This window comes from Paenibacillus sp. PvR098, from assembly GCF_017833255.1.
Classification (GTDB): domain Bacteria; phylum Bacillota; class Bacilli; order Paenibacillales; family NBRC-103111; genus Paenibacillus_G.
On the sequence record NZ_JAFIBU010000001.1, the window covers coordinates 3,710,172 to 3,767,842 of the forward strand.

General features: G+C 44.0%; 55 protein-coding genes and 5 tRNA genes (2 of these 60 cut by a window edge). 52 read left to right on the plus strand and 8 right to left on the minus strand.

The annotated features are described in order from the left end of the window. The 19 genes from JOE45_RS18400 to JOE45_RS18490 form a co-directional block, all read left to right on the plus strand. Positions 1 to 325, plus strand: partial view of a glycosyltransferase gene (locus JOE45_RS18400; protein WP_348632556.1) — the end only. The gene continues 953 nt to the left of window position 1, outside the view; only the last 325 of its 1,278 coding nucleotides appear in the window; the start codon falls outside the window, past its left edge; its stop codon occupies positions 323 to 325. Positions 326 to 382: 57 nt separating this feature from the next. Next, positions 383 to 1,459 (plus strand): mannose-1-phosphate guanylyltransferase, encoded by a 1,077-nt coding sequence (locus JOE45_RS18405; RefSeq protein WP_210022951.1) that lies wholly within the window; start codon positions 383 to 385, stop codon positions 1,457 to 1,459. Between the two features lie 37 nt (positions 1,460 to 1,496). Continuing rightward, a complete protein-coding gene (gene gmd, locus JOE45_RS18410; protein ID WP_210022950.1) occupies positions 1,497 to 2,468 on the plus strand; it encodes a GDP-mannose 4,6-dehydratase in 972 nt (323 codons plus the stop codon). 12 nt (positions 2,469 to 2,480) lie between these two features. Beyond that, positions 2,481 to 3,416 (plus strand): GDP-mannose 4,6-dehydratase, encoded by a 936-nt coding sequence (locus JOE45_RS18415; RefSeq protein WP_210022949.1) that lies wholly within the window; start codon positions 2,481 to 2,483, stop codon positions 3,414 to 3,416. 39 nt (positions 3,417 to 3,455) lie between these two features. Then, positions 3,456 to 4,232 carry an ABC transporter permease gene (locus tag JOE45_RS18420; RefSeq protein ID WP_210022948.1) on the plus strand — a complete coding sequence of 259 codons (777 nt, stop codon included), beginning with the start codon at positions 3,456 to 3,458 and terminating at the stop codon, positions 4,230 to 4,232. Between the two features lie 2 nt (positions 4,233 to 4,234). Beyond that, positions 4,235 to 5,509 carry an ABC transporter ATP-binding protein gene (locus tag JOE45_RS18425; protein ID WP_210022947.1) on the plus strand — a complete coding sequence of 425 codons (1,275 nt, stop codon included), beginning with the start codon at positions 4,235 to 4,237 and terminating at the stop codon, positions 5,507 to 5,509. A 52-nt stretch (positions 5,510 to 5,561) separates the two neighbouring features. Then, complete coding sequence (locus JOE45_RS18430; RefSeq protein WP_210022946.1) at positions 5,562 to 6,875, plus strand: FkbM family methyltransferase; 1,314 nt, start codon at positions 5,562 to 5,564, stop codon at positions 6,873 to 6,875. Between the two features lie 276 nt (positions 6,876 to 7,151). After that, on the plus strand, positions 7,152 to 7,658 hold the full coding sequence (locus JOE45_RS18435) for a hypothetical protein (RefSeq protein WP_210024693.1): 507 nt from the start codon (positions 7,152 to 7,154) through the stop codon (positions 7,656 to 7,658). Continuing rightward, on the plus strand, positions 7,648 to 9,831 hold the full coding sequence (locus tag JOE45_RS18440) for a glycosyltransferase family 4 protein (protein WP_210022944.1): 2,184 nt from the start codon (positions 7,648 to 7,650) through the stop codon (positions 9,829 to 9,831). Before JOE45_RS18435 ends, JOE45_RS18440 begins: the two co-directional genes overlap by 11 nt. A gap of 19 nt (positions 9,832 to 9,850) precedes the next feature. Next, positions 9,851 to 11,032: a glycosyltransferase family 4 protein gene (locus JOE45_RS18445; protein ID WP_210022943.1), complete on the plus strand. Its 1,182-nt coding sequence runs from the start codon at positions 9,851 to 9,853 to the stop codon at positions 11,030 to 11,032. A 96-nt stretch (positions 11,033 to 11,128) separates the two neighbouring features. Next, positions 11,129 to 13,120 (plus strand): hypothetical protein, encoded by a 1,992-nt coding sequence (locus JOE45_RS18450; RefSeq protein ID WP_210022942.1) that lies wholly within the window; start codon positions 11,129 to 11,131, stop codon positions 13,118 to 13,120. Between the two features lie 323 nt (positions 13,121 to 13,443). Further along, a complete protein-coding gene (locus tag JOE45_RS18455) occupies positions 13,444 to 14,046 on the plus strand; it encodes a class I SAM-dependent methyltransferase (RefSeq protein WP_210022941.1) in 603 nt (200 codons plus the stop codon). Positions 14,047 to 14,078: 32 nt separating this feature from the next. Continuing rightward, entirely contained in the window at positions 14,079 to 15,005 is a 927-nt protein-coding gene (locus tag JOE45_RS18460; RefSeq protein WP_348632557.1) for a lysylphosphatidylglycerol synthase transmembrane domain-containing protein, read from the plus strand. Next, on the plus strand, positions 15,002 to 16,003 hold the full coding sequence (locus tag JOE45_RS18465) for a glycosyltransferase (protein WP_210022939.1): 1,002 nt from the start codon (positions 15,002 to 15,004) through the stop codon (positions 16,001 to 16,003). The genes JOE45_RS18460 and JOE45_RS18465 overlap by 4 nt, the downstream gene beginning before the upstream one ends. A gap of 70 nt (positions 16,004 to 16,073) precedes the next feature. Then, positions 16,074 to 16,817, plus strand: coding sequence for a sugar phosphate nucleotidyltransferase (locus JOE45_RS18470; protein WP_210022938.1), 744 nt, complete (start codon positions 16,074 to 16,076; stop codon positions 16,815 to 16,817). Positions 16,818 to 16,829: 12 nt separating this feature from the next. Then, on the plus strand, positions 16,830 to 17,378 hold the full coding sequence (gene rfbC, locus JOE45_RS18475) for a dTDP-4-dehydrorhamnose 3,5-epimerase (protein ID WP_210022937.1): 549 nt from the start codon (positions 16,830 to 16,832) through the stop codon (positions 17,376 to 17,378). A 13-nt stretch (positions 17,379 to 17,391) separates the two neighbouring features. Continuing rightward, positions 17,392 to 18,375, plus strand: a complete 984-nt coding sequence (gene rfbB / locus JOE45_RS18480; protein ID WP_210022936.1) for a dTDP-glucose 4,6-dehydratase — start codon at positions 17,392 to 17,394, stop codon at positions 18,373 to 18,375. Positions 18,376 to 18,417: 42 nt separating this feature from the next. Continuing rightward, positions 18,418 to 19,260, plus strand: a complete 843-nt coding sequence (rfbD, locus tag JOE45_RS18485; protein WP_210022935.1) for a dTDP-4-dehydrorhamnose reductase — start codon at positions 18,418 to 18,420, stop codon at positions 19,258 to 19,260. Positions 19,261 to 19,264: 4 nt separating this feature from the next. Then, a complete protein-coding gene (locus JOE45_RS18490; RefSeq protein WP_210022934.1) occupies positions 19,265 to 20,218 on the plus strand; it encodes a glycosyltransferase family 2 protein in 954 nt (317 codons plus the stop codon). Positions 20,219 to 20,301: 83 nt separating this feature from the next. Here JOE45_RS18490 and JOE45_RS18495 read toward each other — a convergent pair whose 3' ends face one another. Both JOE45_RS18495 and galU read right to left on the minus strand, forming a co-directional pair. After that, positions 20,302 to 21,627: a UDP-glucose dehydrogenase family protein gene (locus tag JOE45_RS18495; RefSeq protein WP_210022933.1), complete on the minus strand. Its 1,326-nt coding sequence runs from the start codon at positions 21,625 to 21,627 to the stop codon at positions 20,302 to 20,304. Between the two features lie 15 nt (positions 21,628 to 21,642). Next, entirely contained in the window at positions 21,643 to 22,533 is an 891-nt protein-coding gene (gene galU / locus JOE45_RS18500) for a UTP--glucose-1-phosphate uridylyltransferase GalU (RefSeq protein WP_210022932.1), read from the minus strand. Between the two features lie 255 nt (positions 22,534 to 22,788). Here galU and JOE45_RS18505 point away from each other — a divergent pair, with 255 nt between their 5' ends. Next, positions 22,789 to 23,655, plus strand: a complete 867-nt coding sequence (locus JOE45_RS18505) for a glycosyltransferase family 2 protein (protein WP_210022931.1) — start codon at positions 22,789 to 22,791, stop codon at positions 23,653 to 23,655. A gap of 7 nt (positions 23,656 to 23,662) precedes the next feature. After that, positions 23,663 to 25,069 (plus strand): undecaprenyl-phosphate glucose phosphotransferase, encoded by a 1,407-nt coding sequence (locus JOE45_RS18510; RefSeq protein WP_210022930.1) that lies wholly within the window; start codon positions 23,663 to 23,665, stop codon positions 25,067 to 25,069. Positions 25,070 to 25,224: 155 nt separating this feature from the next. Here JOE45_RS18510 and JOE45_RS18515 read toward each other — a convergent pair whose 3' ends face one another. Next, a complete protein-coding gene (locus JOE45_RS18515; protein WP_210022929.1) occupies positions 25,225 to 26,178 on the minus strand; it encodes a carbohydrate kinase family protein in 954 nt (317 codons plus the stop codon). 187 nt (positions 26,179 to 26,365) lie between these two features. On the opposite strand from JOE45_RS18515, the gene JOE45_RS18520 reads away from it, so the two are divergent. From JOE45_RS18520 to JOE45_RS18540, 5 genes are all read left to right on the plus strand, one after another. Then, positions 26,366 to 27,487: a LolA family protein gene (locus tag JOE45_RS18520; protein ID WP_210022928.1), complete on the plus strand. Its 1,122-nt coding sequence runs from the start codon at positions 26,366 to 26,368 to the stop codon at positions 27,485 to 27,487. Between the two features lie 209 nt (positions 27,488 to 27,696). Then, positions 27,697 to 28,884 (plus strand): alanine racemase, encoded by a 1,188-nt coding sequence (gene alr / locus JOE45_RS18525; RefSeq protein WP_210022927.1) that lies wholly within the window; start codon positions 27,697 to 27,699, stop codon positions 28,882 to 28,884. A gap of 204 nt (positions 28,885 to 29,088) precedes the next feature. Further along, positions 29,089 to 29,370, plus strand: a complete 282-nt coding sequence (locus tag JOE45_RS18530) for a CopG family ribbon-helix-helix protein (RefSeq protein ID WP_348632607.1) — start codon at positions 29,089 to 29,091, stop codon at positions 29,368 to 29,370. A 3-nt stretch (positions 29,371 to 29,373) separates the two neighbouring features. After that, positions 29,374 to 29,724: a type II toxin-antitoxin system PemK/MazF family toxin gene (locus tag JOE45_RS18535; protein ID WP_010494553.1), complete on the plus strand. Its 351-nt coding sequence runs from the start codon at positions 29,374 to 29,376 to the stop codon at positions 29,722 to 29,724. A gap of 72 nt (positions 29,725 to 29,796) precedes the next feature. Further along, positions 29,797 to 32,022: a Tex family protein gene (locus JOE45_RS18540; protein ID WP_461479622.1), complete on the plus strand. Its 2,226-nt coding sequence runs from the start codon at positions 29,797 to 29,799 to the stop codon at positions 32,020 to 32,022. 107 nt (positions 32,023 to 32,129) lie between these two features. On the opposite strand, the gene cmpA is transcribed toward JOE45_RS18540, so the two are convergent. Together cmpA and JOE45_RS18550 are read right to left on the minus strand one after the other, a co-directional pair. After that, positions 32,130 to 32,270 (minus strand): cortex morphogenetic protein CmpA, encoded by a 141-nt coding sequence (gene cmpA / locus JOE45_RS18545; RefSeq protein ID WP_210022926.1) that lies wholly within the window; start codon positions 32,268 to 32,270, stop codon positions 32,130 to 32,132. 81 nt (positions 32,271 to 32,351) lie between these two features. Continuing rightward, positions 32,352 to 32,714, minus strand: coding sequence for a hydrolase/acyltransferase (locus JOE45_RS18550; protein ID WP_210022925.1), 363 nt, complete (start codon positions 32,712 to 32,714; stop codon positions 32,352 to 32,354). Positions 32,715 to 32,890: 176 nt separating this feature from the next. Between JOE45_RS18550 and JOE45_RS18555 the strand changes: the two genes are divergently transcribed. The 9 genes from JOE45_RS18555 to JOE45_RS18595 all read left to right on the plus strand — a co-directional run bounded on the left by JOE45_RS18555 (position 32,891) and on the right by JOE45_RS18595 (position 36,702). Next, complete coding sequence (locus tag JOE45_RS18555) at positions 32,891 to 33,367, plus strand: SprT family protein (RefSeq protein ID WP_210023578.1); 477 nt, start codon at positions 32,891 to 32,893, stop codon at positions 33,365 to 33,367. Positions 33,368 to 33,385: 18 nt separating this feature from the next. Next, positions 33,386 to 33,461 (plus strand) — tRNA-Asn (locus tag JOE45_RS18560). Between the two features lie 11 nt (positions 33,462 to 33,472). Next, positions 33,473 to 33,560 (plus strand) — tRNA-Ser (locus tag JOE45_RS18565). 389 nt (positions 33,561 to 33,949) lie between these two features. Continuing rightward, on the plus strand, positions 33,950 to 34,111 hold the full coding sequence (locus JOE45_RS18570; protein WP_210022924.1) for a hypothetical protein: 162 nt from the start codon (positions 33,950 to 33,952) through the stop codon (positions 34,109 to 34,111). 177 nt (positions 34,112 to 34,288) lie between these two features. Continuing rightward, positions 34,289 to 34,405: a sporulation histidine kinase inhibitor Sda gene (sda, locus tag JOE45_RS24265; RefSeq protein ID WP_210022923.1), complete on the plus strand. Its 117-nt coding sequence runs from the start codon at positions 34,289 to 34,291 to the stop codon at positions 34,403 to 34,405. A 793-nt stretch (positions 34,406 to 35,198) separates the two neighbouring features. Continuing rightward, a tRNA-Glu gene (locus tag JOE45_RS18580) sits at positions 35,199 to 35,270 on the plus strand. Between the two features lie 16 nt (positions 35,271 to 35,286). Beyond that, positions 35,287 to 35,369 (plus strand) — tRNA-Leu (locus tag JOE45_RS18585). 564 nt (positions 35,370 to 35,933) lie between these two features. Continuing rightward, positions 35,934 to 36,016: transfer RNA gene (locus JOE45_RS18590), tRNA-Leu, on the plus strand. Between the two features lie 110 nt (positions 36,017 to 36,126). Further along, positions 36,127 to 36,702, plus strand: coding sequence for a YitT family protein (locus tag JOE45_RS18595; RefSeq protein ID WP_210022922.1), 576 nt, complete (start codon positions 36,127 to 36,129; stop codon positions 36,700 to 36,702). Positions 36,703 to 36,767: 65 nt separating this feature from the next. Here JOE45_RS18595 and JOE45_RS18600 read toward each other — a convergent pair whose 3' ends face one another. Next, positions 36,768 to 37,040 carry a hypothetical protein gene (locus JOE45_RS18600; protein ID WP_210022921.1) on the minus strand — a complete coding sequence of 91 codons (273 nt, stop codon included), beginning with the start codon at positions 37,038 to 37,040 and terminating at the stop codon, positions 36,768 to 36,770. Positions 37,041 to 37,198: 158 nt separating this feature from the next. Here JOE45_RS18600 and JOE45_RS18605 point away from each other — a divergent pair, with 158 nt between their 5' ends. Together JOE45_RS18605 and JOE45_RS18610 are read left to right on the plus strand one after the other, a co-directional pair. Further along, positions 37,199 to 37,378: a putative motility protein gene (locus JOE45_RS18605; protein WP_210022920.1), complete on the plus strand. Its 180-nt coding sequence runs from the start codon at positions 37,199 to 37,201 to the stop codon at positions 37,376 to 37,378. Between the two features lie 344 nt (positions 37,379 to 37,722). Then, positions 37,723 to 39,144, plus strand: coding sequence for an S-layer homology domain-containing protein (locus JOE45_RS18610; RefSeq protein WP_210022919.1), 1,422 nt, complete (start codon positions 37,723 to 37,725; stop codon positions 39,142 to 39,144). 108 nt (positions 39,145 to 39,252) lie between these two features. Here the strand turns inward: JOE45_RS18610 and JOE45_RS18615 are convergent, their stop codons facing one another. Next, positions 39,253 to 39,702, minus strand: coding sequence for a DUF2621 domain-containing protein (locus JOE45_RS18615; RefSeq protein WP_210022918.1), 450 nt, complete (start codon positions 39,700 to 39,702; stop codon positions 39,253 to 39,255). Between the two features lie 169 nt (positions 39,703 to 39,871). Here JOE45_RS18615 and JOE45_RS18620 point away from each other — a divergent pair, with 169 nt between their 5' ends. The 9 genes from JOE45_RS18620 (at position 39,872) to JOE45_RS18660 (ending at position 50,989) form a co-directional block, all read left to right on the plus strand. Next, positions 39,872 to 40,999 carry a deoxyribonuclease IV gene (locus tag JOE45_RS18620; RefSeq protein ID WP_210022917.1) on the plus strand — a complete coding sequence of 376 codons (1,128 nt, stop codon included), beginning with the start codon at positions 39,872 to 39,874 and terminating at the stop codon, positions 40,997 to 40,999. A gap of 34 nt (positions 41,000 to 41,033) precedes the next feature. Further along, positions 41,034 to 41,927: a formyltetrahydrofolate deformylase gene (purU, locus tag JOE45_RS18625; RefSeq protein ID WP_210022916.1), complete on the plus strand. Its 894-nt coding sequence runs from the start codon at positions 41,034 to 41,036 to the stop codon at positions 41,925 to 41,927. Between the two features lie 468 nt (positions 41,928 to 42,395). Further along, positions 42,396 to 44,831, plus strand: coding sequence for a nitrite reductase large subunit NirB (gene nirB, locus JOE45_RS18630; protein ID WP_210022915.1), 2,436 nt, complete (start codon positions 42,396 to 42,398; stop codon positions 44,829 to 44,831). A gap of 57 nt (positions 44,832 to 44,888) precedes the next feature. Next, a complete protein-coding gene (nirD, locus tag JOE45_RS18635) occupies positions 44,889 to 45,218 on the plus strand; it encodes a nitrite reductase small subunit NirD (protein WP_210022914.1) in 330 nt (109 codons plus the stop codon). A gap of 387 nt (positions 45,219 to 45,605) precedes the next feature. Then, a complete protein-coding gene (tkt, locus tag JOE45_RS18640) occupies positions 45,606 to 47,606 on the plus strand; it encodes a transketolase (RefSeq protein WP_210022913.1) in 2,001 nt (666 codons plus the stop codon). A gap of 29 nt (positions 47,607 to 47,635) precedes the next feature. Beyond that, on the plus strand, positions 47,636 to 47,953 hold the full coding sequence (gene ppnP, locus JOE45_RS18645) for a pyrimidine/purine nucleoside phosphorylase (RefSeq protein ID WP_210022912.1): 318 nt from the start codon (positions 47,636 to 47,638) through the stop codon (positions 47,951 to 47,953). Positions 47,954 to 48,206: 253 nt separating this feature from the next. Further along, on the plus strand, positions 48,207 to 49,556 hold the full coding sequence (locus tag JOE45_RS18650) for a glucose-6-phosphate isomerase (protein ID WP_210022911.1): 1,350 nt from the start codon (positions 48,207 to 48,209) through the stop codon (positions 49,554 to 49,556). A gap of 142 nt (positions 49,557 to 49,698) precedes the next feature. Next, complete coding sequence (locus JOE45_RS18655; protein ID WP_210022910.1) at positions 49,699 to 50,337, plus strand: YigZ family protein; 639 nt, start codon at positions 49,699 to 49,701, stop codon at positions 50,335 to 50,337. A 64-nt stretch (positions 50,338 to 50,401) separates the two neighbouring features. Further along, on the plus strand, positions 50,402 to 50,989 hold the full coding sequence (locus JOE45_RS18660; protein WP_210022909.1) for a TetR/AcrR family transcriptional regulator: 588 nt from the start codon (positions 50,402 to 50,404) through the stop codon (positions 50,987 to 50,989). A 72-nt stretch (positions 50,990 to 51,061) separates the two neighbouring features. Here the strand turns inward: JOE45_RS18660 and JOE45_RS18665 are convergent, their stop codons facing one another. Then, positions 51,062 to 51,463: a secondary thiamine-phosphate synthase enzyme YjbQ gene (locus JOE45_RS18665; protein WP_210022908.1), complete on the minus strand. Its 402-nt coding sequence runs from the start codon at positions 51,461 to 51,463 to the stop codon at positions 51,062 to 51,064. Positions 51,464 to 51,594: 131 nt separating this feature from the next. Between JOE45_RS18665 and JOE45_RS18670 the strand changes: the two genes are divergently transcribed. The 6 genes from JOE45_RS18670 to JOE45_RS18695 all read left to right on the plus strand — a co-directional run. Beyond that, entirely contained in the window at positions 51,595 to 51,819 is a 225-nt protein-coding gene (locus JOE45_RS18670; RefSeq protein ID WP_210022907.1) for a DUF1128 domain-containing protein, read from the plus strand. A gap of 151 nt (positions 51,820 to 51,970) precedes the next feature. Then, positions 51,971 to 52,282, plus strand: coding sequence for a 50S ribosomal protein L33 (locus JOE45_RS18675; RefSeq protein ID WP_210022906.1), 312 nt, complete (start codon positions 51,971 to 51,973; stop codon positions 52,280 to 52,282). A gap of 343 nt (positions 52,283 to 52,625) precedes the next feature. After that, a complete protein-coding gene (locus tag JOE45_RS18680; RefSeq protein ID WP_210022905.1) occupies positions 52,626 to 52,907 on the plus strand; it encodes a heterocycloanthracin/sonorensin family bacteriocin in 282 nt (93 codons plus the stop codon). A 162-nt stretch (positions 52,908 to 53,069) separates the two neighbouring features. Next, on the plus strand, positions 53,070 to 55,031 hold the full coding sequence (locus JOE45_RS18685; RefSeq protein ID WP_210022904.1) for a putative thiazole-containing bacteriocin maturation protein: 1,962 nt from the start codon (positions 53,070 to 53,072) through the stop codon (positions 55,029 to 55,031). Further along, entirely contained in the window at positions 55,028 to 56,974 is a 1,947-nt protein-coding gene (locus JOE45_RS18690) for a TOMM precursor leader peptide-binding protein (protein WP_210022903.1), read from the plus strand. Before JOE45_RS18685 ends, JOE45_RS18690 begins: the two co-directional genes overlap by 4 nt. A 22-nt stretch (positions 56,975 to 56,996) precedes the next feature. Continuing rightward, positions 56,997 to 57,671: the 5' end (the start) of a SagB family peptide dehydrogenase gene (locus tag JOE45_RS18695; protein WP_210022902.1), read on the plus strand. Its footprint extends 912 nt past the window's final position; the window shows 675 of its 1,587 coding nt (coding positions 1-675); the start codon lies at positions 56,997 to 56,999; its stop codon lies off the right edge, out of view.

The window sequence follows — 57,671 nt, forward strand, 5'->3', positions numbered from 1 at the left end:
ATTAGCCGAAGCGATGTATTTAGGAAAGTCTGTTATTGGTACTAACTGGTCATCAAATACTGATTTTATGAACCATCAAAATTCATGTCTTGTAGACTACAATTTAATACCAGTCGGCAGAGATCATGGTCCGTACAAGGCATATCAATATTGGGCTAATCCCGATATAGAACATGCTAGTTATTTTATGAAAAGGTTAGTGACAGATATCGATTATTATAAGTCGATATCTCAAAAGGGAGAACAAATGATTAAAGAAAGCTTTTCTCCTATAGCGGTTGGTAAAACTATTGAGAAGAGACTTAAGTATTTAAAATTACTTTAAATGAAATGGTGTGCTCTGCTCTTTCTCTTAGTTATTTAAGAACTGGAGGTTTAAACGATGACGATTACAGCTGTAATTATGGCAGGTGGAAAAGGAGAGAGGTTTTGGCCAAAAAGTAGAACAAATCTACCTAAACAGTTCTTGAATATTTCTGGAAATAAATCTATGATACAGCAAACGATCAGTAGACTGGAGAAATTAATTCCTATATCACAAATTTTTATTGTTACCAATGAACTGTATGCTGAACTCATTAAAGCGCAAATTCCTCATTTACCGGTAGAAAATATTATTATTGAGCCTATCGGTAGAAATACAGCTCCGTGTGTGGGACTTGCATCAATCATCATCGAAGAAAAATTTCCAGATAGTACAATGGTGGTTCTTCCTTCGGATCATATTATTGAGAATGAAACAGGGTTTATCCAAATTTTAAAAACTGCAGTTGAAGTTGCCGGTAAGGATAATAGTCTTGTAACGCTCGGCATTTCGCCTACATATCCTGAAACAGGCTATGGATATATTGAAAGCAGTAATGATGTTACTAACTTGAACGATCTGGAGGTTCACAAGGTCAAGAAGTTTGTGGAAAAGCCAGACTTAGCTACTGCTGAAAAATATATTAATGCAGGAAATTATTATTGGAATAGCGGAATTTTCATATGGAAAGTTTCTGTCATTAGGGAATACATTAAAAGCTTAATGCCGGAAATGCATGATATTCTGGAATCAATGAAAATCGGGTTCCGACAAGGCAATCCCAAAGATATTATCCAAAGTGAGTTTCACAAGATGCCGGATCAATCTATTGACTATGGCATAATGGAGAAAGTCGCTAGCATATATGTAATTCCATGCGTGTTTGGGTGGGATGATGTAGGCAGTTGGACTGCTTTGGAAAGAATTAACGAACGGGACGATAATGGAAATGTAATACGTGGGAACATCCTCAATCTGGATACGAAAAGATGCATTATTGAAAGCAACGGTAAATTAATTGCAACTCTTGGAGTAGAGGATTTAATTATAGTAGATACCGAGGATGTTACTTTAATATGTTCCAAAGAAAAGGCACAGGAAGTAAAGTCGTTAATTAAAGAGTTAAGACTTCAAAAATTAGAACAATACTTATAAACACTATCATATCATACAATTGTAAGGGGAAGATAACATGTCGAAAAATGCTCTAATTACAGGAATAACTGGACAAGACGGATCATATTTGGCGGAATTACTATTAAGTAAAGGTTATAAAGTATATGGAGTTCGCAGAAGAACAAGTAGTCCAATCATGGAAAATATCGAACATATTGCTAATGAAATCGAATTTATTGACGGTGATTTATTGGATCAAGGTTCGCTTGTAAATGCAATTCGGGTCTCTAATCCTGATGAAGTCTATAACTTGGCTGCTCAATCTTTTGTTGGAACATCTTGGGTACAACCGGTACTAACAGGAGAAACAACCGCTATTGGCGTGACGAATATTTTAGAGGCGATTCGCCAAATCAAGCCAGAAGCAAAATTTTATCAAGCATCAAGCAGTGAAATGTTCGGGAAAGTAGTAGAAACTCCGCAAAAAGAAACAACACCATTTTACCCAAGAAGTCCTTATGGTGTAGCGAAAGTTTATGGTCATTGGATTACAATAAATTACCGTGAAAGCTATAATATGTTCGCTTGTTCCGGTATACTATTTAACCATGAATCGCCGCGCCGCGGGGTAGAATTTGTCACAAGAAAGGTGACGGATGCCGCAGCCAGAATTAAATTAGGTTTACAAAAAGAGCTTCGCATGGGTAACCTAGATGCGAAGAGGGATTGGGGCTTTGCTGGAGATTATGTGAAAGCTATGTGGTTAATGCTACAACAGGAGACACCGGACGATTATGTCATTTCAACTGGCGAGACACATACGGTGGAGGAACTTGTGGAGATCGCCTTTGGACATGTTGGGTTGAGCTGGCGAGATTATGTAGTCATTGATCCGAAATTCGTGAGACCTGCTGAAGTTGATCTCTTATTAGGAGATCACACCAAGGCGAAGGAAAAGCTGGGATGGAAATTAGATGTTGGATTTGAACAGCTAATCACAATGATGGTGGAAAGTGACTTGAAAAAAATTGAGAAAAGCTTGAGATAAAAGGTGGTTTCTATGAGAGCTCTAATTACTGGAGTGACTGGTTTTGTTGGTCGCTATCTAGCTCAAAACCTTCTGGATAATGGGTATGAAGTGTGGGGTGGGACACGTAAGTGTCCACCCTACTTTATTAATGGCGTGCAAATCGTGGAGCTTAATCTATCACGTCAGGACATGATCGTTAATGTTTTGGAAGATATAAAACCTGATGTTGTGTTTCATTTATCTGGTCAGAGTTCTGTGAAATACTCATGGGATCATATCGAAGAAACATTTAAATCCAATGTAATGGATTCGATTAATTTGTTAGAAGCCATAAAAAATTCATCTTTAAAAAGTAGTGTAAGAGTAATCACCATCGGTTCTTCTGAAGAATATGGGGTAGGGGCCGAATTGCCGATAGTTGAAGAGGCGCGGACCGATCCGATGAATCCATATGGCTTATCCAAACTTACGGTAGGTAAAATCGCCCTTTTATATCATGGACTTCACCGCATGGATATCATCCACGCTAGAGCCTTTAACCATATAGGACCAGGTCAGTCCTTAGGTTTTGTGACAACTGATTTTACAAAACAAGTCATCGAAATAGAGAATGGGAAAGTCGAACCTGTGATGTATGTGGGTGATTTAAGTAGTAAACGTGATTTTACTGATGTGAGAGATATTGTTGAAGCTTATCGTTTGCTAAATGAGAAAGGCACAGCTGGGGAAACCTATAATGTATGCTCTGGAGTCTGTATACCCATTCGGGGAATATTGGATGATTTGGTGTCATTCTCCTCTAGTTCTATTAAAGTAATTGTAGATGAAAAAAAGTTAAGACCCAATAATGTTAAAGAGTACTATGGATCTAATGATAAACTAAGAAAAGCTACTGGTTGGAAACCTTTAATATCAATTAGTCAAAGCTTGCACGATATTTATCTTCATTGGAAAAATACCTATTAATATGATACCAGATTGTTAGAACGGTGGTTTAGAGCGGTTATGTTAAATGACTTTAAAGAAATCAAAAATTACAGGGAGATGTTGGTAAGTATTGTTCGAAGAGACTTGCGTTCTCGATACAAAGGCTCATTTTTGGGTTTCTTATGGACATTTGTAAATCCATTGCTGCAACTAATCGTCTATTCCATTGTATTTCCATATATTTTAAAAATAAATCAAGAAAATTATCCTATGTTTCTTTTTGTAGCGCTTTTACCTTGGATCTATTTTACTTCGTCTCTTCAAGGAGCGACAACTAGTATCGTAAGTGGCGCAAACTTAGTTAAAAAAATCTATTTTCCAAGGATGATCTTACCTCTTGCTGTTGTTGGTACTAATTTGATGAATTATATATATGGACTAATTATCGTTTTTTCAGCCCTTTTATTTATGGGAATTGAGTTGACGATGAATGTTTTATGGCTGCCAGTAGTTTTATTGATTCATTCTATTTTTATTTTGGGTTTAGCACTGATTTTCTCGGCACTATATGTTAAGTTCAGAGACTTAGAACATATTGTAGGCGTAGTAACTTTTGTATGGTTTTATTTAACCCCTATTGTTTTTCCAATCACCATTTTTCCAGATAATATTGCAGAAACCTTAGGATATAATCCTATGGTTCCGATAATTAATTCGTTTAGGGACATCTTACTTGATGGTAAACAACCGGATTGGAGTTCGCTGTCCTATTCTTTGATAGTCGGATTATTAGTCACGGTAATTGGACTAATTGTATTCCGAAAATGTCAGAAGACCTTTGCGGAGGATTTGTAATAATGGACCAAATCGTAATATCAATTAAAAATGTGAGTAAAGCGTTTAAAATATATCGTGATAAGCCATTAACTCTTAAGGAAAAGCTGTTAAAACTGAGAAGTAACGAGTATAGTCCTTTTTTTGCCGTAAAAAATGTGAGTTTGGATATTAAAAAAGGTGAGACAATCGGATTAATTGGTCATAACGGATGCGGGAAAAGTACAATGTTGAAACTCATTACTAAAATACTATATCCGGATAGCGGAGAAATCAATGTCAATGGAAGAATATCCAGTCTCATTGAATTAGGAGCTGGGTTTCATCCTGATTTTACGGGTCGAGAAAATATATATATTAACGCCTCTATTTTCGGTCTTTCTAAAAAAGAGGTGGATGAGAAAATAGACGAAATTATTCGGTTTTCTGAACTCGGTGAATTTATTGAAAATCCGGTCAGAACATATTCTTCAGGAATGTATATGCGTCTTGCTTTTTCGGTGGCGATTAATGTCAACCCTGAAATCCTACTAATCGATGAAATCTTATCTGTTGGTGACGCTAATTTTCAGAAAAAGTGCTATGATAAAATTGAAGGGTTTAAACTTAACGGAGCTACTATTGTTATAGTTGCCCATGATTTGGGAACTATTGAGAAAATTTGTGATAGAGTTATATGGATGGACAAAGGCGAAATTATTGAACAAGGTGAAGCGGATCGAGTCGTAAATTTATATACTCAGCATATGAATAAACGATTTGTAGAACAAAAGCAGCAAGAATACAGTAATGAACATCCTAATGTAGACAAGTTGAAAAACGATGTCCAAGTTGAAGAATTAGAAGTTCAAAGTTCGCTAGATTTTCCTGATGATATAAGATGGGGTTCGAAAGAAGTGGAAATAACAGAGGCAAGAATAGTTAATTCAAAAGGCGAGACTACGAACGTATTATCCGCCGGTGAGTCGGTTGTAATTGAGATAAATTATAAAGTAAACAGCCCACAAAAAGAATATATATTTGGCATGGGATTTTATACATCCGATAAAGTCCTTGTATATGGTAATAATACACAAATTGGGAAATTAAAACTTAAAAATCTAAGTCATGTAGGTACGGTTAAGTTTAAAATCAATGATTGCAATCTGTTGTCAGGTAATTATAAACTGAACGTTGCAGTTGTTGACGGAGACCATAGAGCTTTGGATTTCATCAAATTTTATATGGATTTTACAGTCATATCTAATGATAAAGCAGTAGGAGTATTTTCATTAAAACATAATTGGGAAATAGTTTAGCTAAGCAGATGGTTTAAAAATATGTTTTTTGAAAGGAGGAACGAGATATTTTATGAAGTTTAAAGATGAGGAAAGTTTGTATTATAAAGGTGAGCCAATACCTAAACAAACTACATCAAATGATCCGAATACGTATTTAGGTGAAATTGAGAAATATCTCAATGTGATGATTCGAACACAAGAGAATGATGCTTATCGATATTTAAGTTCAGGTAAGAAAATAATTGGCCCATTAATCATTTTAGTTAAAAAGGTCATTAGAAAACTTCTTAAGTGGTATATTGAACCTATCACATCTCAACAAACACAATTTAATAATGCGGTTACACCTGCTATTGGAAGAACGACAGAATTGATAATTGGGCTACTTAATAAAACTAGTGAAATGGAAAAAATGCAAACTCAATATAGTATCCTAGAGACACAACTTCAAGGAATACTAAATAAAACCAGTGAAATGGAAGAAATGCAAATACAATATAGTATTCTAGAGACACGACTTCAAGAAATGCTATATAAAATCGGCGAAATGGAAAAAATGCAAACGCAATACAGTAACCTGGAGAAACGATTTCAAGAAATGGAAGGCCGAATGAATATTTATGCTGAAAGAATTCAGGCTGCTTCTACCAGGTTAGAAAAAATTGATGAAATTGATGTTTTTAAAGAAAGTAATTTTAATCTTTTCAATAAAACAACATATTCACAATCTGGTGAAGATAGTATTTTGGCTTATGTAGTCTATGTTTTGGGGATCCCTTTCGAATCAGTCGATTATATTGATTTGGGAGCAAACCATGCTAAAGAGATGAGTAATACTTATTTCTTCTACAGCAAGGGGGCTAAAGGGATTTTGGTTGAAGCGAATCCAGAACTGATACCAGAACTAAAGTTTTATCGCCATAGAGACATTATATTAAATAATTGTGTGGATGTTGAAGCGGGTAAACAAGTGGATTTTTATATTCTTAGCGGCGATGGCTTGAGTACCCCTGACATTGATGCAGCTAAAGAATTTTGTGAAATAAACCCCGATCTTGAAATAATTGATAAAAGAGTCGTTAGTACCATTTCTTATAAAACCATTGTAGAGAATTACTTGGGCAAAGCACCTACACTCTTATCGATTGATATAGAAGGCAAAGATATTGAGATTCTTCGATCGATTGATTACGAGAAGTATAGACCTTTGTTAATCGTTACTGAGGTGATAAGTTATGATACGACCCTAAATTATAATACTAAAAATGATGAAGTAAAGAATTTTTTGGACAGTAAGGATTATGATGAATATGCTTTTACTGGAATAAATTCGATATTTTTGGACAGAAAATATTTGAGGAAAATGAAAGAAGGACAAGAATAATCATAAAAATCGAATTCAATATTAAATATGGGAGCTGCACACAATCAGTATAACCTATTATATTAATGATCAATTAACATAATACGCAATGGATACAATGCTGAATAATTTGGCTTGCAAATTAGGATACGTGTGGGAAAAGAAATATTTAATCAGTACCCAATTAGCAGATGAAATTTGAGTGTTTGTAAGAATAGACATTTATCATTTATTTCCATTTCTGAATGTAAATTAGTAACTATCATGGAATCACATTTTGAAATCAAAGGTGAGAGAATGAATATTATTTATGATAACAATAACGAACTAGATGTAGAAAAAATTATGGGAGAAATAAGAGATAATATTAAGAAAAGGTATCCTAATTATAAAGAAATTTATAAGGAACTGGACACTTCTACGTTTGAGAAATTTAGTAATTTAGAATCTCAAAATCATCGTAGTTTTTCCATTCTTTATGAAAATATACAATATAATAATGAAAATTGGAGAACTTTTTCTGAGGCTTTTTTAAGTAATAAATTTATTAAAATAAAAGATTTTGTCAAAAGAGTTATTCGTAAAAATATTAGATGGTATATTTCCCCTGCTTTGCATAACCAAAATGAATTAAATGGTTCGTTTACAAGATCGCTTAATGAAATAACGACAATTATTCACTCTCAGGCGCAGCAGATTCAAGATTTAGAATACAAAATCAACAAAATGAATCGTCAGTTTAATACTACTATCGGTCAGGACAATTTTGTGAGCAAAAATGGTGGTGACTCGAATGAGAGTTGATCAGTTCCATCCTTCTTTTAATTATGGGGATGCTATTGGTGAAAATCTTATTAATTTAAAAAAATGTTTAGTAGATATGGGATACCAATCCGATATATTTGCATTAAATATTGACAAAAGATTTAATGAGCAAGGTAAAAACTACAAAGATTTAAATAAAATTTCGACTAGTGAAGACATTTTATTAGTTCACTACTCTATTTGGAATGAAGTTTATACAGAAGTACTACAATTACCCTGTAAAAAAGTTTTAATCTATCATAATATTACTCCTCCTAATTTTTTTACGGGTTACAATAGTGTTCTTGAAGAATTCGCTAAAACGGGTTTAGAAAAACTAGTAGAGATTAAAGATGAATTTATTTTTGCCTTAGCTGATTCTGAATTTAACAAAGAAGACTTGTTGAATTTAGGTTACCAAGGTGTGGAAGTTTTACCCATAACAAAAGACTTCACCTTATACTCAGATGACAATGTTAAAATTAATGAAAATTATATTGATGGTAAGATCAATATATTATTTGTAGGTAGAATTGCACCGAATAAAAAGCAGGAAGACATTATTAAAAGTTTTTTCTATTACCATAAGATTAATCCTAATTCTAGATTAATTCTTACTGGCTTATGGAATGGTTTCGAGCTTTACAAAAAGAAGCTTGATGCATTAATCAATCACTTAGATTTGGTAGAAAACGTTATTTTTACAGGCCATATTAGAACAGAAGAATTATTAGGCTTGTATCGAACTTCTCAAGTATTTCTATGTATGAGTGAACATGAGGGATTCTGTGTACCTTTGCTTGAAGCTATGTATTTTGAAGTACCTATTATTGCGTACAAATCATCCGCAATACCGTACACTTTAGGCGATTCTGGATTAGTTATTGACACGAAAGACTACGCATCAATTGCAGAGTTGATTAACTTAGTGGTTTCTAATGAATCAATTTCCGAAAAGTTAATTGACAAACAGAATGAGAGATATAAGTTTTTCTCAAATGAAAATTTAGCTTCTTATCTTACTCCTTATATTGAAAAAGCAAGAACGATAATAGTTGAACCTAAACCAAAAGTAATAAAAGAGAGTCTTGCTATTGTAACAAGTGATGCAATGTGTGGAATACATGAGTATTCAAAAAATTTATTAGAGGGCTTTATACAAAATGGTTATGATGCTTCTTTAGTTGGTGTCAAAAATCGAAATAAGAATGATTTAATGCAAAAAATTAGTTTATTGAGGGATTATAAGTATGTCATTTTTGAACATGAAGAAGCAATATTTGATGCAAAACACCTAGTGAAAGCAATTTCGTTTCTTAAAAAACATGGGGTTAAAATAATTTTATCACCTCATGAATTGGAAATAAGCAAGTTTTCAGATTATCGTAAGATAAATAATATTTTTAATATCCAACATAGTAAGTCAGCTCTGAGAAACTTTCTTAGGTATATCAAAAGGGTTATCAAAATACTTTATTATTTTACAAGATTGTGGAGAAATCTAGATTACTTAGGACGTTTACCGGATAAAATTGTTATACACAGTAAGAAACAAGAAGAACATATTAATATAATAAATTATATTAATGCTGATAAAATTCAGTTGGTTCCACTTCCAGCCATGAATTTGGAGGGGAACAGAAATCAATTGCGTAATAAATTAGGGCTACCTCTAGATAAGTTTATTTTTATTATCCCGGGATTTATATTTAGAAGAAAACGTATTATTGAAGTAATTAGAAATCTTCCGCATAACTCTTTATTGGTAATATCAGGAACAGAATCTGAGTTTGATCCAGGGTATCTTCAAGAGATAAATAAATATATTCAGAACAATAAAATTGTGAATGTGGTTATTAATACTGATTATGATTTGCTTGAGTTATATGTAAAGGCATCTGATTCTGTGGTTCTCTATTATCAAGATATTTTTCAAAGCGCCGCGGCAACATTGGCTATAGGTGCAGAAAAGCCATGTATATTCAGTGATATTCCAGGGTTTCAAACTTTTGAAGGTGCCGGTATTTTTGTAAATAATGAAAATGAATTAAAACAGGGGATGCTGCAAATTTTAGATAAATCTACTTATGCTTTACTGCTTAATAATGTATTAAGATTAAAAGAGCAATTGCAACCTTCCAATATTGCAATATCTTATCTGGAAAATATATAGATCTATGCGGGGGTGCGTTATGCGATTAGCTTTTATTATCCAAAGGTATGGTGAAGATATAGTAGGTGGTTCGGAAACTTACTGCAGGGAAGTAGCTGAGAGGCTGGCTAAACACCATGAGGTGGAAGTTATTACAACATGTTCTAAAAGTTATGTGACATGGGAAAATGAATATAAAGCAGGAACAGAAACTATTAATAATGTGGTAGTGAGAAGATTCAAAACGGAAAAAAATAGATATAAAAATTTCAATAAATACTATGCTGAAACATTACAGAAAACAAATCGAACCACAGTCGATGAATTATTGTGGATGGAATATCAGGGACCCTATTCTCTTAACCTATTAGATTATTTATGTAAAAATCAGGAAAATTATGATTTGTTATTATTTGTGACATATATCTATTTTAATACTTATCACGGTTTACAGATAGCCCCTTATAAGTCCATCTTAATATCAACAGCTCATGATGAACCGCCAATTTATTTTTCAATATTTAATACGGTTTTTTACCTTCCTAGGGCCATCATTTACTTAACTGAAGAAGAAAAGAAATTTGTAAATCACCGGTTTCCTAATTTAAGTAGCCTGCAAAAAGTTATAGGAATGGGCTTAGATGTAACGAACGATACGGATTTGTCAATTCTGCAAACAATTGACAAACCATATATTCTTTATATTGGACGAATAGATGAATCTAAGAGTGTAGATATTCTTTTCAATTACTTTATAGAATACAAGCAACAATATAAGGATGATATAATTTTAGTTCTCGCAGGAAAAAAGGATATGAATATCCCCAACAGAGAGGATATTAAATACTTGGGATTTATTAATGACTCTGAAAAAGAGGCATTAATAAAAAATGCGATATTGTTTGTTTTACCTTCTAAATATGAAAGTTTTTCCATTGCAACTCTTGAATCTATGTTTCATGGAATTCCAGTACTAGTAAATGGTGAATGTAATGTATTGTATGGTCATGTGAAAAGAAGCGGGGCTGGACTTTATTATCGAAATAAATTTGAGTTTATTGAAGGAGTAAATTATTTACTTGAAAATGATGAACTCAGATTGAAAATGTCGACAAATGGAAAAGCGTATGTGATGAAAAATTATAACTGGGAAAAAATTGAGCAAGAGTATTTGGATTTTATACAAACAGTAGTTGACCAGCAAAAAAGTCGTCTTACATAATTTGTGACTAGCTTGTATCTCATATTAACTATGAGAAAATGCAAGAAAATCTGGCTAATAATAGACAATTAGATAATTGAAAGGTATGTGTAATTCTTGGGTAGAATTAAGCTGAGTTATATAGTTTTGGCGTTTATTTTTTTAAATATCAGCATTAAAATTATTTATATGTTTACCGCACAGTCGACCATTAATGGTGAAGAAGCTAATATAGGAACTCTCGCAATGCACTATATTCATAATTGGAACATCGATCTTGATTATAGCCAAACCAGACTATACTCAATATCCCGATATTTTACGGCATTGCTCTTTTTCTTTTTTGGTATAAGTATACCCGTTTTGAAAAGTTCATCTTTAATATTTTCAATATTATACATTGGCGCTTTTTATTTATTAATTAGAGAAATTTATCGTGATCTTCCGATAACACGCAAGAACCAACTCTTTTTTGTTGTAACTTTTGGATACGTATGTATTTCACCTTCACTTTTAAATATATGGAGTTTAAAAAATAGAGGTGGATTCATAGAATCTTTATTTATTGGTACTTTAATAATATATTTAACAATTAAATATATTAGGAGTCAGCATATTAACAAGACCCAGTTTTTAATAATGGGTTACCTATGGGGTCTTGCACTATGGGTCCATCCCATCACTATAAGTTACATTGTAGTCTCCTTTTTTTTCCTCATGCTACATTTAATAATAAACAGAAATAAAATCTTTAAGAATATGTTTATTTCCCTAGTGGGAGCCCTAATAGGTATTTTGCCTTTATTGATACTCAATTTCTATTATAAATTTAACACTTTTCAATTTTTTAAAAATACTGAACCGGATGGACCATATAGAACACTATCCCAAAAGACGCTACATTTATTAACAGACGCATTCCCAATGATTTTCGGTTTTAAACATGAATTGACTAATGATTATATTTTTCCTAGCTTGATATCGATATTATTAATTATATTATTTTTTTCTTTAATATTAATAGCATTTTATAAAGTTATATTTGATTTATTAAATAGAAAAATAGAAGTTAAATATAGAATAAAACCAATTGAAGTTATTTTAGCGCTATTTATTTTAAACTGTCTTCTAATTGTTATTTCTTCCTGGGGTAGTTTTCTAATTGAACCAAGACGGGCCCTTACTTTGTATACAACAGTGCCTATAATTATTTTGTATGGAATTTCTCATCTAAATAAAAAAACATCAACTATCCTATTACTTTTATTGATGTTCATTAACTTATACAGTAACTATTCTTATATAAAAAAATACCCAAATGGGTACGATGATTTTTCTTACAAACATTATACTGATGCGACAAATTATCTTTTGGAAAACTCTATCGATCATATTTTTACTAATTCTTGGTACGGGTATAAGATTACATTCGAGTCAAAAGAAAAAATAACATGGTCAAAAACAAATTTCTTAACTGCCAGCTATGGGTATGCTCATAATGGTAATGTTACAAAAAATACTGCATTTGTTTTCTCTTATTTAGATGAAGAATATATGAAAGATTTTGAGGATAAAATAATCAATAATCATATAACTTTTTCTAAAGTAGAAAAAAATAACCTTTTTATTTATCACAATTTTTCAGAAGAGTTTAATGCTAACGAGTTATATATGGGAGTCATAAATAAAATTACTAGTGAATTTAATGCAAATGAGATTGTGTTTTTGTGGAAACCTAGTAATAACATCTTTTATTCTGAAGTAGGGGAGAAAAATGAAAGGGGTAATATAACTTCAAAGGGAGAGGAAGGCTATCTTTTGTATGGACCCTATATATCTCTTGAAAAAGGAGAGTATAGATTGGAAATAAGCGGTACTCCTGCGAGGTTGGAAGATGCTGATAATGTTTTTTTTGATGTTATAGCTGATTCAGGTAAGCAAACTATAATTCCAAAATCATCATTTAAATTAATTGGTAATCAACTAATTGGTTCAAATTATTTTACTCTCCATGAAAACGTTGGCACAATTGAATTTCGTGTCTATGTAAATAAGAATTCTTTTTTAGAATTAACTTCAGTTCGACTCATTCAAATAAATAAAGAATAAATAATACAATGAAATTTACAACAAAAAGATAAGCCGATAATAGCGTGGAAATTATTGCTTGCATGTGGTAGACAATTAATTGAATGAGGATACTGTTTTTTTGTTAACATGAGAGGTTTATTATTTGGGATACGTTTTTCTTTGAATAGACAATTAAGTGTAATTGCTTGTTGCAAATTTTATTCATTTTATATGTATAACAATCAATAAGAAAAGACCAGTATTTTAGCAAAATATAATAAATGGATAATAGGCCCACGAAGAAATAATGAAATTAGTTAGGTTAATTGGAGATAACAATAAAATAGTGAAGGTTGGTAATAATGAACGAAAATGTTCCTGGCAATTATTACGATAAGTACCATACTAAAAATCCAATTGCTCGATATTTAATGAATGGTTTCTTATCTAGCTTAGATAATTGTTTAGATATGATTGATGTATCTTCTGTTTTGGATGCAGGCTGCGGTGAAGGGGAAATAACTAATTTTGTAAACAATAAGTTCAATAATCTTAGATCCTTGAAAGGAATCGAACTTGAACCTGTTACAGTTGATGAGGCTAATAAAAGATTTCCGCATCTTGATATTACCCAAGGTTCGATTTATGAGCTGCCATTTGAAGATAACGCATTTGATTTAGTAATTGCTTGTGAAGTACTTGAGCATCTTGAAAATCCCCAAAGAGCTTTAGATGAAATAATTAGAGTGAGCAATAAGTATATTTTAGTTAGTGTACCGCGTGAACCCATTTGGAGGATATGCAACATGCTAAGAGGTAAGTATATTACTGATTTGGGTAATACCCCGGGTCATATACAACATTGGTCTAAAAAACAATTTATCTCGTTGATCCAATCAAATTCAGATATATTAAAAAGGAATAGTCCATTTCCATGGACAATGATCCTTGCTCAAATTAAGTAATTGGGGGCTATCTTCTGAATAAGAAAGTAAAAGTGTTCCTTTCATTGTGTATTACTCTAGTTTTCTTATGTTATATTATATTAAAGGTAAATTGGTCTGTATTTTACTCTTTAATTTTGGATATTAATATTTCCTTTCTGGTTTTGGGTGTAATGGTTTATATTGGAAATTATATTTTGCGTGCAGTAAGATTAAAGGTTTTGTTACAAAACAAAAATATAAAAGTGATTAATTTATTAGGGATAAACTTCATTCACAATTTCTACAATAGAATATTACCAGCTAGATTAGGCGATTTTACATTAATTTATCTATTAAAGAAGTATTCAAAAGAGAGTATAAATTCAAGTGTTAACATTTTTATATTAATAAAAATTTATGACTTATTAATCTCCATGTTCTTGCTGGCTATATCATATACCGTTTTGTATAAAATCAATATAATCGGTTGGGGTATATGGTTATTAACACTTTTAATCTTAGTACTATCTCTAAAACCATCTTCAATATTAAGTTTAATACAAATAGTAATCAGCAAGTATACGGAGTGGAATTATATAGATCGATTTAATAGCAAACTAGTTTCATTAATTCATGATGCAAAACAGCTAGAAATTAATAAAATTCGACTTTATTTATTCCTTACTTCACTCGGAATTTGGTTTTTGATTGCAGTTTTATTCTATATTTTACTATTATCTATTAATCAAAATTTTGGAATCTGGGATACTCTATTTGCTACAACATTAGCAAACTTCTCATGGGTTCTACCGATTAATGGTATAGGTGGATTTGGCACGATGGAAGTTAGCATGGCTTATGCTTTTTCTATGAGGGGTCATCTATTCAATGAAGTATTAGTTTCTGCTTTATATATCAATGTAATTGTGTTTATATTATCGACATTATTTGTTGTTATTCCATACTATATGCTATTAAAAAGGAGGACATTAACTTGAAACTAATCATTCAAATCCCATGTCTGAATGAAGAAAAAACTCTGCCTATTACCATAAAAGATATACCGAGAAAAATAGAAGGAATAAGTAAAGTTGAGATATTAATTATTGATGACGGCAGTTCAGACAGAACCATTGAAGTGGCCAAGAAGTTGGGTGTGGACCATGTTGTCCGCTTCCCTAAAAACAAGGGTTTGGCGGAGGCGTTTAAAGCTGGACTTGATGCTTCGTTAAAGCTAGGTGCAGATATCATTGTAAATACGGATGCGGATAACCAGTATAAAGGCAGTGATATTCCCAAATTAATTAAGCCTATACTAGAAAAGAAGTTTGAAATGGTAATAGGAGATCGGAAAACAGATACTATTGCTCATTTCTCGCCAATTAAAAAGTTTTTTCAAAGATTTGGAAGTAGGGTTGTAAGAATCTTATCCCAAACCGATGTGCCTGATTCGACAAGTGGATTTAGAGCCTATTCTCGTGATGCAGCTCTTCGTATCAATGTCGTCTCCGAATTTACGTACACTCTAGAAACCATTATCCAAGCTGGTCATAAGAAAATTTCCGTTGGCCACGTTGAAATTGGAACAAATGGGAAACTTAGAGAATCCAGGTTATTTAAAAGTATATACGGTTATATGAAACGATCGGCCAAAACGATCATTCGCATATATACAATGTATCGCCCAATGAAGGTTTTTATGACTAGTGGTTTCATTCTATTTATGCTGGGTGTTGGGCTGGGAGTCAGGTTTCTAATCTATTATTTCCTTGGTGATGGCAATGGGCATATCCAATCGCTTATTTTGTCTGCCGCGATGATGATTATTGGCTTTCAGTTAGGGATGCTTGGCTTGGTCGCCGATTTAATTTCGAATAATCGGAAATTAATGGAGGAAACTTTGTATCGGATAAGAAAAATCGAACTACAACAATCTTCGCAATTAGATGAAGGCTTAAGGCAACCAGTTTTAGCAAGCACCAAACAAATATCATAAGATGCACTGAAAAATTGAAAATAACCATTGTAGACCCTCTGGTTAAGTAGAGAATTGGAGGAAGAATATAATGAAAGGTGTTATTCTAGCAGGTGGAACCGGCTCTCGACTTTATCCTTTGACTAAAGTTACCAACAAACATCTTCTTCCTGTAGGAAAGTACCCAATGATTTTCCATGCTGTTTATAAGTTAAAGGAAGCTGGAATTCATGATTTCCTTGTAGTAACAGGAATTGAACATATGGGGGATGTTGTAAGCTTATTGGGAAGCGGTCGCAGCATGGGGATAAACTTTACGTTTAAAGTACAGGATGAAGCGGGTGGAATCGCACAGGCTCTAGGGCTCGCGGAACAATTTATCGGAGATGACCAAATGGTCGTTATTCTTGGAGATAATGTATTTTCTGATGAAATTACTGCTTATGTAGAGGATTTTAAAGAGCAGCAGAAGGGTGCCAAGATTTTATTAAAAGAAGTACATGATCCACAAAGATACGGTGTCCCAGAATTAGAGAATAACCGAATTGTTTCCATAGAAGAAAAACCCAATTCCCCCAAAAGCAGCTATGCAGTGACAGGGATATATATGTACGATAGCACTGTATTTGAGATTATAAAAACACTTAAACCATCTAGGCGTGGTGAACTCGAAATTAGCGACGTTAATAATGTCTATATAGAAAGAAATCAATTGACATATGACATCCTAAAAGGATGGTGGACGGATGCGGGCACTCACGCTTCCTTATCTATTGCTAATGAATTAGCAAAAGAAATTAAGCTCCATGATGAATTTGGTAAAATAAAGCAGTAAGAGGGCGAACCAGTGAAGGTTATCGAAACGAAGTTATCCGGTGTCTTTATTATAGAACCCAAGGTTCATGGCGATCACAGAGGTTACTTTATGGAAAGCTACAATATTCAAACCTTTGAACCTTATCATTTGAATTATTCGTTTGTTCAAGATAATGAATCTCTTTCACAAGAGGCTGGGACCATTCGAGGGTTTCACTATCAACTGAATCCTAAGGCCCAAACTAAATTAGTGAGGGTTATTTCCGGGGCTATCTACGATGTTGTTATTGATTTACGTAAATCATCCACGACCTATGGAAATTGGTTAGGGTTTATTCTAAGTGATTCGAATAAACGTCAACTTTTGGTTCCAAAGGGTTTTGCTCATGGATTTTGTACATTAGTTCCAAATACCAGGGTTTTTTATAAAGTGGATGATTATTATTCTCGGGAGTTTGACAGAGGTATTTTGTGGAACGATCCCTCACTAGGCATCGATTGGCCCACATCCAAGCCTATTCTTTCGGAGAAAGATCAAGGACTTCCTCTTCTGAAGGATGCAGATCTTAACTTTGTGTAACGGAGGCATAATATTGAAGCTTTTAGTCACAGGTGGAGCTGGTTTCATCGGGAGCAATTTCATCAGCTACATGTTGGACAAACATACGGAGTATGAGATCATCAATCTAGATGTGTTGACCTATGCCGGAAATTTAGAGAATCTTCATTTTTTAAAAGATCATCCTCGATATATGTTTATTAAAGGTGATATTTCTGACTCAGAGCTAGTAACGGATGTTTTCGGCAAAGGGATAGATGTGGTTGTAAATTTTGCCGCTGAATCTCACGTGGATCGAAGTATTTTAGATCCAAGTCTATTTGTCAAAACGAATGTAATGGGTACACAAATTTTGTTGGAAGCTGCAAAAAAATTTAAAGTAACGAAATTTGTACAGGTTTCGACGGACGAGGTTTATGGTTCTCTTGGGCCGACAGGACTTTTTACCGAAGAAACTCCGCTGTCACCCAACAGCCCATATTCGGCAAGTAAAGCTGGAGGGGATTTGTTGGTGCGGGCATATCATGAAACGTTCGGGCTGCCTATCAATATCACTCGATGTTCCAATAACTATGGACCGTATCAATTTCCTGAGAAACTTATACCTTTGATCATTACCAATGCATTGAATGATATCCCCCTTCCTGTTTATGGGGACGGGTTAAATATTCGGGATTGGCTGTATGTGGAAGATCATTGTAGTGCTATTGATTTAGTAATTCATAAAGGCGTTAATGGAGAGGTTTATAACATAGGAGGAAATAACGAGCGGACTAATCTTGAAATTGTAAAGACCATTCTAGAGGAAATAGGTAAGCCGAAATCTTTAATTACTTATGTGGAAGACAGACCTGGGCACGACCGCCGGTACGGCATTGATGCTACAAAAATTTCTAGAGATTTAGGCTGGGTACCAAACCATTTCTTTGAAAAAGGAATTAAGAAGACGATCCAATGGTATTTAGACCATCAAGAATGGTGGGAGAGAATTAGGTCAGGCGAGTATCGGACTTATTAAGACATACAATATGGATCCCGAATAAAAGGGGAATGACACAGCATGCGAATTCTCGTTACTGGAGCCAATGGGCAATTGGGAAAGGATTTAGTAAAAATCTTAGGAGACATCCATGAGGTTTATGGATATGATCGTCTTGCTTTGGACATCACAAGCCCTGTTCAATGCAAGAGTGTTATAGGTAAGGTTCATCCGGATGTTGTGATTCATGCAGCGGCTTACACTGCTGTTGATTTAGCAGAAACAGAAGAAGACGAAGCTTATAAGATCAATGCCTTTGGTACAAGAAATTTAACTGCCGCGGCGGAAGAATTGGGGGCTAAGTTCTGTTATATCAGTACGGATTATGTATTTGATGGAACAACCTCCACGCCGTACAAAGAATTTGATCAAACCAATCCTCAAAGTGTTTATGGGAGGTCCAAAAGAGCGGGAGAACTACTGGTGCAATCGTTATCTTCCAAATATTTTATTGTAAGGACCTCTTGGGTGTATGGGATTCATGGCACTAATTTTGTAAAAACGATGCTGAACCTATCTAAAGAGCGAGATACACTAAAAGTAGTCAATGACCAAATCGGCTCTCCAACGTATACTGTTGATTTATCTCGGTTTATCGCCCAACTGGTTGAAACCGAATGTTATGGTATATACCATGCATCCAATTCAGGTGCTTGCTCTTGGTATGACTTTGCTTGCGCCATTTTTGAGGAAAGTGGGATTTCTATGATTTTACAACCTTGCTCAACGGAAGAGTTTCCGCGGCCTGCTCCAAGGCCTAAGTATTCAGTCATGGATCACTTGTCTATAAGAACCAATGGATTTAAAGACTTTCGGAATTGGCGCGAAGCATTGCGTAACTTTTTGAAAGAATTGAAGGGATAATCCAATGGAAACGGTAAGCGTTCATATTGTCACATTTAATAGCGAAATCTACATTCACAGTTGTCTTGAATCCATCTTCCAACAAACGTATCCGATTCGCAATGTGATTGTTGTAGATAATCATTCTACGGATCGGACAAGGGAGATCTTAGCGAATTACCAGGATCGCATTGAAATCATACTTAACTCCTCGAACAAAGGGTTTGCCCCCGCACATAATCAGGCAATTCAATGTTCTTCATGTGATTATTACCTCGTCCTCAACCCGGATATCCGACTTGATCAAGACTATGTTTCTCATTTGGTAGAAGCATTGAATACACAACCTGAAGCGGGAAGCTCCACGGGTAAACTACTGAGTCAGAACGAATTAGGGAAACTCGACAGTACAGGCTTAACCATAAACCGTGCACGTCGTGCATTTGACCGGGGGCAAAATGAACCGGCAAACCAATGGAGCAAGCCTTCCGAAGTCTTTGGTGTTTCGGGTGCCGCGGGGCTATATTCGAAGAAAATGGTTGAGGATATCAGTATCGATGGCGAGTTTTTTGATGAGGATTTTTTTGCATATAAAGAAGATGTAGATGTATCTTGGCGTGCCCAACTTATGGGATGGAAGGCATATTATGAACCAAAAGCATTAGCCTCTCATGAACGTGGCTGGAAATCAGGGAAACGTATGGATCAGCCCCTCTTTGTACGCAGACTCTCTTACATTAATCGATACAAAATGATACTGAAGAATGATCGTTTCGGATACGTTTGTTTGCATCTTTTCCCCTTGTTATTCTTTGAAGCACTTAGCTTTGGCTATACATTGCTGAAAGAACCCGGGCTGCTTCCTATATGGGGCGATTTCTTCAAGAAGCTTCCCCACCTATTGAATAAAAGAAAGCAGATCCAAGCTAAACGAAGGGTGCGCTTGGAACAGGTCTATCAATGGTTTGTTAAAACATGATGTACGATCATGCCCCCATAGATGGAGATACGGCGTTAACACAAAAAGCACTTAAAGACCATTTTGGCCTTAAGTGCTTTATGCTAAACAATTTGAGTTTTTCTCCCCATAATTGGAATGCGCCCTATTGAATAATACTCATATTCCAATTCAGCCATTCTCTGCAAATCGAAGCAATTCCGTCCGTCAAAGATGATGGGCTGTTTGACTCGATTTCTAATTTCTGAAAGGTTCATGTTCTTGATATCGAACCATTCGGTTAATATAAATAAGGCGTCTGCATTATGAGCCGCTTCTTGGATAGAAGCCGCGTATCGAACTTCCTTCCTTAGCCATTTCCTCGCATTGTCAATAGCTATTGGGTCGTAGGCTACGACTTGGGCGCCAGCTTCGATTAGCTGATCCGTTACCGCTATGGAGGCGGCCTCCCGCATATCATCCGTATCAGGCTTAAAGGCTAGTCCCAGCACCGCAACGTTCAGTCCTTTCAATGAACCAAAACGCTCTTTGGCCTTTCGTACAAGCAGTTCCTGCTGTTTGTTATTCACATCTATAACTGCCTTTAATAAATCAAATTCGTGCTCGACGTTTCCTGCTATTTGTATGAGTGCTTTCGTATCCTTTGGGAAACAAGAACCTCCATAACCGATACCGGCTTTGAGAAATTGGCTGCCAATACGCCGATCCATCCCCATACCTCTCGCAACATCCTCCACGTTCGCATTAAGCTTTTCGCAGAGACTTGAAATTTCATTGATAAAACTGATTTTGGTAGCCAAGAATGCGTTGGAAGCATATTTAATCATTTCGGCGCTGCAGGTGTCAGTTTTAAAGATCGGAATTCCGAAAGGACGATTGATTTCTTCAAGGATAGCTGCAGCTGCGTCATTATCCGATCCAATAACGATCCGGTCCCCGTGGAATGCGTCATAAACCGCACTGCCTTCACGCAAAAATTCAGGATTGGATACTACATCAAATGGGACTTCATTCTCTCTGTACTCCAAAATCATTCTGCGGATCCGGTCGTTCGTTCCGACAGGTACAGTACTTTTGGTTACCACTACCACAAATTCACGCAATTGCCTGGCGATATTAATGGAAACTTCATCTACATATTGCAGATTGGCAGTACCGTCAGCTTTTGGAGGGGTTCCAACGGCAATGTAAATAGCTTTCGCATCACGGAAGCCTTGCTTGTGATCTACCGTGAAGGATAACCTTCCGTTTTGAATATTTTTGAGCATTAACTCTTCTAAGCTAGGCTCATATATAGGGGATTGACCTGCGCGCATCATTTCAATTTTTTGCGAATCGATGTCAATACAAGTGACCTCGTGTCCGATTTCGGAAAGACATACTCCGGTCACCAAGCCTACATAACCAGTCCCTACTACGGCGATTTTCATTTGAACCTCCAGTTATTAATGTGTGACCTTGTTATTAGCAAGAATTTCGGTCAAGTATTTCAATACTTCCTCCCTTAAATCTTCTCGTCTAAGGGAAAAATCTACCGTAGCTTTGATAAAACCAACCTTATCCCCTACATCGTAACGGATACCTTCAAAATGATATGCCAGAACCGCTTGGCATTCGTTAAGACGATTTATGGCATCCGTCAATTGGATTTCACCATCGGCTCCGGGGTTCTGATTCTCCAAGATGTCAAAAATTTCAGGACGAAGCACATAACGTCCCATAATGGCGTAACGAGAAGGTGCAGCGTTTCTTTTAGGTTTCTCTACTAGGGATTCGACATGAAGTAGACCAGTTTCTACAGGGCTTCCTTTCGGAGCAATAATACCATATTTCGAAACGTCTTCAACCGACACCTCTTGAACTCCTACAACAGAGGAATTATAACGTTCGAAGACGTCGATAAGCTGTTTAAGGCAAGGCTTTTCGGCTTCTACAATATCGTCGCCGAGCAGTACGGCAAAAGGCTCGTCACCGATAAATGAACGGGCGCATGAAATGGCGTGGCCAAGCCCGCGAGGCTCCTTCTGGCGGATATAATGGATGTTAGCCATTTCCGCAATGGAGCGGATTTCGCGGAGTTTTACTGTTTTGCCCTTGCGCTCCAATACATGTTCAAGTTCATAGGATTTATCAAAATGATCCTCAATAGCCCGTTTCCCACGCCCACTGATAATCATGATGTCCTCTATTCCGGAGGCCACTGCTTCTTCAATGATATATTGAATTGTTGGCTTATCTACGATAGGAAGCATTTCCTTAGGTTGAGCCTTAGTTGCAGGTAAAAAGCGTGTACCCAACCCGGCTGCAGGGATAATAGCTTTTCTGACTTTTTTCAACAAAGGTTCCTCCTACTTTTGTTATATGATTTATTATACATTTTTCCCAGATGAAAAAAATAAAAAATTCTCACATCATGTCGAAACAATAAAATCTTTTCAAAGCGACATAAAAATTATTTTTATATAATTAAGGAAAAAATAGAAATTTTTATTTAAATTATACTATTTTCAAGTCGGTTTAAGTTTTAGGACGTACCTTTAAATAGTTTTCATGTTATAATAATGGCTATCAACTATTCACTGGAGTATTTTATGGACTTAAGTATTATTATTGTTAATTATAATACATGTGAGCTAACATTGAATTGTTTAAAGTCTGTTTACGAATCTCAAACGAGCTATCGTTTCGAAGTGTTATTAATCGATAACCATTCTCAGGATGCCTCTGTTAGTGAAATAAAGAAACATTATCCTGAGGTCAGGTTGTTTTGTAATAATGAAAATGTAGGCTTTTCCAGAGCTAATAATCAGGGTATACGTGTTGCAAAAGGAACGTATGTACTTCTGTTGAACTCCGATACCGTAGTTCAAACAGATACATTTCAAAACATGATCGATTTTATGGAACAGCACCCGCGTGTTGGCGCAGCAGGCTGTAAAGTCGTGCTGCCCGACGGTTCTTTAGACAAAGCGTGCCGCCGCGGGTTCCCTACACCCTCGGCATCCTTTTATTATGCCTTTGGGATATCAAAATGGTTTCCTAACAACCCGAAGTTCAATCAATACCAGCTGAGCCATTTAGACCCGGATAAAGATTATCCTGTGGATTGCTTAGTTGGTGCTTTTATGATGGTACGCAAAGAGACCATTGATCAGGTGGGCATGCTGGATGAGGATTTTTTTATGTATGGCGAAGACATCGACTGGTGTTATAGAATAAAAGAGGCTGGCTGGGAAATCCATTACTATCCTTATACTCAAATCGTTCATTATAAAGGGGCGAGCAGCCGCCGGAAGCCCTTTAAGATTATATATGAGTTCCATCGTGCGATGTACTTATTTCACAGGAAACATTACCGTCGCAAGTATTCGTTATTTATTAATAGTATGGTGTACATTGGTATAGGATTGAAATTGTTGATATCGATCATATTAAATCGTTTTGGATCTGTGAGGTGAGTAAGGAATGATCAGGCGAAGCCAAGGTTTTTTGTCTCAAATTTATTCGCTGGCCGATTTTGTATGTATACAGCTCATGTTCTTATTTTCATGGTGGCTAAAATTTGAGAGCGGCTGGATCCCTTACGAGAACCCGCTGCCTATTCAAACCTATGCTCTTTGGAGTCTGGTCTATGGTGGTGTGGCCATATTCCTCAGCTACTTTGTGAATTTCTACACGCCGAAGCGTAAGAAAAGATTCTCTTACGAGTTATTTACGATCATTCAAGTATATACGATCAGCTTATTAATCTTATTAAGCTTTCTGTTTATTTTTAAGGAGCTGGATATTTCCCGTTCCTACTTACTGCTTTTCTTGGTCAATACGATTTTGGCCATCAGCTTTTATCGTTATGTACTGAAGTTTTCCTTGAAGCACTTCAGGGAAAAGGGCTTTAACCGTCAGTTCGTCCTGATCTTGGGTGCTGGTTCGATCGGAAAGAAGTTTTACAAAAATCTGCTGCAGTATCCTGAGCTTGGCTATGAAGTGGTTGGTTTTCTCGATGATTACCATGAGCTGCATGAGCCTGCGTATAAGCATTACAAGCCCATTCTAGGGCGAGTAGATGAACTTGAACCAATGTTAAGTACTGTAACCATCGATGAAGTGATTATTGCTCTCCCCTTGGACGCTCATCACAAGTACGGTAAGATCATTAATGTTTGTGAAAAAGCGGGAGTCAAAACACTGATTATTCCCGATTATTTTGATTATTTACCGTCACGACCTTATTTTGATAACTTTGCCGGAATGCCGCTCATTAATGTTCGTGACATTCCTTTGGATGAATTTCGCAACCGTTTCTTAAAACGCACCTTTGATATTGTTTTTTCATTAATCGCTATAATGCTTACATTACCTTTATTGATTGTAATTACGGTTGGTATTAAATTAACTTCGCCTGGCCCGATTATTTTCAAACAAGAACGGGTAGGCTTCAACCGAAGAAACTTCATGATGTATAAATTTAGATCGATGAAAATTCAGACGGAGAAATCATCGGATACCGAATGGACGGTGGAAAATGATCCGCGAAAAACGAAGTTTGGGTCATTCTTACGTAAAACCAGCTTGGACGAGTTACCGCAATTTTTTAATGTGTTATTTGGGCATATGAGCGTTGTTGGCCCAAGACCTGAAAGACCCTACTTTGTAGAGCAGTTCAAAGAAGAAATCCCTAAATATATGGTGAAGCACCATATCCGTCCAGGAATCACTGGCTGGGCGCAGTCCAACGGGCTGCGCGGTGACACATCCATAGAAGATCGCATTAAGCACGACATTTTTTATATTGAGAATTGGACATTCTTGTTTGATATCAAGATCATTCTCAAAACGATTATCAACGGCTTCATTAATAAGAATGCTTACTGACCTCATAAATTAATTTAAATCCAAATCCTATAATCGACCCTTTATAGAAGTCAGCCTGTTGGTAAAAATCAACAGGCTACTTTTATGTCTAATATTTTTTTCCGTGTTAATAAACTTAGGTGGTGATGTTATGCTGTGGGCTACGTCCCTCTTTATTATTTTACAAACAAGCTTTGAAAAACCTCATCTTTTTTGAAGCGTTCCTTTAACTCAGGACAATTGTTTTCTTTAAACTCAATGGTCCAACCCGCTACTTTAGTTCCACAGATCACCGCTTCGCTAAGCTTTAATCCTCTAGCCAACCCCATGACGGTACCGGAAAAGAATGCATCTCCTGCGCCCGTGGAATCTACTAATTTCACTGGGAATACAGGCTGATATCCAGATTCGTTACTCTTGGAATCGTAATAGATCGATCCTTCTTCACCCAATGTGACTACCATGGATGCCAACTTATGGATATCCACGTATTCCCTAAGTTTTTGTATCTTACCTTCTACGTCTAAATCGTTAAACGAGTCGCTAATGATTTTTTCTGCCTCAATGTTGTTGCAAATAAAACAATCCAGTCTTTGGAGAATAGTTGGATTTTTCATAATAACATCCAGATTGCCGGGAATTCCATATACGGGACGATTTACTTGGTCCGCCAGTCTTAATACATTAAGAGTTAAGGTTTCGTTTAGATCGAGTTCCAAAACGATGTGAGTAGAGCGTTTAATGATTTCTTCACCATTTTTTAGAAAAAGATTCTCTAAGGTAGCTAAGTTAGGCATTTGAGAAACGGATCCGGCTAAATCTCCATGTTCATCTAAAATAGCCAACCACATTCCCATGCCTTCACTAGGTGTTGATTTTAAATATTCCGTATTGATTCCCGCTACTACTAGTCTTTTTTTGATTTCCTCACCTAAGCCTGTATCATCTACTGTTGAGACAAAGGCAACGGGAAGTTCTAAATTCACCATGTTTTCGGCAACATTTCTTCCCACGCCTCCATGGACAAATCCAATGGTTCCAAGGTTTCTGCCGGTGGGGTTATAGTTTTGCTGGGCAAAGCCTTTGCAATCAACAAATATCGTTCCTATTACAGACACGAAGGATGTCATCAATTAAATCTCCTTTTAAGAAAAGTAAAAATATATCAACTGTAATTATACAAGATATTAAGGAAATATAAATCTATAAGTGAAGTATTTCCGTGAACAAGCCTAACCTTGTCTGCATAATCGTCCAAGTCCCCACATAGACATGTTATCAAGTTGAGTTTGATTATGTCGTGGAGGGGATGGAGCTATGCGTCGGTTCACGTGGGTGGTGGCCCTTGTGATGATTTGCTTGAGCGTGGTGGTCAGCGGTTGCGGCCTGGTTGGGAAGAAGGATGCGGGTTCGGTTGTCAAGGATTTGGATGGCGTGAGGAGCAAGCTGCAGAGCTATCACGGTAAAGGCAAGATGACGCTGAATACGGGGCAGGAGCCGCAGGAGTATGATGTAGAGGTTTGCTACATGGAGCCTTCCTACTATCGGATTGTGCTGACGAATGCGAAGAAAGATATTACCCAGATTGTGCTTCGCAATGATGATGGGGTGTTCGTTCTTACGCCTCATTTGAACAAGAGCTTCCGCTTCCAGAGCGATTGGCCGGAAAATCAGGGACAAGTGTACTTGTACCAGTCGCTTGTGGACAGTATTCTGATGGATAATGAACGCCAATTTACGTCCGATGAGCAGTCATATGTCTTCGATGTGGTAGCGAACTATCAGAACGGATCGCTCGCACGGCAGAAGGTGTGGCTCGATAAGAAAAATTATGCGCCGCAGCACGTCGAGGTGTCGGATGCGAATGCGAATGTCATGGTGATGGTGAAGTTTGATGTGTTTGAATTCGGAACGAAGTTTGAAAAGGATCATTTTGACATGCAGCGCAACATGACGAGCTGGAACCTGATGACACAGCCGACGATGGCGCATCACGGTGAAACAAAAGATGGAGCGGCGGATGAGAGTCAAGGCGCTTCGACGAATGGAAGCGGAGCAAAAGGTACAACTTCAGGTACGAGTAAGGATGCGGCCAAGCAGCAGTCGTTCGGTATTATTCAGCCGAACTATATGCCGAGCGGAGTGAAAAAGCAGGACGTGACGGAGCTGATGCTGGGTGAAGATAAGGCAGTGATGCTGCGTTACTCAGGGGCCTACAATTACACATTGGTGGAATCGCGTCCTGTAACGAAGACAGTGACCAATCTGCAGGGAGACATTTTGGACCTCGGATTTACGCTCGGCGTGATGACGGGGGATGCCCAAAAGACGCTGACCTGGACGTATGACGGAGTGGAGTTCCGTTTGTCGACTGCAGATTTGCCGGAAACGGAGATGATTAAGGTCGCACAGGCTGTTCAAGGGGAAATGGGGAAATAAATGGATACGGACTAAAGTACGCCCTGTAGGAGAACCCTGCAGGGCGTACTTTGCTGAAATCATATTTGCCTATTCTGTTAAAAATCCGTGATATCGTTGACAGGACGAGGCCAAACGGATTAACATAGTTCTATTCAGTATAGGGAAGCTCTTCCCCGATTGGGGTGGCTTCCCTTGCCTTTGTCAGACTTAAGAAGAAGGTGGACCTTGTGGATTCGTTTTACCGGCCGACGCGGGTAGAAATTTCGCTTGATGCACTGCGTCACAACCTGGAGGAGTTTCGTAGAGTACTTCCTGAGCATGTAAGCATGATGGCCGTCGTCAAAGCGGATGCGTACGGACACGGCGCCGTGGAGGTTTGCCGGGAGGCGCTGAGCAGCGGCGTGGAATATATTGCTGTAGCTTTTTTGGACGAGGGCCTGGAGCTGCGGCAAGCGGGGATTACGGCGCCAATTCTGGTGTTGGGCTATACGCCGCCTGAAGGGCTTCAGACGGCCTGGGAGAACGACATTACATTAAACATATACACGCACGAATTGTTGGATGCCTGGGAGCGTATAGGGCCCAAGGAACGTCCGCTGAACATTCATATTAAGATCGATTCGGGCATGAACCGGCTCGGATTAACCGAAGAGCATGAAGCGATCGGATTGATCAAACGCGCGATGCAGGTTCCAGGCTTGAGGGTAGAAGGGTTGTTCACCCATTATGCTTGCGCAGATGAGACGGACAAGAGCTGTACGTTGGAGCAGCATGGCCGTTTTGAACGGGTCGTGGAGCATTTCGGGCGTCAAGGGATCCGATTTCCATGGGTGCATGCGGGCAACAGCGCCGCGGCAATCGATACGCCGAATTTAACGTTTAACATGGTGCGGCTCGGTATCAGTATGTACGGCTTGTACCCATCGGAGGAAGTCAATCATCAACGTGTGCAGCTGCAGCCGGTGTTGAGCATCAAATCAGGCGTGGTCATGGTTAAAAAGGTGCCATCGGGCGAAGGCGTCAGTTATGGTGCGATTTATCGGACGGAAGGCGAAGAGACGATTGCGACGCTGCCGATTGGATATGCGGACGGATTCTCGCGGATGCTTACAGGTAAAGCTGAGGTGCTCATCAAAGGAAAGCGCGTGCCGATTGTAGGAAGAATTTGTATGGATCAATGTATGATGAATGTGACGGGGCTTACCGATATATCCATAGAGGAAGAAGTCGTCATTCTGGGAAGCCAAGGGGATGAGCGAATCACGGCTGAGGAGCATGCGAGCTGGCTAGGAACAATCAACTATGAAATTATCTGCATGATTTCGCACCGCGTTCCAAGAGTATATATCAAGGATGGGCGCGTAGCGCATGCGGTCAATCCGCTGCTCCGGCATGTGTGGGAGCGATCGGAGTGACGGGTGCATTTTCCAGTTGAATTTTTCAACAGGTTGAGAGGATTTTCATGTTTTTCCGCGAATATGTATAGTTAATACTCTGTGGACGCCAATGGGTATAACATATTTGCTATACCTCGCGCATATATTGATTTTGTATATTTTAACTGGGATTTTGCCATAATGGAAATAGGTTTTTGTATGTTTTTGGGGGTGCATATTCAGGTGGCAGGTGCGCATAACACGAAGCGAATCATGATCAGTTTGCCGGATCACTTGCTGCAGGAAGTGGATTTTCTGGTGGAGAAGGAGAATTCCAACCGCAGCGAGTTTATCCGTCAGGCAATGAAGCTGTATTTGATGGAGCGAAAGAAGAGGCATTTGCGAGATTCGATGCAGCGCGGCTATATGGAAATGGCTAAGATCAACCTACACATGGCCTCGGAAGCATTTCAGGCGGAGGAAGAAGCGGATGACACGCTCGACCGTCTTGTAAGCGGGGTGTAACGATTGATTGTCAAACGTGGCGATGTTTTTTTCGCGGATCTATCACCGGTCGTGGGTTCTGAGCAGGGCGGTATTCGGCCTGTTCTGATTATTCAGAATGATATCGGCAATCGCTTCAGTCCCACGGTGATCGTGGCAGCGATTACAGCACAGATTCAGAAGGCCAAGCTGCCGACGCACGTGGAGATTGACGCGGAAGCGCACGGTTTTGACAGGGATTCGGTCATTCTGCTCGAACAGATCCGTACGATCGATAAGCAGCGATTAACGGATAAAATCACGCACTTGGATGAAGAAACCATGCGCAAGGTCGATGAAGCTTTGCAAATCAGCGTTGGACTGATTGAGTTTTAAAAGTGCTGACGAGACGGGGGTGCGTATGCCCTCGTTTTTTCGTTTGTTGGACATGGAGAGGAGAGACAGTGGATGGTAAAAGAGCAAGCGGTGCAAGTAGGGGAAGAAAAAACCAAGGTAGAGCTGACCATGGAGATGAAGGCGGCGATTCAGGAGCGGATTCTAAAGCAGATCGCTTCCGAGCTTCAGATATCGGCAAGCCGCGTCAAGACGACTGTCGGACTTCTGGACGAGGGGAACACGATTCCTTTTATTGCCCGATACCGTAAAGAAATGACGGGGGAGCTGGATGAGAATCAGCTTCGCGATATAGAGGAGCGCTTGACATATCTGCGCAATCTGGAGGATCGGAAGCTGGAGGTTGTTCGTTTGATCGACGAACAGGGGAAGCTGACGGACGAGCTTCGGGCAGCTATTGAGCAGTCAGCGAAGCTTCAGGAGGTTGAGGACCTTTACCGGCCGTACAGGCAAAAGCGCAAGACGCGGGCAAGCGTGGCCAAGGAGAAGGGGCTTGAACCGTTGGCGGAGTGGATTATGGCTCAGCCGAAGCAGGGCGATTTACTGGTTGAAGCTTCAGCGTATATTAGCGAGGAGAAGGGTGTCCAGACGGCTCAGGAAGCCGTGCAGGGAGCAATGGATATTATCGCTGAGCAAGTCGCGGACGAAGCGAAAATCCGGGCTTGGGTGCGCCGATACACGTTCGATCAGGGCGTGCTTCGCACGGAAGCGAAGGATGCGCAGCAGGAGTCCGTCTACGAAATGTACTATAGCTACCAGGAGCCGGTTCGCAAGCTGCCGCCTCACCGCATTCTGGCGGTTAACCGCGGGGAGCGGGAGGATGTGCTGAAGGTGACGCTGGACGTGCCTGTCGAGCGTATTCATGAATACATAGCGAAGCAAATAATCAAAGGGCCGTCGGTGGTCCGGGATACGCTGCTGGCTGTCATAGAGGATGCGTATAAAAGGCTATTGTCCTCATCGATTGAGCGGGAAGTGCGCAACGAGATGACGGAGAAGGCGGAGGAAAAAGCGATCGAGGTGTTCGCGGAGAACCTGCGCAATCTGCTGCTGCAGCCGCCGATTAAAGGCAAGGTGGTACTTGGCGTGGATCCGGCCTTCCGGACAGGCTGTAAGCTCGCGGTGGTGGATGACACGGGCAAAATGCTGGAGATCGCCGTCACCTACCCAACCCCTCCGAACAATAAGGTTGCCGAAGCGAAGGTAATCTTCGGGCGTCTGATTGACAAGTACGGCGTGCAGTTGATTGTCATCGGTAACGGGACGGCTTCCCGTGAAACGGAGCAGTTCGTAGCGGATCTGATCAGTGAGCTGAAAGGGCGGAAGCTGGAATATTTGATCGTGAATGAGGCCGGAGCGAGCGTGTACTCGGCCTCGAAGCTGGCGCAGTCTGAGTTCCCAGAGCTGGATGTGGCGGAGCGCAGCGCAATCTCAATTGCCCGGAGGCTTCAGGATCCGCTGGCGGAGCTCGTAAAGATCGAGCCGAAAGCGATCGGCGTAGGGCAGTACCAGCACGATGTGACGCAAAAAAGGCTCGATGAAAGCCTGACCTTTGTTGTCGAATCTGCTGTGAACCATGTCGGCGTGGACGTGAACACAGCGTCTCCGTCACTGTTGTCCTATGTGTCGGGTGTGAACAGCACGCTGGCCAAAAACATTGTGAAATACCGGGATGAGAACGGGAAATTCGAAAGCCGGAAGCAGCTGCAGAAGGTGCCGCGGCTTGGAGCGAAGGCGTTCGAGCAGTGCGTAGGCTTCCTGCGTATACCGGAAGGAGACAATCCGCTCGACAATACACCCATCCATCCGGAGTCATATGACGTGGTGGATAAGCTGTTCCGTGAGCTGAAGCTGGAGTTGTCTCAGCTTGGCAGCGCTGAGCTGAAAGAGATGCTCAGCAGGTTGGATCCGCAAGAGCTGGCCTCGAAGCTGGATGTTGGTGTGCCGACCATGCGTGATATTCTCGATTCGCTGCAGCGTCCTGGCCGTGACCCGCGTGAGGAGCTGCCTGCGCTGATTTTCCGGACGGATGTGCTGCAGATAGAGGATTTGGCACCAGGGATGGAGCTGAAGGGAACGGTACGCAACGTCATCGATTTCGGTGCGTTCGTCGATATCGGAATCAAAAACGATGGGCTTGTCCATATTTCACAGATGAGCGATTCTTTCGTGAAGCACCCGATGGATGTCGTATCCGTGGGTGATGTGGTGACCGTATGGGTACTCAACGTGGATGTGAAGAAAGGCCGCGTCGGTTTGACGATGAAAAAGCCTTCTTAAGAAAATAATAGAGCATAGGCCGGAGGCAAGGGATTTCGCTTGATGAATATGGCGAAGCGAGACCCTTTCGACTGGCATATGCTCTATTCACTTTATTATGGAGATATTCAATGAAGCTGGGATTCCGTGGAGTGCGCATCAGGTTTACGCGTCCGGTAAAAGAACCAGCAATCGTTAAGCAAACGGATTTGCCGGTGGTTTTTGTTGTAAAAAGCGCGCATCAGTTGGTTGCATAGCCACTGTGGCAAGCCGATCAGCCCCTTCCCGTCATGCTGCTGTACATCTTTAGCATATGGTGGAAGGGGCTGAGGGGTGCAGGTCCTCATGAATTAAGCAAGGTCTTCTTCCTCTTCGTACCACTGCTCAAGCTGAGCTTGAAGCGCACGAATTTCCGTAAGGAGGGAAATCAGAGGGTACTCCTTTTCCTGCTCCTGAAGGGCAGAGAAGGTTTTCTCGAGTCTGTTGATGTAATCCAGGCCATGCTGCAGCTTATGTGCTGGATGGACGATCTCAAGCTGCTCGAATTCCGCAATAAATACCGGTAACGCCGGTTTGGACGGGATGGTTAGCTTGTCAAGCTCTTTATGCAGCCTTTGATTGAGTGCGGCCAATTGGTACATATGAGTTGTTGGCATTTCGACGAATTCCAATTGGTCGTTATGTTGAAGCAATGCATGTTTCATTTTGGGCATAGGAAGGCAATCTCCTCTCATAAAATAAGACGCTGGACGTTGTAAGGTCGTATGCTGCGTCGGGTGTGCCCTGAGTATACGATTCATGATTCCTACTTGACAGTGTAGCCTAACCTGAGGTTACAATTCAAGTGAGAAACGAAAGAGAGACAGAGAATAAAGGATGGGAAAAATCGATGGATGACCGGCAGCTCCAGCTGTGGGTGGAGCAAATATCGCTGTCGTCGTTTGGGCTTCCTTTTCAACACCGTGCTCGGTTTAACCGGCGGCTGCGTTCTACAGGTGGGAGATATTTTACCCGAACGCATGATATTGAGATCAGTTGGCTTCAGTACGAGCAGTTCGGCGAACAAGACGTGGAGAAGATCATCAAGCATGAGCTGTGCCACTACCATTTGCATCTGCGGGGAAGGGGCTATCAGCATCGGGACATGGACTTTAAACAGCTGCTTGCCAAAGTGGGCGGAACGCGCTACTGCAGGTCGCTGCCCCAGACGCTGCAGCGCAAGGAGCCGTATCGGTACAAGCTTGTATGTGTGAGCTGCAAGGCAGAGTATCTGCGCAAAAGAAAGGCCGATCCGAAAAAATACGTGTGTGGACATTGCAAGGGCAAATTGAGACTGCTCGCACTTGACTTGGAACACCATTCATGATAAATTAAAAATTGTCGTTCCCTGATAGCTCAGTTGGTAGAGCACTCGACTGTTAATCGAGTTGTCACAGGTTCGAGTCCTGTTCGGGGAGCCATACTTCATTTTGGAGAGATACCCAAGTGGCTCAAGGGGACCCTCTGCTAAGGGGTTAGACTGCGTAAGTGGTGCGAGGGTTCGAATCCCTCTCTCTCCGTATATGATACACAAAAGAAACCGCCGAAAGGCGGTTTTTTGTATTATACGGAAATTGGAGAGAATTCGATCCCGAGAAAAGATTCGCCGCGGAGTCTCGCGTGAACAAGGCAAGAAAACTATGTTTCCATACAACACCTGCTTTCCGACCCTAATCCCCAGTTTTCACCCTAATCCGCCCATTAATTCGACAGACTCCCACCATATGCCTGCTCAGCCTACGAACCTTGGTTAGACCAATTGTCTTGCTTGTCGCGGTCTGTATACCGCAGTATAGAAAAAGTTGTTTCATTTTTCTCTCTAACGGTTAATTGATATATTGGATTCCAGTTTATAAGGAGGGGAATATGTAACCTACAATTACACATTAGAGGGGAGGTTTTATTGTTAATGAAGCGAAATGTTACTGAAGAGTATTACTGCTTTAAATGTAAAAGAATTGAAAAGGTCAAAGATGCCTCCATAGTTTTTAAAACAGGATTCAAAAGATTAGAGTTTCAAGATTATCGAGCAGGTTATTGCGCTTTAAGTCCAAACAACCAGCATGATTGAAGAACCTTCGACTCGATAAATCCGATCCGACTATAGCTTACATTTCTTAAGATAAGGAGGCTTATATTTAAGCTCTCTTCTCTAAGATTCAAATTAGTCCAATTTAGTTAATTAATTCTATCCCTAAACAGAAGGAAGGAAAATTATATTTCTTATTCTGAGAATGGACTAGATAAGTTGAGTAATGAGGATCTAATTGTCGTTTATTTAGATGCAAAGAATCTCACGCTTGATGTTGATTTTATCAACCTGCTGTTAGTTGAAATTAAAAAACGACATCTAGTACCCGTTTAAAAAAGAGGGCCTAATAAGGTCCTCATCCCGGATCTCGAACTCCTGAATTATTTCCCTTACGATCTATCCAGCGCTTGAATCTGCCCCTGCATTACCGGCTTCATGTCCGCCAGCCCCGGCAGCTCGAACAAGAGCATGTTTTCTCCAAATCAAGCGCTGGATGTACTCCTGCCCGCGACATATTATCCGCTAATTCCGATCTTACGAACGTATTCAAAGCCATTTTCACCATGTTTAAACTCATCACACATTCGCGAGACCAATCTCCGATCATCCCATACGCCAAAACACCCGAATTTCCAAGCCATTTCGTGTATTATTTTTTGAAGTTCATGGCCGCAATCCGACAGACAGCGGCGGAAGATGTAGGGTATGATTGTGAAGGGTTCTGATCATTTCGATCATCTTGTCGATATCGTGCACATTTGCAGTTCTAGAAGGACTGAGAGCATATCTCTATAGATGTCGGTAAGTCGATTGCCCGGGAAATATGATCGCAGATGTCGATAATCAAAAAGTTGCTTCTTTTTGTTGATATCAAGAATAAGCATGACTTTTTGTCGTCTTGCCCCAAGGCTATGAATCAGGATCAGCGAGGCTTGCATCTTATTATTTATTTCGCCAACTTTTTATTGCAGCTTACAAGGATTTGAGTCCCCAAGAACCTCCTCTTCCGAAAAAAAGTGCCGAAAAAAGTGCGGAACAAATGTTGAAAAAATATCTTGTCAACCTCTTGGAATTCGGCTATAATAACAATTGTCGCTTAAAAAGGCGGCGGAATTCAATGCAGCATGGCCCGTTGGTCAAGGGGTTAAGACACCTCCCTTTCACGGAGGTAACAGGGGTTCGAATCCCCTACGGGTCATCCTTTAAACAAACCTGCGGTTGTGGTGGAATGGCAGACACGCTATCTTGAGGGGGTAGTGGGCGTACGCTCGTGGAGGTTCGAGTCCTCTCAACCGCATACCTACCAACCAATAAGCCTGGTGGTCCCAACGGATCATCAGGCTTATTTTTTGTATTTAGCACGTTTTTTAAATCGGGGAAGGATTTTTGGAGGCTGGGGCTCAGATATATTATTCTTATCGAATGGACGTAGGGGCTGATGTATTTCCGCCGCCACTGACCCTGATGCGCTTGGAAACCACGAGAGCCGGTACGGTCAATCGTTCGTTGGCGTTATTGCTCATCCAGGTGTATAGCCTCGGCCTATTATATACAAGATAATTCCTGCAATGATCGTTGGAGTTAGAGTAAACATGATCGAAAATATCGGCGGCGGACCACCGAAAGAGCCTCTAAACGGATCACCAAAAGAGATCATCCCAACCCACTCCCCATGTTGAAATCGTCTATACGGTTTAAAATCGTTTCGCTGGCGGGGTGTTTTATGTTTTAAATATTTTAGAGCGTAAAAGAGAATGTGGGTAAGATCATATCCGAGCTGTATGAAAATCGAGAATGGATCGTTGTCCATTGTCCCCACTTTACTCCTGCTTGAGAAGGAGATATAATGGAACTCATATTCGCGGTTGTGGTGGAATGGCAGACACGCTATTTTGAGGGGGTAGTGGGCGTACGCCCGTGGAGGTTCGAGTCCTCTCAACCGCATATTACATGAACTTCGAGAACCCTGGGGAGCCAAGGGTTCTTTTTTTTAGAGCACATTATTAACTGGTTCAGCATATAAATCAGACATGCCTTGATGGGAGCTGGTTTGTTTGCTGTACCATAAAATCGCCGCACTCATTGCGGGAAGTTTATTGATCGCGGTCGGTGTGAATTGTTTTCTGATGCCATTTAAGGTGTTGGACGGAGGAATCATCGGAATTGCTCTCATCATGAACTATTTATTCAAGGTTCAAGTGGGACTTGTTATTATTTTATGCAGTATTCCCATCTTTACATTGGCTTGGTTTTATTGTCGTGAACTGGTTTACAACAGTTTGCATGGGATGCTGCTGTCCTCTTATTTGATCGACTTGCTGGAACCATTCCATTATTATTTCATCTATTATGTGAAATTGAGCCCATGGAGCAGTGCTGTCCTTGGGGGCCTGATTGTTGGCGTAGGTATCGGAATCATGCTGAGATACGACACCAGCACAGGGGGGACGGATTTGTTTGCTCAATTTCTTTCTCGCTACGTCCCTTTTAATGTGGGAGTCATCATCTTAATGTTGGATACCGTGATCGTTAGCTTTGGAGGACTTCTCTTATCGGCAGAGACCTTTGTTCTATCCATTATTACGATATCTGTTGGAGGGATGGCCACAACCCTTTGTACGCTCAAATAAAACGTACAGCTGGCTTGGGTTGACAGACACTCCCCCATGTCAGGGAGAGCTCTGTGTGGAGAAAGCTATAAACGCAGCAAGGCTTGCCGCTCGGCCTGCGGTCTGCAGGATTTGCATACACCGATCACTCTGCCTCGGCCTGAATAAAAGGACAGCTCCTTAGAGGGAACCTTCTTTTTGCAGTAAGAGCAGCTTTGCTTGGACAAGGGCAGTTTGCTATGGCCGGGACGAATGTGCGGCGGTCGGCTGCGTTTCATTCTGAAGGCGAACCAGGCGGCAGCAGCAGCGATCACAAGGATGAGCGCATACAGAAGGTTTTTCTCTTGATCACCGAACATGTTGTCCTCCCCTCATTGTTGGACCGTTGATGGACATGACTTCCCAACCCACTATTTCGCTAAACGGGGCTGATTCCCTTTTTTCGGGTGTGTTGTCTGCTCTTCGGTTTTCTAGTATACTGAACCCATCTTACATTATGAATGAAGGGGATGCGAATATGCAGCTGAATGGGGCATTGAATGCGATCTCGAGCGGTGACGCTTTGAAGCAAGCGGTCGGGATTACGCTGCTCAGCAAAATGAAGGATACGCAAACCGAGCAGATGGCAGTGATGCTGCAGGATTTCGCTGCTGCGCAGCATTCGTATTTAGGCAAGAGCCTGGATATTCGAGTATAACATAGAACGTACATAAGATGTTGGAAACCAGAGGATCGATACATAAGGTGAAGAGTTGGTTTAAAGCCGCGTGCCTTGACTTCGTTTGCGTCACATAGTCAAGACAAAAGCCTGTCAGATGGTTTGGCGGGCGGCATCTGGCTAGAGGCGCTGAACGGAGGTCAAGAAGCCTGCGGTTTTTTCGCGTTCTGATCCGGAGTAAGATAGGGAAGGCTTACAGTAAACGATTGAAGGCAGAAGTCTACAAGGAATGCCGACGATCCAAGGCGGCTGAAAGGTTTAGTGTAACAAAATATGCCTCATCAACCGATAAAAAAGGAAAGAGATAGGAGGTTTCACGATTCATGAGAAAAACTAGCAGCCCTGTGTGGCGCAAGCTCGTGCTTCTGGTTTCATTCACTCTTTTGCTGTCGTTACTGCCGGCGCCTGCTTTAAGTGCGGACAGCGGCTTCAGGGATGTAGATCCACAGCGTTACGCTTGGGCGATAAGCTCCATTCGTCAGATGACGGACAAGCAGGTGTTGACCGGATATCCCGATGGTCTGTTTAGGCCCGGCCAAACGATCAGCAAAGCAGAGTGGACGGTGATGATCCACCGTTTGTTTAATAAGTACCGCCCCAATCAGTATGCCGTGGGAATGGAGAAAATCAGCTATTTTACGGACGTGCCAACGCTGCACTGGGCACATCGGCCCATTACCGATATCTATGATGCTTCCTTTCGGATCGGCGGTTACGGTGTAAGCCGAACGGGGGATCTGGCCTTCCGGCCCGATCAAGCAATGAGCCGATTGCAGCTTGCGCAGATGCTCTATTCCTTCTTTAATTCGCGGTTGATGGACCGCCGGCTGAGTGAAAACGATGTGTGCGCTGTATTGATGGAATTTAAAGATGTCCCTGTGAGGCTGTTTACGGACGCGGCAGAATATGATTCCGCTCAAGCCGATGGACGATACGAAGCGGGAGGCTTGATGGACATCGAAAGCACCAATGTATATCCGTCCCTCTTTCTAGGCAATCATGCCAGCAACTGTAAGTTCGGAGACGACTTGCTCTCGAATGTGCAATCTACGGCGCTGATCAGTCTAAAGGCTAACGGCATCATGACACCGAACGACGATGGATACTTCCGGCCGAAGGACCGGGTAACCCGTGCGGAGGCGGTGACGATTCTTGAACGGATTTACAACTATCTTAATAATAATGGCTTACTCTCGGATTATACGTCGGTTGATCTCAAGGCTTCTGGTTCAAGTGGCGGTTTAAGCGGAACGGGCGGGGGATCGCCCACATCAGGAGGCGGCTCCTTCAACAACAATCCGAGCAGCAATGTCATCGTTCCGCCGAACCCTGGCGGGGGAGCTGGAAGCGCGGGCAGCTCAGGCGGCGTGAATAACCCAAACCCGGAGTGGTCGGATAAATCGGTGATCCGTGTAACGGATTATTTTAATGATCAGGGGATTATCGTGAAGAACGTGAAGCTGTCCGGGGAAATTGAGACGGCGGTTCAGCCTAACGGGAAAAACTACTTGACCATCGATCTGAAGTCGCAGGAGAAGGTTGATCTGTACATTGTTTTGGACGGGCGCGTGGGCTTCGTCAAGCAAGAGGAGCTGCCGCTTACTTTGCCTTTGAACGGCATTGGGATTGTGGGTATCCGTTCGCAAAAGCGGGATATGAATTCGCCGCGGACAACCGAGTACAACGCCACTTTGAGTGTGGGCTTGTACGACGAGGATCCGGGAACCGGAAAAAAACGGAAGTAGTCTGGGAAGGCTTCCTTACCCTTGGGGGAATGGAGGCCTTTTTGCCGAGTACTAGGCCCACACAACAAAAATCCCTCTCAGGCAGCGGAGAGGGATGGCAAGGACGTTTTACTGAAGCAGATGCTTGTAGGCGGTGTAGTCGATTTGTTTTTTGTCGAGGAAGGAAGTCAGGCTCTTGTAATCGCGTTTCGGCGTTGCGAGAATGTAACCCTTGATGCAGTGATCCTGCGTGACTTCAGTAGCCTTATCCTCCAGGGCCACTTGTCCGATTTGGGCGGCGATGGAGTGCCTGGCGATGTCGCGGAACGGCGTGGGAACCGGTTCAACGAGTATTTCGAGGAAGGCTTTGGATTCCTCGGTCCATAGATGGCGGGATGACTCGACATAGTGATTTTGCCAGTCGAGCTTGGATTTGCCGTCATTTCCCATTGGAAGCACCTTCAAAAATTTACGGAACATAAAATAGCCGCCGACCGACATGAAGAACAGCAGCACAAACACCCAAAACATAATAAACCACATAAACCCCGAAGGCGGGGCGGAACTGGATAAGAACATCGTACATTTCACCTCGCTTCCATTATACCTCAAACTTGGGCTGCAGGAAAACGGCTGCCGAGGACGGTTAGGGGGCTTTTTTGCAAGAGAAACATTTCCTATCCTAGATTTCCGGAAGCAATCCTAGTAAAATAGAGAGATGTGATATGAAAAGGAGTGAATCCCGGTCATGGTCAAAATCGGATCGCACGTATCATTTTCAGATAAAGGACTGTTAAATGCTGCGAAAGAAGCTGCTTCATACGGGGCCGGCACGTTTATGATTTATACGGGAGCGCCGCAGAATACGCGCCGCAAGCCGATCGAATCGCAATTTATTGAAGAAGGCAAAGCCCTGATGGACAAGCACGGGATTGGCGAAATTATCGTGCATGCTCCCTATATTATAAACTTAGGGTCGTATAAAGAGGACACATTCGAGCTGGGAGTTCGTTTTCTTCAGGAAGAAATTCGCCGAACGGACTATATAGGCGTGAAGCAGATTGTGCTGCACCCTGGCGCTTACACGGACAAGGATGCTGAATTTGGTATTGCGCGTATCGCTCAAGGGTTGAATGAAGTGCTGGCAGGCGTGAAGGACACGGGTGTGAATATCGCGCTGGAGACGATGGCTGGCAAAGGGACGGAAATCGGCCGCAGCTTCGAGGAGCTGGCGCAGATAATCGAGAAGGTGGAGGACAATAGCCGCCTGACGGTGTGCCTCGATACATGCCACGTGAATGATGCGGGCTACGATATCGTGAACGACCTCGACGGCGTGCTGGAGAAGTTCGACAACGTGATCGGCCTGGACCGTATTGCGGTTGTTCATCTGAACGACAGCAAAAATCCGGTAGGAGCGGGTAAGGACCGCCATGCCCCTGTAGGCGCAGGTTGGATCGGATTCAACGCGATGAACGGCGTGGTTCATCATGAGAAGCTGAAGCACCTGCCTTTTATACTGGAGACTCCTTGGATCGGCAAGCTGGATAGCTCTCAACGCCCGATGTATGAGGCGGAGATCGCCCTGCTTGGCGGAACCGTGAAAGAACGGTTCGGAGATGTGTTTCTCTCGGATGTGGAGAGATTGGCGCACTTTTTCTCGAAGCAGGAGCTGGATCCGAGATCGTACGTGCTCCAGACTTGGGGAGTGCTGAAGACAGATGCCAAAGCCAAGAAAGCGGATGGCCGCGAGCCGATGGAGCGTCTCTATGACATGGTTGTTGCAGAAGGCTTATTCCCTGAGTTAACCGAAGAGCAGATTAATCACCGCTTGACCGCGTGGTTTGCCGGCGAGCTATTGTTTGCCGCCGTGTAATACGGGTCAGTCATATGAAGGAGTAGAAAAAGTAATGGTTCCCAAAATCAGCCCTAAATCAAAAAACGCAGATTTGCAGAATCGCGCACGCATGCTGGTGTCCTGTCCAGACAGGCCGGGTATCGTGGCTGCCGTTTCGCGGTTTTTGTACGAACATGGCGCCAATATCGTTCAATCCGACCAATATACGATGGATCCGGAGGGGGGTCTGTTCTTTATTCGGATCGAATTCGATCTGGACCGTTTGGACGAACGCCGTGAACAGCTCAAAGTCGAATTCGCCAAGGTAGCAGAAGAATTCGAGATGAAATGGAGCATCACACGAGCAAGCCGCAAGAAGCGCCTGGCGATCTTTGTTTCCAAGGAGGACCATTGTCTGCTGGAGCTGCTCTGGCACTGGCAGTCGGGCGATCTTGATGCGGATATTGCGATGGTCATCAGCAATCATAACGACATGCGGGAGCTTGTGGAGTCGCTCGGCATACCGTATCATCATATTCCCGTGACGCCGGACACCAAAGCCGAGGCGGAGAAGCGTCAGCTTGAGCTGGTGGCCGGTCAGGTGGATGTGGTCATACTGGCCCGCTACATGCAGATTATCTCTCCGAAGTTCATCGAGTATTTTCCGAATCGTATCATTAATATTCACCATTCGTTCCTCCCGGCCTTCATCGGCGGTAAACCGTATGCCCAGGCCTATAACCGCGGCGTAAAAATCATTGGTGCTACGGCCCACTATGTCACTGAGGAGCTAGATGGCGGACCGATTATTGAACAGGACGTGCAGAGGGTAAGCCACCGCGATAACGTGGATGACTTGAAGCGTATCGGACGTCATATCGAAAGAACCGTGCTGGCGCGGGCCGTGGATTGGCACGTAGAGGATCGCGTCATTGTACATCAAAATAAAACAGTAGTGTTCAGCTAGAATCGATTGCTTGAAGGGCTCGAATGCCTGAATGCAGCGTAAGTGAAGGTCGACACGTCTTCTTTGGAAAAAGAGGACGGTCGGTCTTCTTTTTTTTGGACTTATGGCCTGACAACGACGATGCGTAGATTGGACGGGATAGTACAACAGAACAAATGTTAAATAAACTAACATAATAATAAAAATAAATTAGCAAAAAGCGTGATAAAAATAATTTAGAATCGTGTAAAAACGAACATTTATCATTTTTTTTAAAATATTGTTCGTAAATTTTAAAAAAAATATCCCAAAAAACAAGTTATTATAGAATAAACTATTGTATAATACGGATTTATCGTGTATATTGGTTTTACATAAAAACAATGTTATATAACATTACACAAAATAGTGAAAACGAATCATAAAGGATGGAATATTCATACAATATAACATATTGTGTAATATAATTTGGATGAGGAGTGGAGAGGCATGAAACGTAAGCTGGTGCTTGTAGGCAACGGGATGGCGGGCGTATGGTGTGTGGAGCATATACTAAAGCTGGCTCCCCAGCAGTTCGATATTACGATTTTCGGGGCGGAGCCGCATCCGAATTACAATCGTATTCTACTTTCGTCGGTGCTCGCAGGGGATTCCAGTATGAAGGACATTGTCCTGAATGACTGGGACTGGTATCGGGATAACAACATTGCGTTCCATGCAGGGCAAGCCGTGACGAAGCTAGATACGGCGAACAAGCAGGTCGTTTCCGATAAGGGCATCACTGTGGCTTATGACGAGCTGATCCTTGCAACGGGCTCGCTGCCGTTCATGCTTCCGATTCCAGGGGCGGACAAGGAAGGGGTTATCGCGTTCAGGGATATCAAGGACTGCGAAACGATGATGGAAACGGCCAAGCAGTATAAAAAAGCGGTCGTCATCGGCGGTGGCTTGCTCGGACTGGAAGCGGCGCGGGGCTTACTCAATTTGAACATGGAAGTATCGGTTGTGCACATTAATAATTATTTAATGGAACGCCAGTTGGATGAGACAGCTTCGAGAATGCTGCAGGTCGAGCTGGAGAGGCAGGGAATGAAATTCCTGCTGGAGAAGCAGACGGAACAAATCGTGGGCAAGAAGAGGGTAACCGGAGTCAAGTTTAAGGACGGCAGCTTGGCGGAGGCAGACCTCGTCGTGATGGCGGTTGGGATACGGCCGAACGTCGCGCTGGCGAAAGAAAGCGGCATAGAACTGAATCGTGGAATCGTAGTTAACGATTATCTGCAGACCAATGTTCCGAACGTATATGCGGTCGGGGAATGCGCTGAGCATCGCGGAGTTGCCTACGGGCTCGTGGCCCCGTTGTATGAGCAGGGGGATGTGCTTGCCAAGAAGCTGTGCGGTCTTGAATGCGAAGGTTACCAAGGCTCAGTTACCTCCACCAAGCTCAAGGTATCCGGTGTGGATGTCTTCTCTGGCGGTCAATATAACGATGAGCCGGGAACCCGCGCCATCAAGATTCAAGATGAATTTGAGGGCATCTATAAAAAGGTTTTGGTCCGGGAAGGTAAGGTCGTCGGTGCCGTGATGTTCGGCGATACGAGCGACAGCTCCCGCATCTTCAAGTTGATTCGAACGGGGGAAGATATCAGCGGTCGGGAGAAGGAAATCGTGCTTGGCGAAGGCTTCGGCGGCAAAAGCGGCAGCGGCGGTGCGGGGGTAGAGTCGATGAGCGACGACGAGATCGTCTGCGGCTGTAACGGAGTGACCAAGGGAGCCATTGTCAAGGCGATTCAGGAGAAGGGACTAACCTCTGTTGAGGAGATCAAGGCTTGCACGAATGCCTCGCGTTCCTGTGGCGGATGCAAACCCCTCGTCGCCGGGGTGCTGAATTGCACGCTGGGAGAGGATGCCGTCACCGCGGCAAAAGAAGGGGTTTGCGGATGTACAACGTTGGATCGGGACGAGGTGGTAGCGGCTATTCGCTCGATGCATTTGACAACAAGTAAAGAAGTCATGCATGTGCTTGAATGGAATAATCCGGAAGGCTGCTCCAAGTGTCGTCCTGCGCTAAACTATTACCTCGGCATGGCTTGGCCGGTAGAGCACGCGGAAGAGCGGGAATCTCGTTTCGTCAACGAGCGGAACCACGCGAACATACAGAAGGACGGTACCTACTCCGTCATACCGAGAATTTACGGCGGTGTGACATCACCTCAGGAATTGAAAAAAATTGCCGAAGTAGCGGAAAAATATGACGTGCCGATGGTCAAATTTACAGGCGGTCAGCGGATTGATCTCCTCGGTGTGAAGAAAGAAGATCTGCCGCGGATGTGGGAAGATCTCGATATGCCGTCCGGTTATGGTTACGGCAAGGCGCTTCGTACCGTCAAAACGTGTGTCGGTTCAACTTTCTGCCGGTTCGGGACGCAGGATTCGATCTCAATGGGAATCGAGCTGGAGAAGCGCTTCGAGCGGTTGAACACGCCGGCGAAGGTGAAGATGGCTGTATCCGGTTGCCCACGGAATTGTGCTGAAGCGACGATTAAGGACTTTGGCGTTGTGGCCATCGACGGCGGCTGGGAGCTATACATCGGGGGCAACGGCGGCGTCAGGGTCAGAGCATCCGACCTGATGTGGAAGGTCAAGACCGAAGAGGAAGTGTTCGAATATTCAGCTGCCTTCATGCAGTATTACCGGGAGAGCGCCAAATGGAACGAACGGACGAGCGAATGGGTGCAGCGCGTTGGCCTAGACATCATCCGGGAAGCTCTCGATACGGAAGAGAAGCGAAAGGCGCTTGTGGCCCGCATTGATGAGGCGCTGAATCTGATGAAGGACCCGTGGAAGGAGATCATCGAGACGCCTGAGCTGCGTTCGATGTTCGAAGCACTTCCGGAGAAGGAGGCTGCCGCGGCGGCGGAATAAGTTGAACCGGCTGGAGGCCGGCTTCGATCATCATTATATTGAACGAGGTGAGCGGGAATGGAACGTATTATGGTAGCTCGGGCGTCGGAAATTCCGGCGCTGCGATCCAGAACGGTGACGGTAGGCGGAATGGAGATCGCCATTTTCAAACTTTCGAGCGGGGAGCTTCGCGCCATCGAGAACCGATGCCCACACAAGAACGGCAAGCTGTCGGAGGGAATTGTTTGCGATCATCACGTATTTTGTCCACTTCACGACTGGAAGATCAATATGAAGGATGGTTTGGTTCAAGCCCCGGATGAAGGCTGTGTGACTACGTTTTCGGTGGAGGTGGATGAGGAAGGGAAAGTGTATCTGCTTTGGGAGAAAGGAAGTCTGTCCGCGTAGCAGAGGACGAGTCAAAGGAAGAGACGGCAGCAGATCAGATATGGATCAGCGCCGTCTTTTTTTGCTCCCCTGCTTCAGTTGCGTATATCCATATGCCTGCAGCAGGCGAGCAGCGTATACAGTACCCCGATCATAGCCGAGACAGCCAAATGCAAAGAAAGTTCGAGCCATTCCGGCAGGGAATTGAGAATAGACTCCCTCATGTTATGGAAAACTGTTGCAGAGAATGGTACAATAGGGCAAGTACATGATGCTGCCGGACAATAATGCACACGTGAACATTTCGCGAGCATAAGGGAAGCCCGCTGCTGGTGACCGAAGGCGAATCACAGCTTTAACACGCTGATGCGACAAAAAGACTAAACGAGTAGAAGTGGGAGGATAACAATGACGGTAACAAACAAATCGATTGAGCAACTTTCCGTGGACACAATCCGCACCCTTTCCATCGATGCGGTGGAGAAAGCGAAGTCCGGGCATCCCGGCATGCCTATGGGATCCGCCCCAATGGGGTACGAGCTGTTCGCCAAGCTGATGAAGCATTATCCGGAACAGCCGAATTGGATTAACCGCGACCGGTTTGTGCTGTCGGCTGGACACGGTTCCATGCTGCTGTACAGCTTACTGCACCTCAGCGGATACGATCTATCGATGGAAGAGCTGAAAAACTTCCGGCAGTGGGGCAGCAAGACTCCGGGTCACCCGGAGGTGGGGCACACGCCTGGTGTTGATGCGACGACAGGACCGCTTGGACAAGGCTTCGGTATGGCAGTAGGTATGGCCATGGCGGAGGCGCACCTAGCTGCAGTATATAACCGCGATTCTTATCGCTTGATCGACCATTATACTTATGCGATTTGCGGTGACGGTGATCTAATGGAAGGGATTTCTTCGGAGTCCGCATCGCTCGCAGGTCATCTGAAGCTTGGCAAATTGATCGTACTGTACGATTCAAATGATATCTCGCTAGACGGTGAGCTCAATCTATCCTTCTCCGAGAATGTGGCTCAGCGCTTCGAGGGTTACGGCTGGCAGGTGCTTCGCGTGGAGGATGGCAATGATCTTCAGGCGATTCACAAGGCGGTTCTGGAAGCTCAGGCGGATTATCGTCCAACATTGATCGAGGTGAAAACCGTTATCGGTTACGGCAGCCCGAACAAAGCGGGCAAAGGCGGACATGTCGGACCGCACGGCTCTCCGCTGGGTACGGACGAAGTGGCACTGACCAAAAAGGCGTATGGCTGGGACGATGCGCAGCATTTTCACGTACCGGATGAAGTGCGTAAGCACTTTGAAGACGTGAAAAGGCGCAACGGAGATGTCTACGAAGGCTGGAATGCCATGTTTGCGGAATACGCTAAGGCGTATCCTGAGCTTGCGAAGCAGTTCGAAATCGCAGTGAAGGGAGACCTTCCTGAGGGCTGGGATAAAGACATTTCGGAGGCTCCTCCGGCAGAGAAAGGAACCCGGACGGCTTCGGGCATTGTGCTGAACGAGATCGCCAAGCATGTGCCGTATCTTGTCGGCGGATCTGCGGACCTCGAATCGTCTACGATGACGCATATGAAAGACCTCGGCGTGATGACAGCCAAGGACTACAGCGGTCAGAACATTTACTACGGCGTGCGCGAGTTTGGTATGGGCGCGGCGGTGAACGGGATGCTGCTGCACGGCGGCTTGAAAGTATTCGGCGGAACGTTCTTCGTTTTCTCGGATTACCTGCGTCCGGCGATTCGTCTTGCTTCGATCATGAACGTGCCGGCGATCTACGTATTTACGCATGACAGCATCGGTGTCGGCGAAGACGGCCCGACCCATGAACCGATCGAGCAGTTGGCGGCGCTTCGCGTCATTCCGGGTGTGACCGTCATTCGTCCGGCGGACGGCAGCGAAACCGCGGCAGCATGGCGTTATGCGGTAGAGAACAAGAGCGGTCCTGTTGCGCTGATCTTCTCCCGCCAAGCGGCGCAGAAGCTGGAAGGCTCGGAGAAAGGCGCAGTCGATCGCGGGGCATATGTACTCGCCGATGCACCAGGCGGCAAGCCGCAAGCGCAAATCATCGCGACAGGCACGGAAGTGCAGCTGGCTGTTGCGGCTCAGAAGCAGCTCGCCGAAGAAGGCGTCGCTGTACGGGTCATCAGCATGCCTAGCTGGGAGCTGTTCGATAAGCAAACGCAGGAGTACAAGGATTCGGTGATCCTGCCGGATGTGAAGGCTCGTTTGGCTGTGGAAATGGGTCATTCGTTCGGCTGGGAGCGTTACGTCGGCGATCAGGGCGACGTGCTCGGCATCAATAAGTTCGGAGCATCGGCACCGGGTCCGATCGTCATCCGCGAGTACGGATTCACGGTAGAGAACGTAGTTGCCCGCGTAAAGCAGCTTTTGTAATCAATTCATGGTAGAGGGGAACGTTGTAGATGTCACAGTTTGAGAATGTAACAATCGTAAAGAAAGCAAACGTCTATTTTGACGGGAAGGTTACGAGTCGCGCGGTTCTGTTCGCAGACGGCACGAAGAAGACGCTCGGCATCATGCTGCCCGGCGAGTATGAATTCGGCACCGACGTCAAAGAAATCATGGAAATACAAGCCGGCGAGCTGAGGGTACTGCTCCCGGGATCTACCGAATGGTTAGAAATCAACGGTACAGGAGAATTCACCGTACCGGCTAACGCTAAGTTCAAGCTTGAAGTCCGTACGGTGACGGATTACTGCTGCTCTTACATTAGCGAGTAAACAACCAGAAAACCCCGCTTTGTCCTATCCATTGTGTACATCACATTGGCGGATGCGGGGTTGTTTTCTTTTGTTGGGATGAGTATCGTGATTTTCAATTCGTTACCTCTGCATTGATTTTAGTATTTCATGGGCAGACTGTGAATGTTCTCTTGCGTTATGGACGGAAAGTAAAGTATTCTATTTTTATAGGGATTTACGACTTAGTCTACATAAAGAGAACCCAAAGATTGGATAGGAGGACATGTTTTCCATGTGTGCAAAGCTTCGTTTTGATTACAGTAAGGCACTGGACTTCATTGGACAGCATGAAGTCGATTATTTGGCGGGGGCAGTAGCCTCGGCGCATGAACAATTGCACAATAAAACCGGTGCAGGTAATGATTATCTCGGCTGGATAGACCTCCCTGTCAATTACGATAAAGACGAATTCGCCCGCATTCAGAAGGCGGCTCAGCAAATTCAGTCCGATTCCGATGCGCTTGTGGTGATCGGTATCGGAGGCTCTTATCTGGGAGCGAGAGCGGCGATTGAGATGCTGTCCCACAGCTTCTATAACCTGCTGCCGAAGGGCAAACGCAAGACGCCTGAAATCTATTTTGTCGGCCAAAACATCAGCTCCACTTACGTTACTCATTTGCTGCAGCTTCTCGAAGGAAAGGATATTTCCGTGAACGTCATCTCCAAATCGGGCACGACGACCGAGCCGGCAGTTGCTTTCCGCATTTTCCGTGAGCTGCTTGAAAAGAAGTACGGGAAGGAAGCGGCACGGGGGCGTATTTATGCGACAACCGACCAAGCCAAAGGAGCACTGAAGAAGCTGGCTACGGAAGAAGGCTACGAAACGTTTGTCATCCCGGATGATGTAGGCGGACGGTACTCTGTGCTGACTGCGGTAGGGCTGCTGCCGATCGCAACGGCTGGCGTAGATATCGAGGCGATGATGCGCGGCGCGGCGGATGCGCGAGAAGCCTATTCTAACCCGAATCTGCAGGAGAACGAAGCTTACCAATATGCGGCGGTACGTAATGCGCTCTACCGCAAAGGCAAGACAACGGAAATTCTCGTCAACTACGAGCCTTCGCTGCACTATGTATCAGAATGGTGGAAGCAGCTGTACGGCGAGAGTGAAGGAAAGGACAACAAAGGAATTTACCCGTCTTCAGTCGATTTTTCTACCGATCTTCATTCTATGGGACAGTTCATCCAAGAAGGCTCGCGTAATTTGTTTGAGACTGTGATTCAAGTAGAAGAGGTCACCGAGAAAATCACGATCGGTAACGATCCGCAGGATCTGGACGGGCTCAACTTCCTCAGCGGCCAGACGATGGATTTCGTCAACAAGAAAGCGTTCGAAGGTACGATGCTCGCGCATACGGACGGTGGCGTGCCGAATCTCATCGTCACTTTGCCAGATATGAGCCCGTACACATTCGGGTACATGGTTTACTTCTTCGAAAAAGCTTGCGGAATCAGCGGATACTTGCTTGGGGTTAATCCGTTCGATCAGCCGGGCGTCGAAGCATATAAGAAAAACATGTTCGCGCTGCTTGGAAAGCCGGGATACGAGAAAGAAAAAGCTGAGCTCGAAGCCAGACTGTAAAAGTAAGGCGGACGGGACGTCAGCACACGCGAAAAAGCGGCTCATCCCTCCGGAGAGCCGCTTTTTTCATACAGACCTGCGCTTCGCTACAAAGTAGGTCAATTAGAGGTCCCTTGGATATAAAAGGAGGCACCGGAAGACCATGCTCATGCAGTACAGAACGGTAAAGCGTTTCGGTTCGGCGGAGATCGTTATCAAAAAATCGCGTTTTATCGGCTATGCGAAGCCGGTGGAGTCGGAAGACGAAGCGATCGCTTTTATCGAAAGCATCAAGAAGGAGCATTGGAATGCTACGCATAACTGCTCGGCTTATATGATCGGAGAGCGGGATGAAATCCAGAGAGCGTCGGATGACGGAGAACCGAGCGGAACGGCCGGAAAGCCAATTCTGGAAGTCATCAAGAATCAGGGTATGAAGAATGTCGCCGTCGTTGTCACCCGCTATTTTGGCGGTATCCTGCTTGGAGCGGGCGGCTTGGTACGCGCTTATACCGACGGAGCAGTGGTCGGACTGGCCGCAGCGGAGCCGGTGTATAAGGTACTGCACAGTGAAGTAATGGTGGAGATCGATTACACCTGGCACGGCAAAGTAGAGAACGAGCTGAGGAACCGTGGGACGCTGATGGGTGAAACGTCGTTCACCGATAAGGTAACATTGACCTGTTTGCCGCTGGCCGAGGAGGCGGAGCGCTTCATCCTTTGGATGACGGATATCACTCAGGGACAGGCTGCGATCGTTGAAGGGGAATCGCGTTTCGTAGATCATGCTGAGCTCCCGTAAGCTTGGGGATCGGCAGATTTTCAATACATCATGATAACAATAAAACAGGGGGAGCTGGTGATTTTTGGCCAGGAAAGCGGTTGCACAGGAGCTAAGCCGTGAGCGAATCTTGGAGGAGGCGAGACAGCTTTTTGTCGAGCACGGGTATCATGCATTAACAATGCGGAGTATCGCAAAGACAATGGGGTATAGTCATGGGGCATTATACTATCATTTTAGCGAGAAGGCGGAGCTGTTCTACGCATTGGTTACCGACGATTTCCATATGCTGCTGGAGCGGCAGAAAGACATGCTTAGGCGCACCCGCTTGGGTGATCTGGGGCAGCTTGAGAAGCTGATGTTCGAATTTATCCGCTTCGGGCTGGAGAATCCGAACCATTACGAAATTATGTTTATGATCAAGGATCCTGAGCTGCAGCGTTATTCCCGCACGGAACAGGCGGAGTGTCTGGATCTGTTCGCAACGGTTGTACGCTCGGTCGTTTCCAAGCAGCCGGAAAGTGATAAGAAGATGTACAGCTTGCCATGGAGCTTGTTCATGTCAATGCACGGATTCATTTCTTATAATATTCGTTATAATCAATCGTTTGAAGATGTCAAAAAGTTGGCGGAACAGCATGTCAAATATTTGTGCGAGGGGCTGCAAGGATAACGTAATCTCAGCATCCGGAGATTCTTTGCAGCCCCTTACTTCATTGCATTAAAGCTTCAATGACTTGTGTGTTTACCCGCGGCTAAACTTGACTAAGCAGGTGCGCTGGCGCGGACCATCGAATTCGCAAAAGTAAATACCCTGCCAACGGCCTAATACCAGGCGCGAGCCGGCGATGAGCACGGTTTGCGACGAACCGGTGGTCATCGCCTTTAAATGGGACGCTGTATTTCCTTCGGCATGCTTGTATTTCGGATGCTCCCAAGGAAAGACCTCAGAAAGCCTCATCAGGACATCATGCTTCACATCGGGGTCGGCGTTCTCCTGAATGGTGATTCCAGCCGTGGTGTGCGGACAATAAATAACGGCGGTGCCATCCTCCAGTCCTTCCTGCTTTAATAGATCGTGCACAAGGCGGGTAATTTCAATCATCTCGTCCCGTTCCTTCGTTTGCAGATGCAGCGTATGGATCATGGAAGATCCTCCTTCAATTCGGGGTTGGATGCTTCATTTCGTCATCATTATATTACACGAGGTGTCTGCTCACAAAACATGGTACAATAAGTACATATTCTAACAGCAACGTAATCGAAAGGGTGAAGACGGTGAACTTGACGGCCAACACAATGGAAAATACGGAATTTATGATAGAAGAAATTAAGAGGAAGCTGCGGATGGCGAGCGGCGCCGCGCTCAAAGCGTCTAAGCTAAACGATGAACAGTATGATGATCTGCGTGATATTTATGAGATGGTGGCTGGTAAAAACCAGTTCAGTATCAGCGAGATTGAAGCGATCACGATGGAGCTCGGGAGGCTGCGTAAGGCTTAAAGCACTTCGGAGTCTTTGGACATCTGCACATCTTGCCTGAACCAAGGACAGGGATACAAGCAGACAGGGCATGCACCTCGTACTATATAGCGTTAACACTAATGATGGAGGGCTTCTTGGCCCAACGCTAACTATATGGAGGTGCACGACTATGCACAAAGCAGTCCGCAAGCAAGATGCTGCTAAGCTGATCGGCAAACCGATTTATGCGGTGAAGAAAGATGGCACGGTTGTTCATGGCAAGCTGGTGCGCATCAGCGGCGGAAAGCTGCTTGTCGCTCCCCGCAAAGGCAAGCAGGTCCGAACGTCGGCGATTATACCGCTCGTCCTGTTTGATTTGCTCGCCATTGGAACTGCCCCGTACGCCTACGGCGGCGGTTATGGCGGAGGGTACGGTTACGGAGGATACGGTGGTTACGGCGGCGGCTATCCGTATGGAGGAGGCGGCGGCTTCATCTGGTAATGAACCTCAGCATCCTGTCGTTCATATGAGCAATCCCACGTTTTGCGGCGCTCTCGCGGAACGTGGGATTTTTATTTGTGTATGTGGGATAGTTAGGTTTCCTTGAGAGGGATAAGCCGCTCTTTTTTGGACAAATAGCAGAAGAAATGACGGTCTTGCCGCAAGGATGAATGCGGACAAAGGCCGTTATTTGCGTTGTTACAAATAGGCATTTGAATTAGTAACAATAGCGGATGATCTAACATAAATTATTTTGTCAAGGGAGAACGGCCTAAGGTTTGGCGGATGTTCCCAACCAGGTAGTTGTTTCCCTTATGAATATAATTTAACGGAGGTTGTAAACATGGATGAGTTTAAAAAAGATATTCAAAATTTGCAGGTTGCTGAATTCAACGCGGGTCAGGTAACGCCCTGGGACAACCAGGCACAGTACGAGAGTGCCCGATTGTGTATTGGTTTCGGCGGATTTTGTGGTGGATTTGGCCGGTGCGGTGGATTTTGTGGTGGATTTGGCCGATGTGGCGGATTTTGTGGTGGATTTGGTGGTGGATTTTGCGGTGGTTTCCGCTGCGGAGGATTTGGTGGCGGCTGTGCTCGCTGCGGTGGTTGCGCCCGCTGCTTCTAGTTTCCTCACGGAAGCTGTCGCTGTTTAAGGAGAAGAGAAAGCCTCTGCCCTGCTGGGCAGGGGCTTTTCTCGACAAAATCAGGCATGAGGGACAAATAGCCATACATAGAATGAAAAAGAAAGTGACGGCTTTAAAAGAAGTTCGCGGTAAGGAGGAGTGAAATGACAAAGCTGAATCCCTCTATGCGTCTGAAGGTAAAAGGGGATACGTTTTTTCTCCCCGATTCGAACGGAGGCGTGTATTTTCGTAATAACTCAGGCTCGTTCCGTATGGAAGGCCGTGGGATTGATCAGTGGGTTGCCAAGCTGATCCCCGTATTAGACGGAAAGTACTCCTTGGACGATTTGACGGACGGATTGCCGGACGAATACCGGAACCGGGTAGTCGAAATTGTAAACATGCTGTACCAAAACGGCTTTGTGCAGATAGTAGCAGACCGCTCGCATCAATTGCCGGATCCGATTCTCCAAAAGTACGCCTCTCAAATTGAGTTTTTGAACAGCTTTGGCGGCTCGGGCGCGTACCGCTTCCAGTCCTACCGTCAGACTAAAGTGTTGGCGGTCGGCTCAGGCTCTTGGTTGGTCTCGATGGCAGCAGCGTTGTTTGAATCCGGGTTGTCCAGGTTTCATGTACTGATAACGGATTCGCATCCAACCCATCGTCAGCGCTTGGCGGAGCTTACGGCGCACGCCCGCACAACGGACCCTGAGGCGGCGCTGGAGGAAATGACTCTTCCGAAGGCAGGCTTGAACTCTTGGCGGGAGGCCGTGAAGATGTTTGATGCGATATTGTATGTGTCGCAGGAAGGCGAGCTTGAGGAGCTGAGGGTGCTTCATGCGGCTTGCAGAGAGGAGAAGAAGGTCTTTCTCCCCGTTATTTGTCTGCAGGGGGCGGGTCTGGCAGGTCCGCTGGTGCATCCGGATTCTGAAGCATGCTGGGAGTCGGCATGGCGCCGCATCCATAGATCCGTGTTGAAAGAAGACCTGAAGCTGCATACGGTCTCTTCAACAGCAGGAGCGATGCTTACGAATGTGATCGTGTTTGAATGGTTCAAAATGGCTGCGGGAGCGGTTGAACAGGGAAGAAACCATAAATTCTACCTGCTCGATCTGGAGACGTTGGAAGGCAGTTGGCATTCGTTCATGCCCCATCCGCTGGTGACCGGCCGTGCTGAAGTCCAGCGGATTCGCGATCTTGAGCTGTTGCAGAAGGAGAGCTCAGACGAAGGTGATCTGACGGAGTGGCTTACTTATTTCGACTTGTTGACATCAGCAGAATCGGGAGTTTTTCATCTTTGGCAGGAGGGAGAACTGAAGCAGCTCCCGCTCGCGCAGTGTCGGGTTCAAGCCGCCGACCCGCTGTCGGAAGGACCGGCAGAGTTGCTGCCGGAGCGGATATGTACAGGTCTGACGCACGAAGAGGCACGGCGGGAAGCGGGGTTGGCCGGGATTGAAGCGTATGTTTCGCGGATGGTTGGTTTACTTGCTTCGGAGCCATCCTCAGATCGGGAAGCAAAGGGAAATGGGATAAACCCGCAGGAATGTGTTGGAGTCGGAGCGGGGACAACGGCCTCAGAGGGTATATGCCGCGCGCTGCATCACTGTTTGTCTGAGGAGCTAAACAGGCGTCAGGGAGTTCAGCAGCCTCTTCTCCATCGGGTGGAGCTGACGGCGGTAGAAGATCAACGCTGCCAATATGATTTGCAGGCACTGACCACGATGCAAGGTTCGCCCGTGATCGGCTTGGGGGAGGACATAGCCGGTTTCCCTGTGGTTTGGGTCGGTACAAGCGGCTGCTGGTATGGCAGTGTAGGCTTGAATGTGACTCTGGCGCTCAGGAAGGCACTTCAACAGGCGCTGCTGAAAGCCCAAAATCCGATGGCTAATATGACAGCGCAGGAGCTGGTAGCTTCGTCTGTGATTTGGGAGGAGGCATTGCCGCAAAGTCTGGCGATCCCTGCGTTCGAGGATACTGCACAGCGGGAGCTGCTGCAAACGACCCTGCGGGTTTTGAACCGGAGCCGCAAGCAGCCAGTGGTCTTTGATCTCGCGGTGGAGCCGTTTATGAGAGAAAAACTGGCAGGGGTGTTCTGTGTGTCGTTGCGAGAGGAGGAATCCCGATGAGCGGCGCTGTTGTATTGATTGTCGGAGAGGGGCAGCTGGCGGAATTCGCAACCTCCGAACTGTCCGTTCAATACGAGATCTTTCGCCAGAAAGATTTCAAGACAAGGATACCGAAAGGGGTCGATTTGGCACTAGTGCTGGACGATGGTTGGCATCCCTTCGCTCATCAGGAAGCCGAAGCGGTGCTGCAATCAGCGGGGATTCCTTGGGTGCGAGGCTTCGTTTCCTTTGGCGAGGCTATGATCGGGCCGCTGGTTCGTCCGGGTACTCCGGGGTGCTCTCAATGTGCGGATTTGAGGCATCTGATGGGAGGGCGCGATCGCAAGGAGATGTGGGGGCTGCGGCGAATGCTGTCCGAGCACGGAGGCCTGCCGCGTGACGTGTGGGCTTCACGCTTGGGACTTTTACAAGCGGCGCATCTGCTAGCAGCGGAGGTGCGGAGAATCCTGCGAGGCAATCAAGCGGAGATAGAAGGACGAGTGTTTTTGATTAACCTTCAAACGCTCAAGAGCTCGCGTCACTTCTTTTTGCCCGACCCGCAGTGTGCGGTGTGTGGTCGTTTGCCCGACGACTCACCGGAAGCAGCTCAGATTGCTTTGCGGCCAAGTCCGAAAATCAACGCCAAGAGCTACCGCTGCCGTCCGATGGATGACTTGAAGGAATTTTTGGCCAAAGATTATTTGGATTACCGGACCGGCTTGTTGAATGGGAAGATGCATGATTTTGTGTCGCCGTTTGCCGATGTGAGCGTGAATCTGCCGTTGTTCACGCAGGACGAGGCCTGCGGAGGCCGGACTCATTCCTATGCGGAGAGTGAGCTGACGGGCATCATGGAGGGCCTGGAGCGATACTGCGGTGTGGCGCCCCGCGGCAAACGGACGGTGATCCATGACAGCTTCCGTCGTCTCGAGGATCAAGCGCTGGATCCTGTCAAGGTAGGAGTACATGATAAGGAGCAGTATGCGCGGCCCGGCTTCCCGTTCAAACTGTTTGATCCTGACCGTCCCATCGATTGGGTATGGGGCTATTCGTTTAAGCAAGAACGACCGATTCTGGTTCCCGAGCTGCTTGCTTATTACAGCTTGGGGTGCGGGGATAAATTTGTCCATGAAACGTCCAACGGATGCGCATTAGGAGGAAGCTTGGAGGAAGCTATTTTCTACGGCATTATGGAAGTGGTGGAGCGCGATTCGTTTTTGTTGACTTGGTATGCGCAGCTGCCTATTCCGCGGCTTGATCTGTCTACCGCTGACGACCGAGAATTGCAATTGATGATCGAACGTTTGCGGACGGTGGCGGGATTTGATGTGGTTGTATGTAACGCTACGTTGGAGAATGGGATTCCAAGCGTATGGGCGCTCGCGAAGAACAGGAAACCAAGGGGAGTGAATCTGATCTGTGCAGCCGGGGCTCATCCGGACCCGATACGCGCGGTGAAAAGCGCGATTCACGAGCTGTCGGGCATGATGATGACGCTGGACGAGAAATTTGAAGCGAATCGGCAGGACATTGAGCGAATGTTCCGCGATCCGTTTCGGGTGCGTCACATGGAGGACCATTCCATGTTGTACAGCTTGCCCCAAGCGGAAGAGCGCCTGCGATTTTTGCTGGATGAGGATCGTCCGGTGCGGACCTTTGACGAGGAGTTCAAGCCGAAGGCGAGGCATACGGATTTGACCGATGATTTGAAGGACATTCTTCAGGTGTTTCGTGGCTTAAATCTTGATGTGATCGTGGTGGACCAGACTACACCGGAGTTGCGTCAAAACGGATTGTACTGTGTGAAAGTACTGATTCCAGGGATGCTCCCTATGACTTTCGGTCATCATCTTTCCCGTTTGACGGGACTGGAACGGGTATTCACCGTACCGGTGGACCTCGGATATGCAAAGCAACCGCTTACGCCGGAACAGCTCAATCCGCATCCGCATCCGTTTCCATAACCCGTGACAAGGAGTGAGGAGGATGAGTCTGGATGCCTTTATACATTATTTGCATTATGACACGGATAAGGCCAGGCCCCCGGATTGGGAGGTAGATTGGGAAGATGCGCCGCTTCCGTATAAGCTCTACCGCGGTTTGCCAGTGGTTTCTTTATGTCCGGAAGTGCCGCTGACGTTAGAAGGAGGGCGAGGGTGGGGGAAGCCCGATATCCGCAGAATCGCTCATTTTTTATGGTACGTATTCGGACTCACGCAGGTGTGTCAGTCCGTCATTCCTTTGGATTCCACGGAACATGCCGTGGGCTCCATGCCGTTTAAGCGCCGGTTTGTTCCCTCAGGGGGTGGGCTGTATCCCAACGAATTATACGTTTATTTGAAGCTGGAAGACTTGCCTCAAGGGGTTTACCACTATGATGTGGCTCATCATCAGTTGATACTGCTGCGCGAAGGTGATTTCGATTCCTATCTGGCTAGGGCGCTGGGCAGCCGCTGTGACGTATCGGCTTGTTTTGGCGCGGTATTTGTTTCGACCCTATTTTGGAAAAACTTTTTTAAATACCACAACTTTGGCTACAGGCTGCAGGGTCTGGATGCCGGCGTGCTGATCGGACAACTGCTGGAAGTGGCCAAACGGTTTGGTATTTCCTCGGGAGTGTATTTCCAGTTTCTTGATCTGGCCGTCAATCATCTGCTGGGG

Coding starts and splice junctions, on each gene's coding strand:
- JOE45_RS18455 (WP_210022941.1), top strand. CDS start 13,444: ATGAACGAAAATGTTCCTGGCAATTATTACGATAAGTACCATACTAAA.
- JOE45_RS18620 (WP_210022917.1), top strand. CDS start 39,872: ATGGTCAAAATCGGATCGCACGTATCATTTTCAGATAAAGGACTGTTA.
- JOE45_RS18495 (WP_210022933.1), bottom strand. CDS start 21,627: ATGAAAATCGCCGTAGTAGGGACTGGTTATGTAGGCTTGGTGACCGGA.
- JOE45_RS18650 (WP_210022911.1), top strand. CDS start 48,207: ATGTGTGCAAAGCTTCGTTTTGATTACAGTAAGGCACTGGACTTCATT.
- JOE45_RS18550 (WP_210022925.1), bottom strand. CDS start 32,714: ATGCCCAAAATGAAACATGCATTGCTTCAACATAACGACCAATTGGAA.
- JOE45_RS18445 (WP_210022943.1), top strand. CDS start 9,851: ATGCGATTAGCTTTTATTATCCAAAGGTATGGTGAAGATATAGTAGGT.
- JOE45_RS18540 (WP_461479622.1), top strand. CDS start 29,797: ATGGTAAAAGAGCAAGCGGTGCAAGTAGGGGAAGAAAAAACCAAGGTA.
- purU (WP_210022916.1), top strand. CDS start 41,034: ATGGTTCCCAAAATCAGCCCTAAATCAAAAAACGCAGATTTGCAGAAT.
- JOE45_RS18510 (WP_210022930.1), top strand. CDS start 23,663: ATGATCAGGCGAAGCCAAGGTTTTTTGTCTCAAATTTATTCGCTGGCC.
- ppnP (WP_210022912.1), top strand. CDS start 47,636: ATGTCACAGTTTGAGAATGTAACAATCGTAAAGAAAGCAAACGTCTAT.
- JOE45_RS18570 (WP_210022924.1), top strand. CDS start 33,950: ATGAAGCGAAATGTTACTGAAGAGTATTACTGCTTTAAATGTAAAAGA.
- JOE45_RS18415 (WP_210022949.1), top strand. CDS start 2,481: ATGAGAGCTCTAATTACTGGAGTGACTGGTTTTGTTGGTCGCTATCTA.
- JOE45_RS18435 (WP_210024693.1), top strand. CDS start 7,152: ATGAATATTATTTATGATAACAATAACGAACTAGATGTAGAAAAAATT.
- JOE45_RS18430 (WP_210022946.1), top strand. CDS start 5,562: ATGAAGTTTAAAGATGAGGAAAGTTTGTATTATAAAGGTGAGCCAATA.
- nirB (WP_210022915.1), top strand. CDS start 42,396: ATGAAACGTAAGCTGGTGCTTGTAGGCAACGGGATGGCGGGCGTATGG.
- gmd (WP_210022950.1), top strand. CDS start 1,497: ATGTCGAAAAATGCTCTAATTACAGGAATAACTGGACAAGACGGATCA.
- JOE45_RS18420 (WP_210022948.1), top strand. CDS start 3,456: ATGTTAAATGACTTTAAAGAAATCAAAAATTACAGGGAGATGTTGGTA.
- JOE45_RS18555 (WP_210023578.1), top strand. CDS start 32,891: ATGGATGACCGGCAGCTCCAGCTGTGGGTGGAGCAAATATCGCTGTCG.
- JOE45_RS18615 (WP_210022918.1), bottom strand. CDS start 39,702: ATGTTCTTATCCAGTTCCGCCCCGCCTTCGGGGTTTATGTGGTTTATT.
- rfbD (WP_210022935.1), top strand. CDS start 18,418: ATGCGAATTCTCGTTACTGGAGCCAATGGGCAATTGGGAAAGGATTTA.
- JOE45_RS18600 (WP_210022921.1), bottom strand. CDS start 37,040: ATGTTCGGTGATCAAGAGAAAAACCTTCTGTATGCGCTCATCCTTGTG.
- JOE45_RS18605 (WP_210022920.1), top strand. CDS start 37,199: ATGCAGCTGAATGGGGCATTGAATGCGATCTCGAGCGGTGACGCTTTG.
- JOE45_RS18405 (WP_210022951.1), top strand. CDS start 383: ATGACGATTACAGCTGTAATTATGGCAGGTGGAAAAGGAGAGAGGTTT.
- JOE45_RS18680 (WP_210022905.1), top strand. CDS start 52,626: ATGGATGAGTTTAAAAAAGATATTCAAAATTTGCAGGTTGCTGAATTC.
- tkt (WP_210022913.1), top strand. CDS start 45,606: ATGACGGTAACAAACAAATCGATTGAGCAACTTTCCGTGGACACAATC.
- JOE45_RS18685 (WP_210022904.1), top strand. CDS start 53,070: ATGACAAAGCTGAATCCCTCTATGCGTCTGAAGGTAAAAGGGGATACG.
- JOE45_RS18440 (WP_210022944.1), top strand. CDS start 7,648: ATGAGAGTTGATCAGTTCCATCCTTCTTTTAATTATGGGGATGCTATT.
- nirD (WP_210022914.1), top strand. CDS start 44,889: ATGGAACGTATTATGGTAGCTCGGGCGTCGGAAATTCCGGCGCTGCGA.
- JOE45_RS18665 (WP_210022908.1), bottom strand. CDS start 51,463: ATGATCCATACGCTGCATCTGCAAACGAAGGAACGGGACGAGATGATT.
- JOE45_RS18690 (WP_210022903.1), top strand. CDS start 55,028: ATGAGCGGCGCTGTTGTATTGATTGTCGGAGAGGGGCAGCTGGCGGAA.
- JOE45_RS18675 (WP_210022906.1), top strand. CDS start 51,971: ATGCACAAAGCAGTCCGCAAGCAAGATGCTGCTAAGCTGATCGGCAAA.
- JOE45_RS18610 (WP_210022919.1), top strand. CDS start 37,723: ATGAGAAAAACTAGCAGCCCTGTGTGGCGCAAGCTCGTGCTTCTGGTT.
- JOE45_RS18470 (WP_210022938.1), top strand. CDS start 16,074: ATGAAAGGTGTTATTCTAGCAGGTGGAACCGGCTCTCGACTTTATCCT.
- JOE45_RS18520 (WP_210022928.1), top strand. CDS start 26,366: ATGCGTCGGTTCACGTGGGTGGTGGCCCTTGTGATGATTTGCTTGAGC.
- JOE45_RS18425 (WP_210022947.1), top strand. CDS start 4,235: ATGGACCAAATCGTAATATCAATTAAAAATGTGAGTAAAGCGTTTAAA.
- JOE45_RS18490 (WP_210022934.1), top strand. CDS start 19,265: ATGGAAACGGTAAGCGTTCATATTGTCACATTTAATAGCGAAATCTAC.
- JOE45_RS18515 (WP_210022929.1), bottom strand. CDS start 26,178: ATGACATCCTTCGTGTCTGTAATAGGAACGATATTTGTTGATTGCAAA.
- JOE45_RS18505 (WP_210022931.1), top strand. CDS start 22,789: ATGGACTTAAGTATTATTATTGTTAATTATAATACATGTGAGCTAACA.
- JOE45_RS18655 (WP_210022910.1), top strand. CDS start 49,699: ATGCTCATGCAGTACAGAACGGTAAAGCGTTTCGGTTCGGCGGAGATC.